The organism is Paenibacillus praedii, from assembly GCF_049725345.1.
Classification (GTDB): domain Bacteria; phylum Bacillota; class Bacilli; order Paenibacillales; family Paenibacillaceae; genus Pristimantibacillus.
Genome location: NZ_JBMWAM010000006.1, coordinates 173,015 through 215,521 on the forward strand (window position 1 = coordinate 173,015; position 42,507 = coordinate 215,521).

Here is a 42,507-nt window from a genome sequence, read left to right on the forward strand (position 1 = left end):
GACGAGATTTGTATACTCGTGGTACCACCCCAAATTCGCTAATATGTCGCCATATTAGCCTCTTTAAGTACGGCATTACCATGTAATGCTTATACTGTAGCTCTGTAACAGGAGCTCCTGACACACCACCCCCCTTTATCTTGGGTTCCGATGTGCTGCTCTGAGACTTTTTTCAATAAGGAACTCTTACTCCTTTTCAGCTAACGGAGCTCTCTGTGAAGGAATTCATTTATTTACTCTTCTCTTCATCGCATTTAAATATTGCGATTATAATACCAAATAACCCTTGCGAGGTAAACATGAATTTTGAAAACTAGAAAACATTACACATTTGAACATAACCTGTCCAGTTCAATATCTGCAGATGGCTGCCACCAATTACAAATCAAGAACGCCCGTAAAAATGGATAAGGCGTTCTTGTCGTTCCTTATATTAAACTGTCATCGCATTGTAATAGGACCAACGACCGGATGAGGAACATACGTCTCTTCCAGCGACCCCATTTCTTCTGGTGTTAACGTTATTGAAAGAGCTGCTGCCGCATCTTCGAGATGGGGCATTTTCGTAGCGCCGAAAATCGGAGCTGTTACTGGTTCTTTCTGCAACAACCAGACAAGTGCAATTTGAGCGCGGGGAACGCCACGGTTTTCTGCGATTGCTGCAACACGCTCTACAATCAATCGGTCCGAATTTGCAGTCGCATCGTATTTAGATTTTTGAGCTTGGTCGGTTTCGGAACGATGTGTTGTTTCCGACCAATCACGCGCCAATCTTCCTGATGCGAGCGGGCTATACGGAATCACGCCGATTTTTTCAGCTTTACAGAGCGGTAGCATCTCTCTCTCTTCTTCACGGTATATGAGGTTTAAATGATTCTGCATGGATACAAATCGGGTCCATCCATTTTTTTCGGCTACATGCAATGCCTTTAGGAACTGCCATGCGTACATGGCTGAAGCACCAATGTATCTTGCCTTCCCAGCCTTCACCACATCATGCAAGGCTTCCATTGTCTCTTCGATGGGCGTATTGTAATCCCAGCGGTGAATTTGGTACAGATCCACATAATCGGTTCCCAGTCTCTTAAGGCTCTTATCAATTTCACTCATGATAGCCTTTCGGGAAAGTCCAGCACCATTTGGACCTTGATGCATACGGAAATGAACCTTTGTCGCGAGGACAATTTCATCTCGATTGGCATATTCCTTTAAAGCGCGACCAACAATTTCTTCGCTTGTTCCGTCTGAATATACATTCGCCGTATCAAAAAAATTGATACCAAGCTCCAGCGCTTTTTTTATAATTGGACGGCTGCGCTCTTCATCAAGTACCCAAGGATGAGTCCAACGCTCCGCTACACCAAAGCTCATACAGCCAAGACAAAGCCGAGATACATCCAAGCCTGTATTTCCGAGTTTCACATATTCCATTTAATTGTTCCTCACTTTCAAATAGAAATTGTTTCCTTCAGATGTAGTTTACTTCTTGGAGTTAACTCCAAGTCAAGCGATTGTGCTGCATAGTTCGTGGTTAGAGCTATAAACTCACCAGCATTTCTTGAAGGGCGGAGTTCCCCCACCGGATGCTCCGTACATAAAAATGAACATAGCCATTATTAATTTAAATAGGGCTGCTGTTTTTAGGTGTCTCGTTTTACTCCCAAATCGTACGGCTTGTCTCCGCTCGCGGCAGCTCCGTTCTAACCATTTAAAGCTATCTCCCACATGAAAAAGAGACTGCTGAAGACAAATCAGCCTGCCTCGCGTGTTAGAGGTATAAATCGTCTTCACTCTTCCATAATGGATAATGATAGCCGCATGCATGTCCACCTGCTAGAATGTGTTTATACGTGTAAGGAGGGAATTAGAATGTCGCAGCCAACAGCCGAGGAAATTGGGCTATACATAAAGCAGCATAAACAGTTTTTCGAGAAAGGATGCACGCTTGACGCGCCATTCCGCCTCGAGCAATTAAAGCTATTGAAGCAGACGATACTCCGTTATGAAAAAGAGCTTATTGAGGCACTGCGGCTGGATTTGCGAAAAAGCGAATTAGAAGCTTATACGACTGAATTGGTCATCGTCATACAAAGCATTAACCACGCCATCAAGCATCTCAAGAAATGGATGAAGCCGCTGAAGGTAAAGACCCCTATTCACTTATTTCCTTCCCGCAGCCAGCTTCTCAAAGAACCCTACGGGACCGCCTTAATCATCGGACCCTTTAATTATCCTTTTCAGCTTGTTATCGAGCCTCTCATTGGCGCTATGGCTGCCGGCAACTGCGCGGTGCTAAAGCCATCGGAGAGCACACCTCATGTCTCTGCTTTAATCAAGCGAATGATCGGAGAAAGCTTTGATCCCGCCTACATACGCGTAATTGAAGGCGAGCGGGAAACGACATCTGCGCTGATTCATGCGCCCTTTGACTATATTTTTTTTACGGGAAGCATTCCGGTTGGCAAAATCGTCATGGAGGCAGCAGCCAAAAACCTCGTGCCCGTCACGCTGGAGCTTGGCGGGAAAAGTCCGGTGATTGTCGATCGTACGGCAAATTTGGAGCTTGCAGCGAAGCGAATCGTATGGGGTAAGCTCATGAATACCGGACAAACCTGCATTGCGCCCGACTATGTGCTCGCGCATGAAGAGGTGAAGAATGTGCTGCTCTCGAAAATGAAAGAAGCAATCCGCAGCTTCTACGGCTCCGATGCGCGGCAAACCGAGGATTACGGCCGGATCGTGAATGAGCGTCAGTTCGACAGGCTCGTGTCGATACTTCAGGCGGATCAGACAAGTATTGTGTTTGGCGGCGGCTCCGATCGCGAAGAGCTGTACATCGAGCCAACCCTGCTCGACAATGTCACCTGGGACAGCGCTTCGATGTCCGAAGAGATCTTCGGCCCCCTTCTGCCGATCATGACGTATCGTCATTTAGAGGAAGCGCTCACGATGATAAAGGCTCGTCCTAAGCCGCTTTCGCTGTACTTGTTTACCGAGGATAAAGCGGTTGAACGCGCGGTGCTGAGCCGTGCTTCGTTCGGTGGCGGCTGCATCAATGATACCGTTCTGCACGCCGCAAGCGTTCATCTCCCCTTCGGCGGTGTAGGCAGCTCAGGCATCGGCGCTTATCATGGCAGGTATAGCTTTGATGTCTTCTCCCATCAAAAAAGCATTTTAATAAGGAGCTCCAAATTCGAGCCCGGTTTTCTGTTCCCGCCGTATGCGGGCAAAATAAACAGCATCAAGAGACTGCTTAAGTAGTCTAGACCATCATTAAGGTTCATGAGGTTAGGATTATGCAAGTTTCACTTAGTTTCGTATATACAGCATCAGGCGGGCTTCTCATATAATCGGTGTAGAAAGATTATTCCCCTTTTAGGAGGCTACCCATTACATGAGCAACTCACCTATTTTATTGACGGATGAACAAATGAGAACATTCATTACCGAAGGATTTCTCATTCTGAAAACCGATTTCCCCGAGTCGTTTCACCTTGCGATGACCAATGAGCTGAAGCGAGTGTACGAGGAAGAAGGAAACCCCGGCAATAACTTGCTCCCGCGGATTCGCGAAATTCAGAAGGTATTTGATCATCCCATCATAACAGGCGCTTTAACTAGCGTTCTAGGGCCCGACTATATGCTTCATGCGCACAGGCATGGTCATTACAATGCGCAGCCCGTTGCCGGAGGCTGGCATAAGGACAGCTATTGGGGCTATTCGAGAATGCGCAATCACCACCCTTGGTGGGCGATGGTGATGTACTTCCCGCAGGATACGCCGCTTGAGCTCGGACCGACGGGTATTATGCCTGGCACGCAAAATTATGAATCTCGCACCTTCGTTTCCGATGAAGCTGCTGGTGAAGCTTACGCCCAAGGCAGGGCTGGCACGTTTGCGCTCATCCATTACGATATCTGGCATCGCTCAACGCCTAATGTACTTGGTCATGCCCGGTATATGCTAAAGTTTGAATTCATGCGGACTGCTGCGCCTACGGCTCCCTCCTGGGATAATCGCGTTAGCGAATGGTCAGAGCCGGAGGAGCTTGCCCTCCCGATTGCCATTCATGAAACGCTCTGGGAGGAAACGTGGAATTGGCTGTCCGGCAAGGTAGGCAGCATTGCTAATACAAGAGATAAGGATGAAGAAACGATTATCGCGCTGGAAGCCGCATTGGAGGATAAATTTGAACCTGCCAGGCTAAATGCCGCCTATGAGCTTGCGAGGTATGGCGACAAAGGGATCGAAGCGCTGCTGAAAGGACTCCATCACGAACTTGCGGACACTTCACGTGTCTCCGCTTATGGATTATCGGCGGCTGGCGCCGACGCGCTTGACGGCTTGATGAAAGCGCTCGGCGCCGCTCGTGAAGAAACTGTGCTGCACGCCGTGTTTGCATTGGGTGAGCTGCGCCATCATGCTGAAAGCGCATTGCCGAGGCTGCTGGAGCTGCTGTCTCATCCTTCCGCTGCTGTACGAAGCGCCGTAGCTGAAGCGTTCGGCATGATCGGCGGCACAAGAAAGGAAGCCGTTGACGGCTTGCTGCAATGCTTGCAGGATGCGGATACTCAGGTTCGTTTTACGGCAGGCCTTGCCTTGTCCCGCTTAGGGTCTAAGGCTGCCGCAGCCGTTCCAGCTCTAGCTTTGGCGCTTGATGATGAGAACCGTTACGTTCGGGCGCATGCGCTGGAAGCGCTCCGCTATATCGGAACGGAAGAAGCAAAGGAAATCCTCATTAAGTCACTGTTTAACGCACGCTGGTGCACGACCACTACGCCGGCGAACACCTTTTATCCTTAATAAACGGAGCGAAGAAGAGGGCGCACCCGCCCTCTTCTTCTTATTTGATCGATATTTCTCTATACTCACTCGGCGATAAGGCCGTGTATTCCTTGAACAACCGTGAGAAATACGTCGCATCCATTCCCAGCGACTCCGCGACCGCCGATATGCTAAGCGATGTGAACGACAGCAGCTGTCTCGCTTTATTCATCCGTTTGCGATTCACATACTGGATGGGAGAGAGCCCTGTCGTGCTTTTGAACATGCGAATGAAATAATTGGGGTGAAAATGAACAAGCTGGGCCAGCGTATCCACTGTGATGTTGTCGGCCAAATGCTCCTCGATATAGGTCAGCACGACATTCATTTTCTCAAACGGACCCGCTGCGGGCGTGTTGATGGCAACCTGTCCGGCTTGCTCCAGATAAAAGGCCAATATTTCAAGGAAGGTTGCCTGTACATACAGGTCTGCCGTCCATTCTTCGCTTTTGTGATGCTCAACGAGACGCCTAAACTTATTCCTAAGCGAGGAATGATCGCTAACCCTGACGATCGTGGGTGTGTCCAGTACCTGAAACAGGTTGAGATTATGAAGCTTCGCCGTGAAATGGCACCAGTACTTGCCATAGGTATTCGCATTTAATGTGCCATAGGATTGAACGATATCGGCAGGCAGCAGGCAAAGGTCGCCAGGCTTCGGAAACAGCTTGTGGTCCCCGATTTTGATGTACCCCTCGCCCTCCTGGATATAATAGAGCTTATTCACATCCGCCGTATAGTTATCATCATTCCACGTCATCGGTACCTTCGTGTACTCCGCTACCGTTACATGCAATTGCAAACCAGTCAGGTAGGTTTTCCAGAATGCTTTCATACTGGCGTTCACAGGAATAGTAGCAGCAAAATTCCCGCTGCGAAGCAGTAGTATGCGAAATAGCCCAGATTGCCCTTAGCCATAATGTTCATGAACCATTTCATTGCAAAGTAAGTGACGATTATTGTCGTTAAGAAAGCGATCATATAAGGAATAGCCAGCGCTGTCCGGTTCGGGTCATTCGAGAAATCCGAAATTCCGAGCACGAGACCGCCCAGGCTCACCGGAATATACAGCATAAAGGAAAAACGCAGAGCCGTATCTTGCTTCATCCCTACAGCAATAGACGTAATAACGGTCGAGCCGGACCGGCTAATGCCGGGAATGAGGGCGACTGCCTGCGCCAATCCTACCAGCAAAGCGTCTTTAAAGGACAAATCGCCATCCCGCTTCCGGCCCCGCAGATTGCGAATGAGCCAGAGAGCAACCCCGGTCACCAGCAGCCCGACGGCTACCGTATGTACAGACGAGAAAATCTCTTCAATTTTATCTTTAAATAACAATCCAATAATCACGGCGGGAATCGTACCTATCACAACATACATCGCGAATAGGAAATCTGATTTATAGGCTCTATCCTTTGTGCGAATAAAGCGTACAGTATTTACAATCAATCGGGCAATATCCTGGCGGTAAATGAAGAGAATGGCGATGAGCGAAGCCGTATTCGTCAAAATTTCAAAGGTAAGTCCTTTTTGTTCCATGCCCATCAGCTGCTGCGCAATAATGACATGACCGCTGGAGGATACCGGAATCGGCTCCGTTGCGCCTTGTACAATACCTAGCACCAAATACTTCAACCAAAGCAATAATTGTTCCATATCTTCTCCTTTTCGATCCTATTACTAGGTATATATGCTAGAACTTATCTAGTGCTATTATGCGGGAATTATCGTTCGTAGACAACTTTATTGAAATAGACCACTCTCCGTATTTTCCAACAGGTCTGCTTAACATGTCGGTATTTTGAGCGCTTAAATATAAATCCTGCGGCTTAGCAGACAGCAAACGGAGAGCACCGCTGTAGTAGCCGATGCTCTCCGTTTACTGTATACGAAACAAATTAATGGGACAGGTGTAATTTCATGTCATCGAGATAAAAGACAGTTAAGCCCTCGTAGCCCGAATCGCTGCCGATGATAACGAACAGCTCCCCCTGCGCGTTGGATGTCAACGTCGTGGAATAGCGCATCTCAACAGGCTCATAGTCCTCGGTCTCGTCATTTGACTTAACCATATTGCCAACGGCTTTCATATCGGCCCCCTCGCCTACCTGATTTCCTTTATCGATATTCATCCGATAATAGACATGGCCGCCGCCGTCGTCCTCCTCGATCACAAGAGGTTCCTTATTCACTACGCCCGCTTTAATCGTGACTGCCTCGCCAGGGGCTCCGCCAATGCCTACCATACCGCCCGCTTGATTGGTATATAGCTTAAAAGATAATTCCGCTCCATATACCTTGTTCGGCTCCAAACCTTCCACTTTCTTCGTCACGAACATAAACAGGTCGTCGCTGCGGTTCATCCCTTTCAGCTTCAGGCCATAGTTCATCTTATTACCGGAGAGCGGAAGCAATTCTCTAGCATACTGAAGCTCAAAAATACTAGGATCATAATCGACCGGCAAATCAGCGAATGCTCCCTTCCAGCCTTCATCGGTTTGATCAAAGGTGTAGTGGAGGGACATCAAATGTTCCGTGCTTTCATTCCCTTTGATCATGATCTTCTTTTCTTTGGCATCCCAGCTGGTTGCCGCTCCGATAAAGCCCGCGACGCTCTTCGCAGGCACAAAGGCATTTCCTCCGACCAGCGTTACTTTGACAGGAAGATTCCCTTTCGTGCTATTTCTGCTGACAGCCGCATCGCTGTTTATTTTCAAACGAACGGATTGGCTGCTGCGAGCTAGTACGATTTCTTTGGTCGCCGCATGCCACTCAAGCTCAGCTTAAAGCCCTTCCGCCATCGCCCGCACGGGAACCATCGCAATGCCGTTAATTATATAAGGGGCGGCGCTTAGCTTATGCTCACCACGATGATCCACCGCTACGCGGCTTCCTACTTGAAACTGTATGATTGCCGATTCATTTGAAGAAGCCCCGTAGGAGACGCCGGCCGGAATCATCGCTGTAATCAGCGCCGCTGTTGCTATCGATGCCGCCAATGCTTTATGACTTAACATTTTTGTTAGAATCATATCTGCTATCATCCTTTACATGAAGAGTTTTGATATCCACTCTTCTAACGTAAAGCTCTTCAAATAGGTTGCGATTTCCCCTTTTACTCCTTTTGCTCCCAAATTAAAACGGGGAAGATTCAAAAGTAGTTTTACCTGAGCTCATAAGTTGAGTGTAATACTCAGCTTATGGAGCTCGCTTCGGCAGTACTCGAACATAATCGTCCGAATGCTTCATCAGCTCCAAAATATAATCGTAATCCTCGCGATACTGGCTGAAGTCAGCTACCGGCTGATGTGTTTTTAAATCAACGGCAGTACCGTCCTCGAAGCCTTTACCAGGCACGAATAAAATGTCATTGTTGAAAAAGGAGCCGGTCGGAAGATAGTAGCGCATCCCTACGACATTCCGCTCAATATTAAGCAAGTCCTGACCGAACGCAGTATAGCCCTCATTCTCGAGCGAAATGCCGAGCAGGTTGGAGACTGTTGGCATGATATCGACCTGTCCGCCTACTTGATCGATGACCTCTCCCTCCATTCCTGGCACATGAACCATGAACGGTATATTAAACCGGCTAATCCGGGCATCATAATGGATGCCAAGCCGCGCGCTGACCCACGAGGCTTCATTATCCTTTTCCTGAAGACCGGAGTGATCGCCATAGACGACTAGCATCGTATTTTCCCAAAGTCCGCTTGCTTTCAAACCGTTGATAAATTCACCAAGCGCATGATCCGAATAATTTACTGCCGTTAAATAATCGCCTAGCTGCGTATCCTTCACTGCGCCTGGCACTGCCAATCGCTGAAGCTCCTTCGGAACCTTGAACGGATGATGACTGGAGGCCGTCACGAATTGCGCATAAAATGGTTTATGCTGTTCCTTCATAGTCTGCAGCCTCTCGAGCCCTACCCGATAAAGCTCCTTGTCTGAAGCGCCGAATGTGTTAAAATGATCGTTCTTGAAGCTGGATTTTTCATAGTATTGGTCAAAACCGAGCGCAGGATACATCCGGTGGCGGTCCCAAAACGTTACATCGTTAATATGGAACGTGTTCGATTCGTAACCATCCTGCTTCAGCAGCCTTGGGAGACTCGGAACGATTCGATCCCCATAGCCGGTTGACATTGCGATTGACCCGACAGGATAGATCGACGTATTTGACATGAACTCGGCATCTGACGTATTGCCCTGCCCGATCTGTTGAAAAAAGTAAGGGAAATAGAAGCTCTCCTTGGCAAGCTGATTCAGGACTGGCATGATTTCTTGTCCATCCAATTGCAAATTGACCGGAAAGTTTTGCAGCGCTTCAATCTGCACGACGATCACATTCATCCCCTTCGCGACACCGAAGAAGCTAGGCGTTCCTGCTATTTCCGCAGCATTTTTTTTGTATGAATAGGAAGCTTGCAAGCTCGCCACCTCGTCAGCCGTCTCTTGGACGCTGCCGTTCTTCGCCGCATTGCTTTCCTTGCCGCCCTTAATGCCCGCAGCCACTTGATAATTCAGAAAGCCGAGGCTCTCCGCTTGCACAAGCTCGTTCGGAATTTTGTTTCCCGCATGGATATAAATACCTGATACGACTAAACATAGCACAACGGCTAACATGACGATGGAAGGCTTCGCCATACGCTTGCGCCTTACCTCTCGAATGCCCCTTGTCCGGCTAAGCCCGTAAAAGAGGATAAGCAGAATGACATCAAGGACAAGTAAATAATTGACTGCCTGTATGACCGATCCGACGCTGTCCCTAATTTGGAATACCTGATCAAGTCCGTTCAAGGCGGTATAGGTCGGAACCGTGCCATAGTAGCTAAAATATACAGTAGACGCGAACAGCAGCAGCGATATCACCGCGTTCAACGCACCGAAGGCCGCCCCCTTCCATCTCGCGGAACTGATCAGATCCACAATACCTAACAAAACCAATACGGCCGCCGCATCCGCCAGCAGCCTGTCTATTTGAATGCCATGAAAGACGAATTGGCGGAAAAGGGTCATTTTCAGCATAATGAGTATAAATATAAGTATAACAGGCGATCTGCGATACTCATTCGTTGTGATTTCCAAGCGTATTCACTCCTCTTCGCTTCTGAACCATCCAGAAGATGCGTGTCAACGGGCACGCCACAATAGCAAAAAGCCGTCATGACTTGACGGCTCAGCTTAACCTATCAATAATATAGTCCATCTTAATACAAATAGACAAATTAATGAATAGGGAATGAATGACAGACTAGCTTTCATCCCTAGTTGGCAATTCCGCAGCGGCAGTATACGGACTAGCCTAAAATACGATTGCCATAAGCAGCCCCTTCGTTGTCCAAAAATCATCATTTTTTTGTCATCGATAATCCTTCTAATGGACAGGTTAGTGCTATAATAAAGGTTGCCGTTACGGCACATGCAAGCTTTCAATAGCGATCCCTTCGGTTAGCGACAGCGGCCGGATGCGGTCGAGATAGGGTTGTACCCGATCAAAGACGAAATGATAGATTTTATCGAACAGTGCATGAATGCTTAAGAACAATATTGAACGCCATTCGTAAGGAGATAAACGAAAATGAAGCTTGTATCGTGGAATGTAAATGGAATTAGAGCCTGCGTGACCAAGGGCTTTATCGAATATTTTAAAGAAATGGACGCGGATATTTTCTGCATTCAGGAGTCAAAGCTGCAGGAAGGGCAAATAAGCCTGGAAATCGGTGAGGAGTATCATCAATTTTGGAATTATGCGCTCAAGAAGGGTTATTCCGGGACCGCTGTTTTAACCAAGCTGAAGCCGATTACGGTACGTTTTGGTCTGGAGGAGGACAACGAGCCTGAGGGACGGGTTATTACGCTTGAATTTGAAGATTTCTATCTCATCAACGTGTATACGCCCAATGCGAAACGAGATTTGACAAGGCTGGATTATAGACTCGAGTGGGAGGACCGGTTCCGGAGTTACCTTAAGGAGCTGGATCAATTGAAGCCTGTTATCGTATGCGGCGATTTAAATGTAGCCCATCAAGAAATCGACTTGAAGCACCCGAAGCCTAATATCGGCAACTCCGGCTTCACGTATGAAGAGCGCGGCAAAATGACGGACCTGCTGAACGCGGGATTTATCGATACTTTCCGGCATTTCTACCCCGACCGGACGGATGTTTACTCGTGGTGGTCCTACATGTCGAAGGTAAGAGAGCGGAACATCGGTTGGCGGATCGATTACTTCCTGACTTCCGCCAGACTAGCGCCGTCACTCATCGATGCGAATATCGATTGTCATGTGATGGGCAGCGATCACTGTCCGGTCACTCTTGAGCTGGCGGATCGGATCGGCTAGCTCGGACGCCACCTTTCCAGCAAGCGATATCCTTGCCCCCGCGACCAGCTTGTTAACCGCGCAGCAGCGGTCGTGGGCCTAATGAGACTCTTATCGATTGCCGAACGGGGGACCCATGATCATTGAATATCCTTAGCCCTTCCCTACTCCTCATTCGATAAGTGTCTTCCAGTAGCTCCACACCTTCAAGTACTCCTCCAAATCATGCGGATGATGCTTGGTGCATATGCCGATGCGGCAATATAGCTGAAAGACGGTCTCTTCAATCAGGCGCGAGCTTTCGACCTGCTCATGCGTTAGGAGAGCATATGCCGCATGAAGCGTTTCTAGGTTCAAATCATCCGGTGACGAGCAGAACGCATAGGTAAAATCATAAAGCACGGGACCGAGCATCGGAGAAGGATCAATGACGCCCACCAGCTTATTTTGAGCGTAAACGAAATTATGAACGCCCGTATCGCCGTGCAGCAAATATTTGGCTTCCGGCCCTTCATCCTTCAGCTTATTTTCGACCAGCCGCTTTATTTTATAATGATCCTCGCAGGGAAGTAGATCCGCAACGGTTTCCCTGGCATATTCCAGGCTTCCTTCATTAAATTCACGCCAGGATTGACGAGGCAATTCCAGCCTTCCCCACGTCTCGCTTTGCCGCTCCTGCTTGTAATGATTCAGAAGATCCTCGACAAGACGGGTCATCCAGTTTATTTTTAACCCGCGGTTATAGTGGGTCATGCCCTCTATATACGCATACACCATGTACGCTTTGTCAGGATCGACATAAAAAACCCGGGACAAGAGCTCGGAGCCGCTGTAAGCCGTCAGGAATTGCTCAGCTAACTTAATTTGCTCTGCATGATCCAGCTTCAACACATATTGCGGCTTTTCTCCGTTCGACAGGATATAAACAAGCCCGTCCGTCGTGCCTTTCAAATGGCGAACGTGCAGATTGTTGCTCGCAATAATTCCACGTTCCTCAAGAACGTTAAGGATTTTATCTATTCCGGGACCATGTGACATCATAACCTCCCCTTTGTTGCAGACGATTCAGTCCTCATGATACACGAGAACAAATCGTTCGAATAGACGTGCGTACGAGCATCGCGGCGAATTCCGCACGGGGCGCTGTCAATTGTTTTTCATAAAATCAAACGCTTCAATCCAAAAAAAAGAGCAGTTTCGACATAGAATGGTATCGTTTGTAATTTCAATAAAAAAACGGCCTTTCCCGATTGGATATCGGAAGAGACCGCTCCGTTAATAATTTAAAATCTCTTCCGTCTGCATATCTCTGTCCCGGAGAAGATCGAGCGCTGTTTGCATTTTATCGAGATAGGCAGGCTCATTGCCTGTGCACATGAAGCGCACACTGCCGCGGCCGCGGCCTTCCACGATTCCGTAACGGTTCAGCAAAGCAGATAAACGCTTGATCGTTCCAACGTTTCCGTCAACAATCTGAATGTGCGGAGGCAATATTTCGCGCAGTATCCCTCTATAGAAAGGGTAGTGGGTACAGCCAAGCACAACGATTCCGTATTGCTCCAACTCATAGCCTGCAAGCTTTCCTCTGAAGTACTCGCCCATCAAAGCTTTGTCAAACTGTAGATTCTCGCAATACCCTACCAGCTCCGGCAAAGGCAGTGAGTCGACGATTCCCGTTTCGTCCACTCGTGATATGAGGGCATAATATTTAGGCTGCTTCAAGGTTAACGGTGTAGCAAATACAAGCACTCTCTTTCCAGTCATGCGATTCATTTCCACCGCAGGCTTCACAGCCGGCTCCATGCCAACAATCGGGAAGGAATACAGCTCCCTCAGCTCGGCGATCGCGATACTGGTCGCTGTGTTGCAGGCTACGACCAGCGCATCGATCCCCTCTTGAGCCATTGTCGCTACTGCCTCCAGAATGTACGTCCTTACTTCTTCCTTGGATTTTGTCCCATAAGGAACATGTAGCGTGTCTGCCATATAAAGAAAGTCCTCGGCAGGAAGTCTCTTTAGAGCTTCCGCCAACACGGTCAGCCCGCCTATTCCTGAATCAAAAAAACCGATTTTCATATATCGTCGATTCCTATCGTATGAAATAAAAAGATATACTCAGCATATCGCGTTATGAGCTATTAAGGCAATACAAGTCTTTGCCATATTGCTCATCTATTGGTTTTAAACCGCATTTCCGCAATTCTTGCTTCATCCTATTATCTAACAAAATGAACGTCAGTTCCAGCAGCTTTATTTCTTTCACATAATTTCCAGCAGCTCGAATCATACTACCCCTTAGATTAAACAAAGGTAGGTGCTGGAAAATTGGATAGCGTCGTTTTAGCCAGAGCTCTATTCGGAACTTCAATGGCTTTTCATATTATTTTCGCAACACTGGGAGTCGGAGTGCCTCTCATGATTGTATTTGCGGAAATTTTGGCAGGAATAACGAAAAATCCGGATTATTCGGTCATGGCCAAGAGATGGACCAAAGCCCAGGCCATATTGCTAGGCGTGGCTATTCCATCGGGGACAATCGTCGGCGTGATGCTGTCGCTCCTGTGGCCCGGATTTATGGAAATTGTCGGACAGGTCATTGCCGTTCCCTTTCAAGTGGAGCTATGGGCCTTCTTCCTTGAAGCGCTGTTTATGTCTATCTACATCTACGCCGCTGACCGTTTGTCCCGCAAGCTTCGCATATTCAGTGTCATTATGGTTTCCCTCGGCTCTGCCGCTTCCGCCGTTCTAATTACCAACGTGCATGCCTGGATGAACACGCCTGCAGGTTTCAACATCGTTGACGGAGCGGTTACCGATGTCAATCCAATAAAGGCAATTTTCAACCCCAGCTTTGCGGTTACCGCTATTCATGTTGTCGCCTCGGCATTCATGACCGGGGCATTTTGCATCGGATCCATCGCGGCCTATAAGCTGCTTAAGCGCGGCCAGCCGGAGCGCGAAATCGTCTACCATCGCCGGAGCCTGCAGCTTGCGCTGATGATCGGCTTCGTGTGCTCGCTGGCTACTGCTGTAAACGGCCACTTTACGGCTCAAATGCTGCATAACTATTTACCGCTGAAGCTCGCAGCAGCCGAAGGCCTGTTCGAAACGACGGCTTATGCCCCGCTAGAAATTTTCGGAAGTACGAATGTGGAGGAGCAAAGGGTCGTTGGAGGCATCCGAATTCCATGGGCGCTGAGCTTTCTTGCGACCGACCGGTTCGACGGCGTTGTGCGCGGCCTGAATGACTTTCCTCAGGAGCTGTGGCCGCCTCTTTACGTGCATACTCTATTCAACCTGATGGTAGTCATTGGCAGTGGCTTAATCGCTCTCTCATTCGTTGCGCTGTTCATTAACTTCATTCGCAGGCGACCCTTGCCAAGGTGGATGCTCGGCACACTTATTCTTGGAGGCCCGCTATCGCTTATCGGAATCGAGACCGGCTGGATATTCAGCTGCACCGGCAGGCAGCCGTGGGTCATAAGCGGCGTACAGCTGACAGCCGATGCGGCAACCCGGTCGCAGGATATCGGCGTGCTGTTCGCGCTGTTCATTGGACTTTACGTGCTGCTCATGACGATTACGATTGTCGTGATGCGTTTCTATTTTCGCAGAAGGCCGGTTGGTCGCGAACTAACCCCCTTAGAAGGAAGGTAACGCCGTGGATTACGCAACCATTGCCGTCTCGATATTGTGGGCTTTCATATTCGCTTATGCTATCCTCGGCTCCGTTGATTTCGGAGCAGGATTCTGGGCGCTCGTCTACGACCGCAAATCCAGTGCGAGAGCTGCTCAGATCGCGAACCGCTACCTGTCTCCTTCCTGGGAGGTGACGAACGTCTTTCTTGTGCTCATAGCTGTTGCGCTGGTCGGCTTCTTCCCGAAAGCCGCCTTCTGGTTCGGTACGGTGCTGATCGTCCCGGTCAGCCTTGTTCTGATCCTGCTGACGATTCGAAGCAGCTTTATGGTGTACAGCTACTCCACCCAGCGCTACAGTCGCCTGCTGCGCTGGATTTCCGGTCTGACGGGAGTATTGATCCCAGGCCTCCTGCTAAGCGTACTCCCCATCTCATTGGGCGGATTTGTAGAAGTGTCCAGCGGCGGGCAGCCACACCTGCTCTTCGCCAAGCTGCTGCAAGCGCCAACGGAATATTCGCATCTAGCATTCGGCATTTCATCGGAGCTGTTCCTAGCCGCGCTCTTCCTTTCTGACTACGCCCACGAGGCAGACGACTTCTCCACCTATCGCGTTTATCGCAAAGCGGCAAAGGTTCTCGGACCTCTGACTCTAGCGACCGCCGTACTCGCTACGTACACGATGGCACCAGAGGCGGAGTGGATCGTCACACGAATCGTAGAGCAGTGGCCATGGTTCCTAGCCTCCATCGTCTCCTTTGGCATCGGATACAGCGCGCTGTGGATGAGGAATAAACCAGATGCACCCGGTCGTCCGCGGCTTGCCGTGACCTTCATTATCGGGCAATACTTGCTTGCCAGCATCGGTTATGGCATTGCCCATTTGCCTTACTTGCTGTATCCCTACCTTCGAGTCGACCAAGCGGTAACGAATCCGACGATTTTCCGTTCCCTGCTTGTCTCCTACAGCATCGGCATCGCCGTGCTTGCACCCGGCTTCTATTTGTTCTGGCGGCTGTTCCTCAAGGACAAGAAATATATCCGTCAAGAGCCGGATGCGGAACCAAAAACCTGAGGATAAAATAAAGCTGCCTTGACGGGCTGCGCCATAAACGGACGCAGCCTTTTACTAATGGAATGAAAGCCTCCATCTGATGCAGGATATCGAAAACTTAAACGTATAGCCATGTTCAACTTGGATACGCTATAGCTAGCAGTTTATCCCAGTTTGATGGAAAGGAATGATGAACCGAGTATGCTCGATTCCAAAACGATTGAAATCATCCAAGCTACAGCGCCGGTATTGAAAGCACATAGCCATCAAATCGGAAAAAGATTTTACGAGCTGCTTTTCGCCAAGGCTCCCGAATTATACAACTTGTTTAATCAAACCAACCAGAAAAGGGGCCTTCAACAGGAAGCGCTCGGCTATGCCGTTTATGCCGCAGGCGAGAACATAACGAACCTGGAGGCGCTCGCTCCGGTTATTCGAAGGATTTCAGAAAAGCATCGCGCGATCGGAATAAAAGACGAACAGTATCCTATCGTAGGCGAAACGCTGCTTATGGCCGTAAAGGATGTTTTAGGAGATGCGGCCACCGATGAAATCATTGCTGCGTGGGGAAAAGCATACGGGTATATTTCGGATGCGTTTATAAGCTTGGAGAAAAGCCTTTATGAGGAGACCGAGCAGCAGCCTGGCGGATGGGCCGACTATCGGAGCTTTACCGTCGATAAAAAGGTGAAGGAAACGGAAGAGGTTAGCTCTCTTTACTTAAAATCCGAAGACGGCAAACCAATTGCCGCTTATCAAGCCGGTCAATACTTAACGATAAAAGCCGATATTCCCGGTGAACAATATACGCATATCCGGCATTACAGCCTATCCGAGGCCCCAGGCCGCGATTACTATCGAATTAGTGTCAAACGCGAGCAGGCCAGCGGGAATGACCTGGAGGGAGTCGTATCCAACTATCTGCACGAGCAGGTGAAGGTTGGAGATACTTTGCAATTTTCCGCTCCTGCAGGCGACTTCACGCTCAGCAGCACGGATCGTCCAGTCGTATTCATTAGCGGAGGAATTGGCATTACTCCTCTGCTAAGCATGTTAAATACGATCGCAAACAAGCAGCCCCAACGCCGCGTTGCCTTTGTCCATGCCACAACAAACAGCCAATCACATGCTTTTAAGAATGATGTGGCCGGGCTCGAGAAAAGCCATCCAAACCTAAAATCCTTTGTCTGCTATTCTTCTCCAACCGAAGAAGATCGCGTGTCTCGCAATTTCAATAAAGAAGGTCGGATTGATCTAGACTGGCTGCAATCGATCATACCGGACAGCAAGGCGGATTTTTACTTTTGCGGGCCCATACCTTTTATGCAAAGCATCCACACCGCTCTAAAGCAATGGAAAATTCCTAAAGAGAATATTCATTTCGAGTCATTTAGTCCGATAGCGATTTTAGATGAGGAATAGGTGAAAATAAGCAAGCGAACGCCTCAGGCTCCGAGTCTAGCGCTATTGTAAGGATGAACAATTTTCTCACCACGAGAAGCGTACTCTTTGTTATAATCATTCCCAACGGATAAACGGGAGGCGTTCGCTAATATGCACAACCATTTCCTTACCGATCTCGACGGTACGCTGTTAAGATCAGATGCTTCCTTATCGGAATATACGATAAACACGATTTCTTCCGCTTTGAAAAAGGGCATCGTCATAAGCTATGCAACGGCAAGAAGCTATATCAGCTCCCAGCAAGTCGTTTCTGCGATTCCATGGCAATATCCTATCATTTTATATAATGGCGCGGTTATATTTGACCCTGTTGCACAGAAACTATTGGATGGAAACTGGTTGGAGACAGGTACAGCGAATGATATCATCAGCCTGGGAAGAGAATACGGCCTGCTGCCATTTCTATTTGCTCTCGATCCTGAGGATAAGGAGCGCGTATTGCACGAAAGACTGAGCCGGGCTGGGGATATGCAATTTTTCGAAAACCGGCCCCTTGATCCCCGTTTTGGAGAAGTGCCTTATTTGGCTTGTCCAGACACGTTTCGAACGCTTATTGTATCCTACATCGGATTGCTGGAAGAGCTTGAACCTTTAAAAGCGGAAGTGCAGCTGCGCTTCGGAAAAAATGTCCATATCCACTTGATGAAGGATGCCTATATTGCCAACCATTATTTCTTGGAATTCAGTCATCAGAAGGCCAACAAAAACGAAGGTCTGCGCAAATGGTCAGCGCTCATGAACTGCAGCCCTCAGGATATCACCGTATTCGGGGATAATTTGAACGATGTAGGGATGTTTGAAGCAGCAGGAACTCGCATCGCCGTCTCCAACGCTCATCCTGCACTGATTGAGATGTCAACTCTTGTGGCCGCAAGCAACGATGAGGATGGTGTGGCCAAATATATCTCAATCATTACGGAAGAGAATAGGCTTCGTGCCTAATTCCTGCAAAAAGACAAAACCGAAGGCTGCAAATGATGCATTCCTTTTGGCGCATTCCAGTGCCACGCGAAGGTTACGATGCCGCCTTGCTTATCCCATTCCATCGCATACTCGACATCCATGGACGTTGCTCCGAACGCCACACGTGACGGTGAATATTCGATTAAATCAAGTCCAAGAACCCACATTTTTTTATCATGTTCAGGCTAATCCCTCCTAGACATCCTATTATCGTGACGTATAAGCCATAGCATAAGAAAAGTATAAGGGCTATTAAGCACGGAAATATATGTCGTGATGATGGATGATCATGTCATGATGCCGGAAAATAAAAAGGATGACGAGCTGTTCAAGTAAACAGCCGTCATCCTTTTATGCCCGTCAATCATATATTATTCTTCTGTGCTAATCTTGGTTATCTGCTTAGCTGTAGTTTCTGCAGGAGCTGATTGCTCTACTTCACCCTCAATATCGAGGCTAACCTTGTCACCGACCTCTATAGCATCTAAATCAGATTCGTTTTCCGCAGTAATCCAGATCGCATTAGGGTCGACTGCGTTTAAGATTTCATCGATTGATTTCTCTTCAAATTCAGTCATATCTGAGTTCTGAACGACTAATATCTTTGGACTTTCCTTGGCCATGACATAACCTTCTTTATAGTCCCAAATCTCGTTAGATTGGCCCCCATTTGCATTATTTGCTGAACATCCTGAGAGCAATATCAACATGATGACCATAGCAAAAATGTTTCTCATTTTAGACCCCCTCGTACATTTATTTTCGTTACCGAATGAGTTACAGAGCTATATTGCTAGTGCTTTAATTCTTGTACCCCTAATCCCCTATTATCAAACTCTCTCAAAGCTTCATAAAAAAAAGAGAAGCCCTCTCGCGGCTCCTCTGCTCTTTATTGTCTATTGCTCCCTTGGTCCTGACCGGCACCCGATCTGACCTTAATCCGGTATTCCTGCGGTGAGATTCCCTCCAGCTCCTTGCCCTTGTCCGAAAGTAGAAGCCTTAGCGAGCATTGGCTTTCAATTATTTTATGCTATGACGTTTTAACCCCGTTTGCTTCGAATAATTTTCCCCATCCTGAAACAACTTGTGGAGATATACCCGTTAACAGCAAGCATTTCCATACCACTGCAGCTATCGTATCTACTATAAGAATACCGTGTTCCCGTTCCAGCTCTTCTACCAGATGAGCGGACATTAGATTCGTACCGAACATGGTAATCGCATCTACGCCGGGAAGCGCCACACTGCGTGCCATTTCCCGGATTGCTTCTTCTGTTACAAAAGCACATTCATAATTGTCCGAAATCCCGGAGCATGCATACCCCGTACATTCGAGCCCGATTTTTGCATAATTGTTTACGATTCGCTCAACGATCACCTCTTCACAAGGAGATACAATACCAAAACGTTTCACCTGGTTAATAGAAAACAGCTCATTTAATGCAAGTACGGAGGTTGTAGCGGGAATGCCAGTCTCTCTTGTAATTTGCTCACAAAGCCTCCTGTCATTCTCGAACCCAAGCCAGCCTCCGGAAGTGCCATTATAAGCAATGACGTCTACTTTCGCATCGGCAAGCAAATAAGCGGCCTCCAGCATCGGCTCAAGCAAAAATTGATTCGCAGCAGAAGATGACAATGACACCTCGGTTACTTTGAATCGGGAAAAATGTGCTGCAACCCCAGTAACATTTTGCAGCATCGAACAGGTTATCGGCTCTAATACCGTATTAGATGACGGCGTAAGCATGCCTAATTTTATTTGCTTCATTAGCTTCTCCTTACTGAGCGGATGCTTTCGCAAGCTTTCCTTCTTCATGCAATAAATTGAGAATTTTTCGCTTGTATTCATTAAAAGTATCGGAAGTGATATCTCTTGGACGCGGCAGATCGATCGGAATGATTTCGCGAATCGTTCCCGGTCTGCGTGTCATTACTGCCACTTTCGTCCCCAGTATTAGTGCCTCGTCGATGCTATGGGTAATGAAAATAATGGTCATTTTACTCTTCTCCCATATCTTTACCAGCTCTTCTTGCATATCCATCTTTGTCTGGGCATCGATCGAGGCGAACGGTTCATCCATGAGTATTACCGAAGGTTTTAACATTAGAGCCCGCGCAATGCCGACTCTCTGATTCATACCACCGGACAGCTCGTAGGGATAATGATTTTCAAATCCCTTCAGACCTACCATTTCAATATATTCTCTCGCTTTTTCTTTACGAATGGCGTTCGACTCGCCTACTAGCTTCAAGTGAAACGACACATTCTCCCATACAGGCAGCCAAGGCATTAAGGTAGGCTGCTGAAATACAACGCCCCGATCAGCTCCCGGCCCTTCGACAGGTTTCTGATTCATGATTACATCGCCGGAAGATTGTTTCTCGAAGCCGGCAACCATACTAAGCAGCGTCGATTTCCCACAGCCGCTCGGCCCTAGAATGCAGAGAAACTCATTCTCTTCCACGTCCAGATTGACGTTATCAATGGCAAGCAGACTTGTTTTTCGCTTTTTATCCTCATAAATTTTAACAATTTTTTTCATTTCAATCAGCGCCATAGTCTCTCCCCCTCTTTACTGACATTAGCTCATTCCTTGAACGGAAGTATTTCGTTGCCAATGAAGTGTGCGGTCCATCAATTTCTTAATCAGAAAATCCATGAGGAAGCCCATCAAACCAATACTCGCCATACTCGCCATTACCAAATCATATCTCAAGAAATAATAAGAGTCCCAGAGAACGTAACCCAAACCGCTCTTAACGGCAATCATTTCAGCTGTAACTGTCAACGCCCACGCAATTCCGATACCCAGCCGCAGGCCTGTAAATATACTGGGTAAAGCGGCTGGCAAAATAACGTAGCGGATAAGCTTCCAACGTTTTGCACCCATCATCGAGGCTGCGCGGATTAGGTTTTTGTCCGTTGTCTTTACACCTTGAATCGCATTTACGACAATCGGAAAGAATGAACCTAAAAACACAAGGAAAATTGCCGGTTTATCAGCGATCCCAAACCATATAATGGCTAGCGGGATCCAGGATACCGGAGGAATGGGACGCAACATTTGGATAGTCGGCTCTACCATTTTCTCAACAATCTTAGACCAGCCAATGGCAACACCTGCCGTTACACCGACGATGACCGCGATGAAATAACCCAGCATAACTCTTATACCGCTGCTCAACACATCATTGAACCAGACACCGCTGTTGACCTCCGCACTGCCCGTCATGCCAAATATCCAATCGAGCCATACGAGCAGAACTGTTGTCGGCGGTGGGAATAACGCTGCAGGAAACAATCCCGACCTTGAAATCAATTCCCATAAAACAAAGACTATGCAAGGTACGATGAAACGAAACTTATGCGCATGCCAGAATTCGTTAGTCATTAAAACCGAGTTCTTCTTTGGCTTTTCCTGTGGCTTTAGATAAGAAAGTGTAGTCAATGTTCGCACCTACCTTTTCGGATACATCTTTCTGAATATAGTCCAACTCAAGCATCATCTTCACGATCGCAAGCGCAGATTCGCGGTGGATCTTGTGGTCTGGATAAGCATTTTTCAAAGCTTCGGCGCCTGTTACCTCATCAAGAGGCGTATATTTATTTACGACATCAATCCAAATCTGCTTATCTCCATCCAGCTTCTCCAGCAATGTGACAACACCGCCTACAAATGCCTCAAGGTCAGCCGGACGATCTTTTATCACATCGGATCGGGTAACAATCAGGTTCGTCAAATTACCTGCGGCTTGATTGTATGGGAATGTAAAGTGAGTCGCAGTACCATTTAATTTCGCCTGGGAGGCAACCGGTTCTACCGTAGTTACCATCTCCACCTCGCCTCGCTCGATCGCGGCAATATGATCCACAAAATTCGGAATATTTACAATTTCAATATCTTTTGCAGGATCTATCCCATGCAGCAGGAACTCACCCCGCATCTGAATATCTTGTGCACTTCCTCTTGAAGCAGCTACCCGAAACGGCTTTTTCTGTTCTTTGTATTCTGCTATTACTTTCTTAAGCCCATCCCAATCGTCTGCCTCCAGCCCCAGGCTTTTCTCCACCAATATGTCCGTTCCACCATTAACTTGACCGGAAATCGGAACAATATCGAGATCTTTGCCCATCGCTGTAATATAATGCAAATAGGTTATTTGCGCGACATCAATACTTTTGGACACGAGTGCAGTCAATACATCATTACCCGATGAAAAGCTGGATAGTTCAACATTTAAGTTTTCTGTTGTCTCAGGCAATAATGTCATCGGATAAGACATTACACTCTTCGCATATCCCATTTTTAATATAGGACTTGGCTTGGAATTTGTCGCGGCTGCGTCTGCACCCGCTTCACTATTCTCACTCTGGTTGGCTCCCGCATTACCGCATGCCGCCAAAACCAACATCATGACTATCCCTAGCAGCAACCCTGCCTTCCGTCCTTTTAACATAACAAACCACTCCCTTGTTTTAAAATTAACTACCGTAATAACGGATTTAAATGTTAACTTATATAACACTATCTTCCCGTCTTATTCATGATGTTATTTTACCTATTTATTTTATAACTTGTCATTATTCACGTTAACTAAATATCCCCGTTTATTATTAGCCAAAACGCACAACCCAAAGGATCAAACAAAAATATATGTTATTTTTATGTGATTATACATAACACGTCATGATATGGTTTTCGTCTGAAAAAGGCAATAAATAGTTGCGGACAAAGTGAACCGCTACCCCTTATAATATTCTTTATGGCTATAAATAATGGGTTTGTCCGGGGGAGCCGCAACGTGCAGCGTTATGAAGAATTAGATTCACTGAGAGGTTTGGCGGCACTTGCCGTTATGGTTGGACATTTCTTAATGGTGTTCACGCCAATCGTGCAGAATACATCAGGATTAAGCTTTCTGGAATATCCGCTTAACCTGCTGAAATATACGCCGTTGCATGCATTTTGGGGCGGACACGAGGCTGTTATTATGTTTTTTCTATTGAGCGGATTCGTACTTTCTTTGCCGTTCTTTAATAACCGCGAGCAGCCGTATACGAAATATGTGATCAAGCGAATCTGCCGCATTTACATTCCATTTCTCATCGCTTTGTTCATCGCCCTAATCATGAGGGAAGCTGTCTATGTGTCGAAGCTGACGAGCCTAACGAGCTATTATAACAACCTGTGGGTGATACCCCCCGATATGAGCTCAATTATTCATCATCTGCTATTTATCGGGAACTATAATACGACGAGGTATGATCCAATTTTATGGACGCTCGTACATGAGATGCGCATCTCATTATTATTCCCTTTTATTATGTTTTTCATTGTAAAAGGCGGCTGGAAACTCGGGCTTCCGCTCGCACTTGTCCTGTCCTTTGGCGCTGAGTTTTTGCTTACCCTTTTTGAGACGCGTTATATGACGAATTTCGTGGTTTCGTTGCATTATGCCTCATTTTTTATCGTGGGAGCGCTGCTTGCGAAGTATCAGAAAGAGCTGAAGACCGGATTTTCCCGGTTAAATGGCTGGTTGGCGGCGCTGCTTCTTGCCGTTGCGCTTTGCAGCTACTCGTTCAAATGGATCGGCTATGGCGAAGATTTCCACGACCTGTTCATGCAGCATGGAGGCGATTGGATGACGGCTATCGGCGCTTCGATCTTCATTGTGGCCGCCATATCGTCCGTTCGTTTGTCGCGTCAGCTGCAGCGTAAACCATTGTTGTTTTTGGGCAAAATTTCTTACAGCCTCTACTTGTATCATATGATCGTATTGTTATCACTCGCTCATCTTCTGAATGGTGTGATCGAAACTCTATTTATCATTATGCTTGCCGTTGTCATCTCGTTTGTGGCGGGAACGTTGAGCTACTATTTCGTAGAGCTGCCCTCCATCCGTCTGGGCAAGCGCCTTACAGGCTGGGGCAAAAAGCCGATTAAAGCTGCTGGAGGTTATGGTGACGGCGCATCATCCTCCATATGACAAGTGTCCCAAACACAAGAGAAAGAGCCCATTTTCCTAAGAGGGCTCTTTCTCTGACCATTTCACTAATTCCTATTGAATATCAACAATTTACCGACGATTGGACAATCCTGATGATCACTATTCAAAAACTATTTTTCCGGTATTGGTTTGGAGGCAAGCCTACTATTTTTTTGAACGATGTACTGAAATAATGCTGTGATTCATAGCCGGTTTTCTCCGCGATTTCATTTATCGTCAAGTCCGTTTCATGGAGCAGGCGGATAGCCTGTTTAATTCTTGTCTGGGTTAAGATGCTTACAAAAGAGGCCCCCACCTCCTGTTTGAACAATCTGCTTAAGTAGACGGTGGATACTTTAAGTTCGCTTGCAACACCTTCTAGCGACAGCGCCTGGTCAACGAATCGCCCCTCGATGATCTCCTTCGTTCGGCGCACGAAGGGAGACAATTTCGTCTCCTTGTTTACCGAAGCTTTGGCTTCCGCATAGATAGACGGCACGGCTTCCTTTCCGATATGGTTCGGCAGGTAGCTTGCTACGATGGTTATCTTGAGATAACAGTCAACGGCCGATTCAATCTGTTCGAATACTCGTTTGTCCGGCTTGCCCCATATCAGCAGCACGATAAGCCCCACTTCATCGCGGAAATGAACACACGTAAAGTCCTGAAGGCACTCCTCCGCGATATTCTCGATTGCAAACAATAGAAGCTGCCGATCCTTCTCGGAGAAAAAAGTTTTTCCTTTCGATTGCTCGGGCCACCGGATGATGCCTATCACATCGGGCGCTTCCTCTCGCATCCGCAAAAAAGAAAGCTGCTCATCGATTTCCTCATCACTAAGATCGCCCTTCATCCATTCTAAACAAAACCGCTCGCGAAGCAGGGCGAAATTTCTTTCTATCTGCTTAGAGGCCATATTCAACAGCTCACTGTTAACCGTCGTCTCCTCGATCTTTTTCACCAAACGCAATAGCACCTCGGTAAGTTCATCAGGATTAACCGGCTTAAGAATATAATCATCCACCTCGAGCTTGATCGCCTCATACGCATAGGTGAATTCGTCATGTCCCGTAATAATAACGATTTTACACTGTGGAAGCTGCGCCCGAATGTGGCCAATCAATGTCAACCCATTCATGATCGGCATACTCAAGTCGACTAGGAGAATATGAACTTGATATTTAAGGGCCAGCTCCAACGCCTCTTCGCCATCCTCTGCCTCGCCGACAATCTCAAGACCTAACTGTTCCCATTGAATCGAGCTTCGGATGCCTTCACGGATAATAGCCTCGTCATCCGCGATCAGCGCCTTCCATTTATGCTTCATGCTTGCTCTGCCCCTTCCGAAGGATGACGGGATGGGTGATTGTAACCGTCGTCCCGCTATTTTGTTTACTTTCAATGGATAGTCCGTAATGTTCACCAAAGCTAAGTCTTATACGCTCCTGAACATTGCTCAGACCGTAGCTTACGGCGGATCCATTCCTGGAGAGCTCGCCAGCGGAATGAAGCCCTTCTCCTCGATCCCCAGCAGAGGAGGCGTTTTCAAGCGCTGCACGGAGAACCGTCAGTCTCTCTTCCGACATGCCCGCTCCGTCATCAACGATGACCAATTTCAATACACCGCCTATGACGCTTGCCCGAATCCCGATCATGCCGGGGCCTCTGCGTTCTTTTATCCCATGGTAGATCGCATTCTCCACCACCGGCTGAAGAATGACCTTGAGCACAACCATATCAACGCAGCTGTCGTCCACCTGAATCGTGTAGTTCAGCTTGTTCTTGTAGCGTGTTTTCTGTATTTTCAAATAGCTGCCAATATGATCGAATTCATCAGTTAGCGGAATCATTTCTTGCCCTTTGCTTAGCCCTATACGGAAGAGTCTCGACAACGACTCCACCATTTCCGTCGCTTCCTGCGCACCGTCCTTGCGGGCGAGCCACTGGATGGTATCCAGCGTGTTGTATAGAAAATGCGGCTGGATATGAGCTTGAAGGCTTCGCAGCTCAGCTTCTCGTTTCTGTCGTTGTTCCTCGCCGACTTGCGTAATTAAACGGGTAATTTGCGCCAGCATCTTGTTAAAGCTGCGGCCCAGCATGCCCACCTCATCCTGCCGCTCGCCGATGATCCGAATTTTCATGTTGCCTTCTTCAACCTTGCGCATGGAGGAGGCCAGCTGTGAGATCGGGCGAGAAATAGAATGCGACAAAAAGTAAGATGCCGCTATTCCAAGCATGCTCACGACAAAGACGAAGATCACGACATACATATTAATGTCTTTGATTTCCTGCACGGTATCCTGAACAGCGAAAACCCCAACCGTCGTCCAATTCGTAAACGGGGATTTTTGATAAATAAATTGCAGCCGCTGACCGCCCACCGCCTTCGAAAAAGTGCCCGACGCCTGAGGGCTGATCAGCTCCGAATCGATGCCACCGACAACAGAATTTCGCGGCGCGTAAATACTGTCGCCTTTATCGTCAATAACCATCAGATAGCCGGATTTGCCGAGCCTCACATCGCGTACGGTTTCTGAGATTACCCGCAGCTTTAGGTCGATGAGCACGACCCCTTCCGTTTGCTGCGTCTCCGGATCTTGAATCGCCCGAACCACCGAGACGACCTCGCTGTCCTTATAATTAGCATGTGTCGTGACATTGCGGTTCGAGGGATGACCGATCATTTTGAATATGCCCTTGGCCTTGACGGCCTCTTGATACCAAGCTTCTTCCGTCAGGCTGCGGCTGCTGCTCCTTGCATACATTTCGTTGCTGAAGTATTCGCCGCTTGCCCCCACGACCATAATGCCGGCGACCTCGGAATAGAGCGTCGTGAAGCTCTGTAGAAATTTAGATGTACGATACCGTTCATCGTCTTCATCAAGCGCGGATGAGCCTTCCTTTAAAAACATCTGAATATCGGGATTCATGGAAATGAAATAGGATATATTCTGTATATTCCCTGCATGGGAATCCAATGATTTATTGACATTGCCGATCAGTTGCATGGTATGGCTGTTGACTTGTTTCTCAACAATGCCGCTTACTACCCATGACATCAGTATCCCGAGGCATAAAGTAGGAAGGATACTGATCAGCAGAAAATGAATAATCAATTTGTAACGAATCGACCAATTATTGAGCTCAAACCATTTGAATGCCATCTGCGTGCTCACCTTCCGATTGTCATATTTTCAACGTATTATTTCGCATAATAGTTATCGACATTGGATTTAGTGACCACAGAGATGCCTGTATCGACATAACTCGGCAGAGGAGGAACGTTCGCCTTCCGCCAATCAGGCATTGGCTCTACGAGCTCGTTGCGCAGGTGAAAGAGATGCATCAGCGACCAATAGCCCATATTCCAGGTTCCTTGGGCGAGCGTGGCGGAAATAGTGCCGCTCTTAATCATATCCAGCGTCCCTTTGTCTGTATCGAAGCTGATAATATGCACCTGATCCAGCTTGCCGGCCCCAAGTATGGCATGGCCAACCCCTACGCCGCCGTTCGCTTCCGTGACGAAGATTCCTGCCAGATCCGGATAGCTTTCCAGCATGTCGCGCGCTTGCTGCTCGGATACCAGTTGATCGCCCTTCCCATCCTCCACACTGACAAGCTGGAGATTAGGAAATTCTGCGAGAAGCGTGTCCTTAAAGCCTTTCGTACGTTCCTGATGGTTCAATTGGTTTGGATGGGTGATGATGCCGACCTTGCCGCTCCCGCTGGTAAGTTCGGCCATTTTGCGCGCAGCCGTGACGCCTGCATTGTAGTTATTCGTGCCGAGAAAGGAATAAGCATCGCTTCCTGGCGCATCCGAGTCGAACATAACTACCGGAATGCCGGCTTCCACCGCTTTGTTGATTGCTGCATTCAGCGCTTCGGAATTAATAGCGCTAACGGCGATCCCTGCCGGGTTGCGGGCGATAACCTGCTCCAGCACGGTCACCTCTTCATGGACGTCGTATTGGGTAGAACCCCGGTATTCCACGGAAACGCCCAGCGCTTCAGCTGCATCCTCGAACCCTTTCAGAACATTTTTCCAATAATCGATGCCGGTCAGAAAATTAACGATCACATATTTCTCTTCCATCCCGCCGCGCAAGCCTTCAGCCTGATCCAGCGGTCCACCGCTATCCTCCCGAAAATAAACCACAGACAAATAAACCATCAATGCTCCAATCATAACGACGTACAGCAGCAATAGTTTTTTCAATGCAGATCCCCCTGTCTGTCTATGACAAGCCAAAGCGAATTCATTATAACACAGCAGCTAAGCGCGGAGATGCACACCTTGTGTGCATCTCCGCGCCTATCCGACAGAACTTTTTATGATTAGGCAGGACCCTTTTTCAGGTCGATTTGTTCTTGTTATAGAGATCAAAAGCTACAGCCAGCAGAAGTACGAGGCCCTTTATCCCCTGTTGATAATCAATGCCAAGACCGATCAGAGACATGCCGTTGTTCATGACGCCCATAACAAGGCCTCCGATGATTGCGCCAATAACAGTGCCCACACCGCCAGTAGCGGATGCGCCACCGATAAATGCGGCTGCAATAGCATCAAGTTCGAAGTTAACGCCCGCTTTCGGCGTTGCCGCATTCAGACGCGCGGCGAATACAAGACCAGCTAAAGCCGACAGCACGCCCATGTTAACGAATACCCAGAACGTCATTTTCTTCGTCTTGACGCCGGACAGCTTCGCAGCCTTCTCGTTGCCGCCGAGCGCGTAGATATGGCGTCCCATTATCGTTTTGCGCATCACAAACGTATAGACCGCGACGAGAATGAAGAGCATGATCAAAATATTCGGCAGACCTTTATAAGAGGCCAGGATGTACGTGAACAGATTAATGATGACAACTACTGCCGCCAGCTTCCCAAGGAAGAAAGGAAGGGGGAGCGCTTCAAAGCTATAGCGGTTCTGGATCAAACGTCCCCGCCATTCCATGAAGATGTAGACCAAGGACAGCAAGACACCGATCAGCAGCGTAAGGAGATGAATACCCCCTCCCCCCGAAATGTCCGGAATAAATCCAGTGCTGATGCTGCGAAATTCATCCGGAAATGGAGCGACTGATTTCCCGTCTAGCACCAGCATCGTAAGTCCTCGGAACAACAGCATTCCTGCGAGTGTAACGATGAAGGATGGAATACGTACATAGGCGACCCAAAAGCCCTGCCACGCTCCGATAGCGGCACCGATGAGCAATGACAATACCATAGCTATCGGAAAAGACATGCTGTGATTGACCATCATGATTGCGGATACCGCGCCGACAAAGGCCGCGATCGAGCCTACCGATAAATCGATATGACCGGTTATGATGACAAGGAGCATACCAATTGCAAGAATAAGAATATAGCTGTTCTGAAGGATAAGGTTCGTGATATTAAGCGGCTTCAGCAGAATGCCGTCGGAAAGAAATTGAAAGAGCAGCATGATCAAGATTAAAGCAATGAACATACCGTACTGCCGGATGTTGCTGCGAAACAATTTTATAGCCGTACCCATGTTGTCTACCCCCTGCTTATCGTCATATATTTCATTAGCACTTCCTGATTGGCCTCCGCTCTAGGAACCTGTCCGGTAAAGGAGCCTTCATTCATAACATAGATACGGTCACACATACCGAGCAGCTCGGGCAGCTCAGAGGAAATCATGAGAATGCCCTTCCCTTCCGCAGCCAATTGATTGATAATCGTATAAATTTCATATTTAGCGCCAACATCGATGCCGCGTGTCGGTTCATCCAGAATAAGCAAATCCGGCCCTGTAAAAATCCATTTGCTTAGCACGACCTTTTGTTGATTTCCCCCGCTCAGGTTGCCGGTTTTTTGGTGAATGCTCGGCGTCTTAATGTTGAGCTTTCTGCGAAAGCCTTCGGTCTCGACCACTTCCTGGTTATCGTCAACAATGAACCATTTCGATATACCGCGCAGGTTAGCGAGTGTCGTGTTCCGCTTGATGTCATCCATCAAGACCAGGCCGTACTCTTTGCGGTCCTCCGTCACATAAGCAATGCCTTCGTCGATCGCTTTACTGATGTCGGACAGTTTTGTTTCACGGCCATCTTTAAACAGCTGTCCGCTTATTTTTTTTCCGTAGGATTGTCCGAAGATGCTCATGGCCAGCTCTGTGCGGCCTGCTCCCATTAATCCGGCGATGCCGACGATTTCTCCACGTTTAATGTCGAAGCTCACATTCTCGATAACCTTACGGTCCGCTTGCGCAGGGTGATACACGGTCCAGTTCTTCACTTCAAACAAAACTTTTCCGATGTTCGGCACTCTTTCGGGGTAACGGTGAGTCAGGTCGCGTCCCACCATTCCTTTAATAATCCGGTCTTCCGTAATGTTATCTTCTCGGACATTTAGCGTCTCGATCGTTTTGCCGTCACGCAAAATGGTAATGGAATCAGCTACCTTCATAATCTCATTGAGCTTGTGGGAAATAATGATCGAGGTGATGCCCTGTTCCTTGAATGCAAGCATCAGATTTAACAAATTCTCGCTATCCTCTTCGTTAAGCGCTGCCGTTGGTTCGTCCAAAATAAGCAGCTTTACCTCTTTGGACACTGCCTTAGCGATTTCAACAAGCTGCTGCTTGCCGACCCCGATCGTTCCGGCTAACGTATTCGGTGACTCGGACAAGCCTACGGTTTGCAGCAGCTCGCGAGTTCGCAAGATGGTCTCGTTCCAATTGATGATGCCTCGCCTCGCTTGCTCGTTACCGAGAAAAATATTCTCCGCAATCGATAGCTGCGGAATAAGCGCGAGCTCCTGATGAATGATGACAATGCCGAGCTGTTCGCTGTTGCGTATATTTTTAAATTCGCAGGTCTGCCCTTTGAACAAAATGTCGCCTTCATATGAACCGTGCGGATATACGCCGGAGAGCACCTTCATGAGCGTTGACTTGCCTGCTCCATTCTCTCCCATTAAGGCATGAATCTCGCCTTCTTTTACCTTCAGATTGACATTCTCGAGCGCCTTCACGCCTGGGAATGTTTTGGTGATCCCGCGCATTTCCAATATGATATTAGTCAAAGCCATCACCACGCCTTCAATAATATAAAGATACAAGATGTGTTTTCTTTAAATGTAAGAAATGATTTAGTGACAGCTTGAGTGCCGTCACTAAATCATTTTGCTTGCTGCACGCCGAACGTTTTATTTCAGGTCATCCTCGGTATAATATCCAGAATCAACCAATACTTCCTTGTAGTTATCCATGTCAACCGATACCGGCTCAAGTAGGAAGGAAGGAACGACTTTCACTCCATTATCATAAGTTTCTGTATCGTTAACCTCCGCTTCCTTGCCTTCCAGAACCGCTTCCGCCATACCGACCGCCACCTTCGCCAGCTCACGCGTATCTTTGAACACAGTAGACGTCTGCTCACCGGCGATAATTGATTTGATGGACGCTAGCTCAGCATCCTGACCGCTGATGACCGGCATCGGCTTGCTGTCAGTGCCGTAGCCAATCCCTTTCAAGGAAGAAATGATTCCAATGCTGATACCGTCATAAGGGGATAGTACCGCGTGCAGGGTGTCGTCGGCATAATTTGCACTCAGCAGATTATCCATCCGGGATTGCGCGGTTGCGCCGTCCCAGCGAAGTGTCGCCACTTGCTCCATGCTCGTTTGACCGCTCTTCACAACTAATTTGCCGCTATCGATGTATGGCTGAAGAACGGACATCGCGCCGTCGAAGAAGAAGTAAGCATTGTTATCGTCCGGAGAGCCTGCGAACAGCTCGATGTTGAACGGCCCTTCGCCGTCTTTCAGTCCAAGCTTCTCTTCCAGGTAGGACGCCTGCAGCACACCCACCTTGAAATTATCGAACGTCGCGTAGTAGCTCACGTGCTCACTGTTCTTGATCAAACGGTCGTAAGCGATAACTTTAATGCCTTCGTCGGCCGCCTTTTGCAGCACATCAGTCAAGGACTCGCCATCGATCGAAGCGATAACCAGTACTTCCACGCCTTTGGTAATCATGTTCTCGATCTGGGCAACCTGATTTTCAATGACATCCTCGGCATACTGCAGGTCCACGCTGTAACCGAGCGCTTCGAATTCCTTCTTCATATTATCGCCGTCGCCCACCCAGCGCTCGGACGATTTAGTCGGCATAGAGATGCCCACGCTGCCTTTATCGCCGCCGCCATTACTCCCTCCATTGGCGCCGTTCGCCTCCGTGCTGTTCCCGTTGCCGCCGCTCCCGCAAGCCGCCAGTATCATCATCAGTGCAGATAAGACAATCAACGTCAATGTTTTTTTCATTTCTGTCTATCCCCTCTCGATATTTAATGAATGTGTTGATAGGCTTATCATACGGGTATTGACCGGTCGGGTCTTTGCAATTAATTTACTAGTTTTTATAATAAATAAACTTCATCCACTAAAAATCTATACACAGATCAAGCCCCGTGATGAAATCATCGCGGGGCTTGATTTGGTTCATGCTTATTGGACATTATTGATTCGGCGGTACCTAAGGAGGTATTTCTGGCCAGGCTTCAGGTATAACGACTGGCTTAATCTCTGGATTCTATATGCAGCCCTAAACTCCATTTCCGAGAAATATCGGTGATAAGCACGTCACAGGATGAGGCTCGACCCGCTTCTTCATATCAGCCAACTGACGCGAGAGTCAGTCTTTTGAGTATTTTTTGTGCTTGCGGCTATCGATAGCTTCGGACTCCATGAAATGTATCTTCATACTTCTTCGTTACATTTTCCATACGAATTATGCTCATGCCTATCACCCTTCTAGTTCCTCTATATAACCCGAAAATATTTATGCATATTAGAGTGATTGCTACTACCAGTTTAGCGTGATTATAACACTAGATAGTTATTCACACCTAACCTCACACCTAAAGCTATTATTAACAAATTATTGTGAGAAAAAGAGGCTTAAATAAGCTTCTGTCAAATGGAATGCATACCCGTTTCCAATTAATTTCGGAGCATCTTCATTCACAAAACAGAAATACGAAGAAGAGTTTTATAGCATAGGAGCCTTCATTTTGCCATTATACATAGGCAAGCGGAACAATCCTATGCCTCTCCACTCTCTGCGCAAAAAAAACAGGATCACTCCTCAGACTATTAGTCCGCGGAATAATCCTGTTGTCGTCTTATTTCTCAGCTTTCAGCATTTTGATCATAACCGTAACTGCTTCTGCCCGCGTCGCCGTTTCCTTAGGCGCGAACTTGTTGCCGGAGCGTCCTGTCAGAATGCCTTTATCCGCAACAGCCTTAACAGCTCCTGTCGCCCATGCCGGAATATCCTTGTTATCCGCAAAGCCAGTCACCGCATTCGTAGTCGGTGCAAGCTTCATCGCTTTCGCAAGCATACCCGCCATTTCAGAACGAGTAATCGTCGCTCCAGGCTTAAAGGTTCCATCTGGATAGCCGCTAATAATGCCTGCCTTAACAGCCTTGGCTACCGCTTCCTGAGCCCAAGCTCTGATCGACGACTTGTCACTGAAGGCCAGGTCTGCGCCAGCTCCTTCTGTTCTCAGCGCGCCCATCAGCATAACCGCGAACTCTTCGCGTGTCACTGTTGCGTTAGGCCGGAATGTGCCGTCCGTATATCCTTTCACAAATCCTGCGGCTACCGCTTCTTTGATAAAGGCTTCAGCCCAGTGGGAGCCGATATCCGATAAGGAAACTCCAGGCACAGCCCCATCGCCTACGACAAACACCGCAAATTTGGTAAAATGATCGGACTGCACTGTAATCACATTGCCACTTGCAGTTCCACCCATCTCAACCCACTTCTTGGTCACTTCATCATAGTAGAATACCGAGGCCTTCTGACCTTCCTTCACAAGCGAAGTGTCAAACTTGAAGGACAAGGAAACTGGTACTAGGAAGTTGCCGGAAATACTCTTCAGCACCTCGAAGATCGGTGATGCCAGCGTGTCAGTTGGTCCGACAAGATCTCCTGTGCTCAGCAGCTTCTCAATGGTCAGCTTCATTTGCTCGCTAGTCGCTCCCGAAGGAACACTTACAGTGATCTCATCATTAAGCCCAAGCACACCAGCTCTGCCAGGCTGAATTGTTACCTCGCCTGCTGGCGGCGGGGTCACTGTTGGCGATCCATTACCAGAGACATCGTTAGTGCGGAACTGCGCTGTCAGCTCCTCGCTCTCAAGCCCTGCGCCATCAATAGCTTTAACTACAAAGCTATAAAGCGTGCCGGACGAAAGGTTGCTAACGACGTAAGAGGTGCTGGATGCCGGCACTTTAGCAATTGGCGTGCTATCACCCACTTTATAGATGGCGTAGCTTGCAATTCGGACATTATCCTGAGCCTGCGGCCATTGCAGTGTAATATCGGATGAAGTACGAGTAGTAGAGGTCAGCTTACTATTCGGCGCCCATGTTGGCGGTTCCGTCTCTTCAACCGTAATATCCTGCGTACCAACTGTCTCGAACCAGCCTTTGATTGTGTTGAAATCGCTGGAGAACGCTAGCGACAGCATAAGCATAATGCGAGCATGCTGCGGATTAAGGTTATCCCCCGCAATTATGCCATTGCTTCCGCCGTATATCGTACCTGAACCTGTACGGGTTGTCGTCACGAAGATAACGCCCTTCTTAATCGCTTCTGAGCGAGCTGCGCTCATCTTGGAAGAGATGCCGCCTGCGCCTGTTCCCGCCGTAACGATCCCCTTCGCTCCATCCTCAACCATTGCCCGAATAGCTCCACCGCCAGCTTCCTGGTAGTTGTACGCAATCTCGACCGCCGGAAGCGACGTTTTGGCAATCTTACGAAGGTCGAATGGCGTTGCCCAATCCGCATGACCAGCCTTCAACGCACGAGCGTTTAACCGATAAATCCGGACTGCCGGATCATCCACATATCCAAGCACGCCGAACATTGGCGTTTCGAACGTATCCATCCGGTGCGAATTGGATTTCGTCACCTCACGCGCTGCATGAATGATATCATTCAGCATTAGTACCGTGCCGAACCATTTCGTTTTATTGCTGCTTGCCACTTTAATCGCTTGATACAGGTTGGCCGGGCCATCCGTACCGATAACATCCCATGGACGCATCGCGCCCGTCACGACAACCGGTTTCTCACTGCGGACAGTCAGATCAAGGAAATAGGCGATTTCCTCCATCGTATCTGTGCCTGTGGTAACAACTGCACTATCATAGATTTCTAGAGCAGCATCTACAGCAAGAGAGAGATCATACAATTCTTGCATCAAATAGCTGCCTGAACCCTTATTGCCGAATTGGAAAGTCGATACATCTGCCGTTTTATGCGTCGGCAATTGCGCGACTAAGTCAGCCATCGGGTACGTCCCTGCAGCATAGCTTTGAAAATTTGTTTTATCCCCGTTCCTTGCAGCCCCTGCCAATGTACCGCCTGTCGCTACTACAATAACATTCGGGAGTGGAGACGCAATATGCGCCTCCGACAGAGCAGGAATGTTAAACCTAGGAAGCACCACCGGCGGTGCTTCTTCAGCGCGTACCGAACCTACATATCCGGTTATCAGCGTCCCGAGCAGCGCAAGAACAAGGAGGGGAGCAACAAGCTTGCGGACTGCTTTATAATTGCTTAATATGTTCATTGCCGCTTACCTCCCCTTCATTATGGCGATGCTACAGGCTCTTCAGTCGGAATTTCGGATTCAACTGGAACAATCGTTTCAGGAGTTTCTGCAACCTCCGGCGTCGGGTCCGTTACTACTGGCTCCTCAACAATCGGCTCTACAATTGCAGGCTCTTCAACAGAGGTCGAGAGCATGGTGTTCGCATCAACTGAAATTTCCACATCTTGAGTGCCGAATGTTGTGAACCAGCTTCTAATCGTTGGCACATCATTAGTGAAAGCAAGGGACAAGAGCAACAATACGCGAGCATGCTGAGCGTTCAGGTTGTCTCCGCCAATTGTGCTGCCGGAGCCGCCGTCATAAACCGTACCCGAGCCCGTTCTTGTCGTCGAAACGAACACAACCCCTTTATCACGAATCGCTGCGGTGCGAGCTGCACTCATTTTGGAAGAAATGCCGCCTGCGCCAGTACCTGCTGTTACAATGCCCTTCGCGCCATCTTCCACAAATCCGCGAATTGCTCCGCCGCCTGCTTCTTGATAGTTATAAGCAATTTCTACGATCGGCAAGCTATCCTTGGATATAGTCCTCAAATCAAATGGTGATGCCCATCCCGGCTTGCCTGCTTTGGTCGCTCTTGCAGGAGCGCGGTAGATGCGTACTGCCGGATCATCGACATAACCGAGAGCGCCGAACATTGGAGCATCGAATGTGTCCATGCGGAGCGAGTTTGACTTCGTAACTTCACGAGCCGCAAAAATCACATCGTTAAGCATTACAACGGTCCCGAACCATTTCGTTTTGTTGCTGCCGGCTACTTTAATGGCTTGATACAGGTTAGCCGGGCCGTCCGTACCAATTACATCCCATGGCCTCATTGCACCTGTTACAACTACAGGCTTCTCGCTGCGTACAGTCAAATCAAGGAAATAGGAAATTTCCTCCATCGTGTCCGTTCCAGTCGTTACAACTGCGCTGTCGTAGAGCTCCAAAGCGGCATCAACCGCCAACGATAGGTCATAGAGCTCCTTTATTGTATAACCGCCTGAGCCTTTGTTGCCGAACTGATAAGTGGATACATCAGCCGTTTTATGGACTGGCAGCTGAGCTACCATGTCTTCCATTTTGTATGTACCAGCTGAATAACTTTGGAAGTTTGTTTTATCTCCGTTTCTAGCAGCCCCAGCAAGCGTACCGCCTGTCGCAACTATAATAACATTAGGAAGTGCAGATGCTTGATGCGCCTCAGAAATAGCCGGAATATTAAAAGTAGGAAGAGGAATAGCTTCGGCGGCTCCGACCATACTTTTTTTTGCAATCACCCCAACCGAAGCGGCTACTAGAGACAACGCCAAAACAGGAATAACAACCTTTCTCGTCAACATACTCCTAACATCAAATGTAAACATAAATCTCCTCCTATAAAAAATAATAGACTAATCTTTTACAAAGTCTATTTTATGTTAGGTAAATTGACAAATTATGTTTCAGTCAAATAAGCGCTACCATTTAGACTTTTCTATTAATATCTCTATTTTTCTATGAAAATCTAATTTTCTTGTATACTGTATACATTATACTTTGGAGTACATCACTCTTATTTTCTGTGTTAGGCTTATATATTGAGTCATGTTTTATGACATAAACTTAAGTGTGTTTATGGCTAGTGAACAGTTCTACATTCCTATTAAGCCAAGGAATCCTCGTCAGCATGAGATATAACCCGTTTGGATTTATTTAGATGCTTGGGGGTAGATGCTTATTTGGAGCAAACGGGTAAACATAGATTTGTAAAAACGCAGCAACGGGAGCCTAAAATAACACGATACGGGTGGGCGCAGACAAAGAACCCTGGTGGCCGATCTGACAAGAGCAAAGCCATCAGTTGCAGTATTCCCATGGCGATGCACTGGTACATGACAAAACCTTCGCTCACTTGAATGGTTGCTCAATTAGACATTGATCTCTCTCGTCCTTCACCGCTTCGAGTGGGTGGGCAATCCTCTTTCTTCAGAAACTGGTTCAGCTTCGGCATAAACTTGCTCCAGAATCGATAATCGAATACGCTGATCACCTGCTTTATCTCCCAGTCCGTAGGCCACTACGTTAGATTTCGTTATGGTCACCGATACATGTGGGTCTTGGAATGCAAATGGTATGCCTGTAGCCGCTGTAAAGCGGGAATCGACAAGAGATAGCACTCCAGCAGAAGCAAGACATGAGCCGAACTCTAGCAGCTGGGAATCCTTGCTTAATCTTCTGAACGACATGAGAAGGTGACTCGGAATCGCAGCTCGTCTTATTCCCATTTAGAAACGTTTGACTGCCTTCTTGCAAATTGATGAACAAGGACAAGCAGTTCCGCCTTCTCACTGCATTAATAAAAGAATCCTCTGCCTAAAGCTTTACAGCTTCGCGGCAGAGGATTCATTTTTCAATTATTTTTTTCACTCACCAAGCTAAAGCCGCTCTCTGTCCATTACGTACTGGAGGAGCAGGAGGAGCAGGAAGGGCGAATCATCACGCTGGAGTTTGACGCCTTTTATCTGGTGAATGTCTATACGCCCAATGCCAAGCGCGATCTGTCGAGACTGCCGTACAGACTGGAATGGGAGGATCGGTTCCGAAGCTATCTTCAGCAGTTGGACGCCGTAAAACCGGTTATTATTTGCGGGGATTTGAATGTCGCGCATCAGGAGATCGATCTGAAATATGCAAAATCCAACCGCGGCAACTCCGGCTTTACCCTGGAGGAAAGAGAAAAAATGACTTCCCTGCTGGATGCCGGTTTTATCGATACGTTCAGACATTTCTATCCCGACCGGGCAGATGCCTATACATGGTGGTCTTATATGCCGAAGGTGCGGGAGCGAAATATCGGATGGAGAATCGATTATTTCCTTGCCTCCGCCAGGCTTGCTCCCCTATTGTTGGACGCTGGAATTGATTGTGACATTACAGGCAGCGATCATTGCCCCGTTATTCTGACTATCGCAGATAGGAATGAGTAACAATACGACTTGTCGATAATAAACAAACCGCCCGCTTATGCAAAGGTATGAGCGGGCGGTTTGCAATTTTATTTATTGTTCTTCGAACTGCCAAAAGATTGAACAGAAAGAATTACTGTCCATGCATGTTTCCAATTCGCCTCACGAAATCCCCGCATCGATAACAGTCCTTTTACTCCGGACGATTCTTGGGCCGACTTAGGAATAATGAGAACACGATCCCGATAACGGTGATAAGGGTTGCCACGAGGAACGCGTCGTTGATGCCGCCGATCGTGGATTCCTTAGCCGCGAGCCCGCCAAGCATAGTCAAGGCATAGGTGCCGCCGACATCGGACGCAAGTCCCGTCATGGCCGCGACGCCGACACCGAAGCTTGCGATGTTCTCCGCCGCGATCGCGTTGTTAAACGTCAGGTTGTTCGACAGATTCGCGAGATGCTCGGTCGTTCGGGTCGACATGATGGTGACGAGCAGAGCGGTACCGAAAGAGCCTGCGACCTGCCTCATCGTATTGGATACGGCTGTTCCATGGCCCTTGAGCATCCTAGGCAGAGCATTCAATCCTTCCGTCATGATCGTCATCATGATGAAGGATACGCCGAAGCTTCTCAGCGCATAAATCAGCATGATGTGCGAGTAACTTGACGAATCGGTCAACGTCGTAAGCTGGTAGGTTGTCACCGCTGTAATCGTAAGTCCGATAAGGGCCAACGGGCGAACGCCGAACCGGTCGAACAGAATACCGGAGATCGGAGACATGATCCCCATAAGCAATGCGCCAGGAAGCAGCAGCAAACCAGATTCGAGCGCCGTATAGCCACGAATATTCTGGATGTAAATCGGCAGCAGCAGCATCGCGCCGAACATGGCCATGTTCACGATCATGCCGACAAGTGTAGACATCGTAAAGGTGAGGTTCGCAAAAACCCTTAAGTTAAGCATCGGCGTGTCTACGGTTAACTGCCTATAGGCGAAGAAAACCAGAGCGATCAATCCGACGATAATGGATAGGTCTACTATGGAATCGCCCCATCCTCTGCTTCCCGCCTCGCTGAGCCCATACAACAGAGCACCAAAGCCAACGCTGGACAGGATGGCTCCAAGCCAGTCCAGTCTAGGGTATGTCAGCTTGAGCACATTGGACAAATACTTAAAGGTCAAAAGCACTTCGATAATTCCGAGCGGAACCATAATAAAAAACAGAAGGCGCCACGAATAATGCTCCACCGTGTAACCTGCGAATGTAGGTCCGACGGCCGGCGCGAACATCATCGCGATGCCCATCATTCCCATAGCTTTCCCCATCTTATCGGGCGGAAAAATCCTCAGGAAGATATTTGTGACGAGCGGCATCAGAATGCCGGCCCCGATCGCCTGTACAATTCGTCCAACGAGAATGATCGAAAAGCTGTTCCCGATTCCGCAGATCAGCGATCCTATTGTAAAAAAGGACATGGCGGTCGCGAACAGCCGCCGGGTCGAGAACGTCTCCATCAGAAAAGCGCTGATCGGAATCATAATGGCGTTGGCCAGCATGAACCCGGTCGACAGCCATTGGATTGTCGTGGTGGACACGTTCAGATCGGTCATCATATGGGGAATCGCCACATTCACCATTGTTTGATTCAGGATGGCGATGAACATGCCGCAAATAAGCACGACGACGGTAGGGGTTACACTCCGCTGTTCTTCCATGGGGCACCCCCTATTTGTAAATTCTGATTCGGACGCTCATGCCTGGGACAAGTCCAAGCCCTCTATATCCGTCGACCGTAATGTTGATCGGGATTACCTGTGTCACCTTCGTGTAGTTGCCCGTCGTATTGGTCGTAGGAAGCAGAGAGAACGTCCCTGCCGTGGCCAGGCCGATCTGCGAGACTTTCCCGCTAAGTACGGTTCCAGGAAAAGCGTCAACATGGATGTCTACCGTCTGGTCCAGCTTCACATCGTTGATTTTCGTTTCTTTAATATTCGCCGTCACCCAAAGATTGTCGAGATCGAAAGCCCGGGCCAGCGTCATGCCCGCGCCCGCAACAGAATGGACGACGGCGCTTTGCTGAACGATCGTACCGGCAGCCGGCATCGTAATGTTCACCACCCCTTTGTCGGTACGGACGGTGCCAATCGTCTGTCCGGACGAGTAAGCCCGGCCGACCTTGCCGGTCCAACTCGTCAATTCCCCTGGTGCTGGGGCGGCAACGGCCACCAACTGGCCATCCACCTTTGCATTGTCGGTAGTGATGTAATTGACCGACTGATTGTAATAATAGGCAGCGGCGGCGCCTCCTGCTACGATCAGCAGGATGACGATTATGTTAATAATGACAAGCCGGGAACTTTTCATGGGCTTTGGATTCCTTTCTTGGGTAACCCCAGGAGATTACGAAGTAGGTTCTCCCCAAGTTCATCCGATTATTCCAAGCAACAAGCCTCGATAATTCCGGATAGTAAGCGATAAACGGAGGAATAATGAAGAAATCCCTTACCCTGGAGGTAAATAATGAACATTTATGTCGTGTATGACAGCGAAGACGGCCATACGGAAGCTCTCGCCCATTCCATTGCCCAAGGCGCACGGAGTGTGCACGGTGCAAGGGTCCAACTGCATCACGTGGAACGGGCGGATGTGCATGATTTGGAGAAGATGGACGCCATCATCTGGGGATGCCCCGGACATTTCGGCAGCATCAGCGCAGGACTTAAGATTTGGATCGACAAACTGGGTTACTTGTGGGCCCATGGCAAATTAGTGGACAAAATCGGCGCCGTCTTCGCAACGATCGCAACCGAACATGGCGGCATAGAAGCAACGATGCTGAACCTGATCACCCCCATGCTTCATCAAGGGATGATCATTGCAGGCTTGCCGGCAAACGTGCCGGAGAATGTGCTTTATGGCTCTTATTATGGTGTCGGAATTACATGCCGGTTGGAGGATTCCCCGGACGATCCGCCCAACATGCCTTCGGAGGAAGATCTTGCGCTTGGACGGGCATTAGGCAGACGGGTAGCCATGTTGACTGCCAAATTCACCGGCGAGCAGGGAGGATAACGCATGCTGCTCATCGGGTACGCAATAGCGGCTGTGATCGTTATCGTGCTTTTAATTGTATTCAACTTACGAGCGGCATCTAAACGTTCCAAAGCAATCAAGGAAGAGACAATACCGCCGGCGGAAGACACGGTATCGCCGATTCGCGAAGAAGCGATGACGCAGCACGCAGATAAGGACGCCGTATCAACAACAGAAGGGCGCCATCGCGAAATTCCCGCACGATCCGGAAAAAAAGACCAGAGTTATCGGAATGCACTCCGTGATTTGAGAGCGGGAAAGGAACAATTAACGAAAGCGCCGGAGCGCAGCAAAGACACCGAGAAAATGCCGGATTCGGATTACCGGAACGCTATGCGGAATTTCCAAGCCGGCAAGGATAAGGATAAAGGTTGAGCATGCTGAAAACGCCAGAGATATACAGAGAAACAGGCCGGGCATCCTTCTCGCTGAACTGTGACCCAGATTGTAGACGATTAAAACAAAGAGCCCTAAGCTCAACCAGCAAGCAGGTGACCTCTGAATTCATCGGGGGTCATCTTTTTTAATGTCCACTGGTATCTTTCTGAGTTGTAGTAGCTGATATACTCCCTAACTCG

At 48.3% G+C, this 42,507-nt stretch carries 34 protein-coding genes, 3 pseudogenes and 1 other annotated feature (1 of these 38 running past the window's edge); of the genes and pseudogenes, 11 read left to right on the forward strand and 26 right to left on the reverse strand.

The window, feature by feature from the left end:
* Positions 1 to 258: a binding site (T-box leader), on the reverse strand; it reaches 6 nt to the left of the window's first position.
* A gap of 183 nt (positions 259 to 441) precedes the next feature.
* Positions 442 to 1,431 carry an aldo/keto reductase gene (locus tag ACO9K6_RS08225; RefSeq protein ID WP_424767064.1) on the reverse strand — a complete coding sequence of 330 codons (990 nt, stop codon included), beginning with the start codon at positions 1,429 to 1,431 and terminating at the stop codon, positions 442 to 444.
* A 438-nt stretch (positions 1,432 to 1,869) separates the two neighbouring features.
* On the opposite strand from ACO9K6_RS08225, the gene ACO9K6_RS08230 reads away from it, so the two are divergent.
* Both ACO9K6_RS08230 and ACO9K6_RS08235 read left to right on the forward strand, forming a co-directional pair.
* Complete coding sequence (locus ACO9K6_RS08230; RefSeq protein WP_424767065.1) at positions 1,870 to 3,261, forward strand: aldehyde dehydrogenase; 1,392 nt, start codon at positions 1,870 to 1,872, stop codon at positions 3,259 to 3,261.
* Positions 3,262 to 3,394: 133 nt separating this feature from the next.
* A complete protein-coding gene (locus tag ACO9K6_RS08235; protein WP_424767066.1) occupies positions 3,395 to 4,804 on the forward strand; it encodes a HEAT repeat domain-containing protein in 1,410 nt (469 codons plus the stop codon).
* A 40-nt stretch (positions 4,805 to 4,844) separates the two neighbouring features.
* Here the strand turns inward: ACO9K6_RS08235 and ACO9K6_RS08240 are convergent, their stop codons facing one another.
* The 5 genes and pseudogenes from ACO9K6_RS08240 to ACO9K6_RS08260 all read right to left on the reverse strand — a co-directional run bounded on the left by ACO9K6_RS08240 (position 4,845) and on the right by ACO9K6_RS08260 (position 9,910).
* The gene (locus tag ACO9K6_RS08240; protein ID WP_424767067.1) at positions 4,845 to 5,660 is read right to left on the reverse strand and encodes an AraC family transcriptional regulator; all 816 of its coding nucleotides are present in this window, start codon (positions 5,658 to 5,660) and stop codon (positions 4,845 to 4,847) included.
* Positions 5,661 to 5,668: 8 nt separating this feature from the next.
* A complete protein-coding gene (locus tag ACO9K6_RS08245) occupies positions 5,669 to 6,481 on the reverse strand; it encodes an undecaprenyl-diphosphate phosphatase (protein WP_424767068.1) in 813 nt (270 codons plus the stop codon).
* Positions 6,482 to 6,723: 242 nt separating this feature from the next.
* Positions 6,724 to 7,596 (reverse strand): annotated as a pseudogene (locus ACO9K6_RS08250) (stalk domain-containing protein); the annotation flags it as partial.
* A gap of 12 nt (positions 7,597 to 7,608) precedes the next feature.
* Positions 7,609 to 7,857, reverse strand: a complete 249-nt coding sequence (locus ACO9K6_RS08255; RefSeq protein ID WP_424767069.1) for a stalk domain-containing protein — start codon at positions 7,855 to 7,857, stop codon at positions 7,609 to 7,611.
* Between the two features lie 166 nt (positions 7,858 to 8,023).
* Entirely contained in the window at positions 8,024 to 9,910 is a 1,887-nt protein-coding gene (locus tag ACO9K6_RS08260) for an LTA synthase family protein (protein WP_424767070.1), read from the reverse strand.
* 493 nt (positions 9,911 to 10,403) lie between these two features.
* Here ACO9K6_RS08260 and ACO9K6_RS08265 point away from each other — a divergent pair, with 493 nt between their 5' ends.
* Positions 10,404 to 11,168 (forward strand): exodeoxyribonuclease III, encoded by a 765-nt coding sequence (locus tag ACO9K6_RS08265; RefSeq protein ID WP_424767071.1) that lies wholly within the window; start codon positions 10,404 to 10,406, stop codon positions 11,166 to 11,168.
* Positions 11,169 to 11,318: 150 nt separating this feature from the next.
* Here the strand turns inward: ACO9K6_RS08265 and ACO9K6_RS08270 are convergent, their stop codons facing one another.
* Together ACO9K6_RS08270 and murI are read right to left on the reverse strand one after the other, a co-directional pair.
* Positions 11,319 to 12,185 (reverse strand): aminoglycoside phosphotransferase family protein, encoded by an 867-nt coding sequence (locus tag ACO9K6_RS08270; RefSeq protein ID WP_424767072.1) that lies wholly within the window; start codon positions 12,183 to 12,185, stop codon positions 11,319 to 11,321.
* Positions 12,186 to 12,422: 237 nt separating this feature from the next.
* A complete protein-coding gene (gene murI / locus ACO9K6_RS08275; protein ID WP_424767073.1) occupies positions 12,423 to 13,223 on the reverse strand; it encodes a glutamate racemase in 801 nt (266 codons plus the stop codon).
* 249 nt (positions 13,224 to 13,472) lie between these two features.
* On the opposite strand from murI, the gene ACO9K6_RS08280 reads away from it, so the two are divergent.
* The 4 genes from ACO9K6_RS08280 to ACO9K6_RS08295 all read left to right on the forward strand — a co-directional run bounded on the left by ACO9K6_RS08280 (position 13,473) and on the right by ACO9K6_RS08295 (position 18,243).
* Positions 13,473 to 14,804: a cytochrome ubiquinol oxidase subunit I gene (locus ACO9K6_RS08280; RefSeq protein ID WP_424767074.1), complete on the forward strand. Its 1,332-nt coding sequence runs from the start codon at positions 13,473 to 13,475 to the stop codon at positions 14,802 to 14,804.
* 4 nt (positions 14,805 to 14,808) lie between these two features.
* Positions 14,809 to 15,858, forward strand: coding sequence for a cytochrome d ubiquinol oxidase subunit II (locus tag ACO9K6_RS08285; protein WP_424767075.1), 1,050 nt, complete (start codon positions 14,809 to 14,811; stop codon positions 15,856 to 15,858).
* A gap of 180 nt (positions 15,859 to 16,038) precedes the next feature.
* On the forward strand, positions 16,039 to 17,259 hold the full coding sequence (gene hmpA / locus ACO9K6_RS08290) for an NO-inducible flavohemoprotein (protein WP_424767103.1): 1,221 nt from the start codon (positions 16,039 to 16,041) through the stop codon (positions 17,257 to 17,259).
* A 132-nt stretch (positions 17,260 to 17,391) separates the two neighbouring features.
* The gene (locus tag ACO9K6_RS08295) at positions 17,392 to 18,243 is read left to right on the forward strand and encodes an HAD family hydrolase (protein ID WP_424767076.1); all 852 of its coding nucleotides are present in this window, start codon (positions 17,392 to 17,394) and stop codon (positions 18,241 to 18,243) included.
* A gap of 38 nt (positions 18,244 to 18,281) precedes the next feature.
* Here ACO9K6_RS08295 and ACO9K6_RS08300 read toward each other — a convergent pair.
* The 6 genes and pseudogenes from ACO9K6_RS08300 to ACO9K6_RS08325 all read right to left on the reverse strand — a co-directional run.
* Positions 18,282 to 18,437: pseudogene (locus tag ACO9K6_RS08300) on the reverse strand (glycosyl hydrolase); the annotation flags it as partial.
* A 198-nt stretch (positions 18,438 to 18,635) separates the two neighbouring features.
* The gene (locus ACO9K6_RS08305) at positions 18,636 to 19,001 is read right to left on the reverse strand and encodes a DUF3221 domain-containing protein (protein ID WP_424767077.1); all 366 of its coding nucleotides are present in this window, start codon (positions 18,999 to 19,001) and stop codon (positions 18,636 to 18,638) included.
* 293 nt (positions 19,002 to 19,294) lie between these two features.
* On the reverse strand, positions 19,295 to 20,032 hold the full coding sequence (locus ACO9K6_RS08310; protein WP_424767078.1) for a maleate cis-trans isomerase family protein: 738 nt from the start codon (positions 20,030 to 20,032) through the stop codon (positions 19,295 to 19,297).
* A 10-nt stretch (positions 20,033 to 20,042) separates the two neighbouring features.
* Positions 20,043 to 20,822 carry an ABC transporter ATP-binding protein gene (locus tag ACO9K6_RS08315; RefSeq protein ID WP_424767079.1) on the reverse strand — a complete coding sequence of 260 codons (780 nt, stop codon included), beginning with the start codon at positions 20,820 to 20,822 and terminating at the stop codon, positions 20,043 to 20,045.
* Positions 20,823 to 20,846: 24 nt separating this feature from the next.
* Positions 20,847 to 21,656: an ABC transporter permease gene (locus tag ACO9K6_RS08320; protein WP_424767080.1), complete on the reverse strand. Its 810-nt coding sequence runs from the start codon at positions 21,654 to 21,656 to the stop codon at positions 20,847 to 20,849.
* Positions 21,649 to 22,791: an ABC transporter substrate-binding protein gene (locus ACO9K6_RS08325; RefSeq protein WP_424767081.1), complete on the reverse strand. Its 1,143-nt coding sequence runs from the start codon at positions 22,789 to 22,791 to the stop codon at positions 21,649 to 21,651. The genes ACO9K6_RS08320 and ACO9K6_RS08325 overlap by 8 nt, the downstream gene beginning before the upstream one ends.
* A 276-nt stretch (positions 22,792 to 23,067) precedes the next feature.
* On the opposite strand from ACO9K6_RS08325, the gene ACO9K6_RS08330 reads away from it, so the two are divergent.
* Positions 23,068 to 24,252: an acyltransferase family protein gene (locus ACO9K6_RS08330; protein ID WP_424767082.1), complete on the forward strand. Its 1,185-nt coding sequence runs from the start codon at positions 23,068 to 23,070 to the stop codon at positions 24,250 to 24,252.
* 124 nt (positions 24,253 to 24,376) lie between these two features.
* Here the strand turns inward: ACO9K6_RS08330 and ACO9K6_RS08335 are convergent, their stop codons facing one another.
* The 9 genes from ACO9K6_RS08335 to ACO9K6_RS08375 all read right to left on the reverse strand — a co-directional run bounded on the left by ACO9K6_RS08335 (position 24,377) and on the right by ACO9K6_RS08375 (position 38,153).
* Positions 24,377 to 25,579, reverse strand: coding sequence for a response regulator transcription factor (locus ACO9K6_RS08335; RefSeq protein ID WP_424767083.1), 1,203 nt, complete (start codon positions 25,577 to 25,579; stop codon positions 24,377 to 24,379).
* On the reverse strand, positions 25,569 to 27,416 hold the full coding sequence (locus ACO9K6_RS08340) for a cache domain-containing sensor histidine kinase (protein ID WP_424767084.1): 1,848 nt from the start codon (positions 27,414 to 27,416) through the stop codon (positions 25,569 to 25,571). Before ACO9K6_RS08340 ends, ACO9K6_RS08335 begins: the two co-directional genes overlap by 11 nt.
* A gap of 38 nt (positions 27,417 to 27,454) precedes the next feature.
* Positions 27,455 to 28,468: a substrate-binding domain-containing protein gene (locus ACO9K6_RS08345; RefSeq protein ID WP_424767085.1), complete on the reverse strand. Its 1,014-nt coding sequence runs from the start codon at positions 28,466 to 28,468 to the stop codon at positions 27,455 to 27,457.
* A gap of 136 nt (positions 28,469 to 28,604) precedes the next feature.
* Positions 28,605 to 29,768, reverse strand: coding sequence for a multiple monosaccharide ABC transporter permease (gene mmsB / locus ACO9K6_RS08350; RefSeq protein WP_424767086.1), 1,164 nt, complete (start codon positions 29,766 to 29,768; stop codon positions 28,605 to 28,607).
* A 5-nt stretch (positions 29,769 to 29,773) separates the two neighbouring features.
* The gene (mmsA, locus tag ACO9K6_RS08355; RefSeq protein WP_424767104.1) at positions 29,774 to 31,303 is read right to left on the reverse strand and encodes a multiple monosaccharide ABC transporter ATP-binding protein; all 1,530 of its coding nucleotides are present in this window, start codon (positions 31,301 to 31,303) and stop codon (positions 29,774 to 29,776) included.
* Positions 31,304 to 31,426: 123 nt separating this feature from the next.
* A complete protein-coding gene (chvE, locus tag ACO9K6_RS08360) occupies positions 31,427 to 32,542 on the reverse strand; it encodes a multiple monosaccharide ABC transporter substrate-binding protein (protein WP_424767087.1) in 1,116 nt (371 codons plus the stop codon).
* Between the two features lie 860 nt (positions 32,543 to 33,402).
* On the reverse strand, positions 33,403 to 35,862 hold the full coding sequence (locus ACO9K6_RS08365; protein ID WP_424767088.1) for an asparaginase domain-containing protein: 2,460 nt from the start codon (positions 35,860 to 35,862) through the stop codon (positions 33,403 to 33,405).
* 20 nt (positions 35,863 to 35,882) lie between these two features.
* The gene (locus tag ACO9K6_RS08370) at positions 35,883 to 37,253 is read right to left on the reverse strand and encodes an asparaginase (protein ID WP_424767089.1); all 1,371 of its coding nucleotides are present in this window, start codon (positions 37,251 to 37,253) and stop codon (positions 35,883 to 35,885) included.
* A gap of 567 nt (positions 37,254 to 37,820) precedes the next feature.
* Complete coding sequence (locus ACO9K6_RS08375; protein WP_424767090.1) at positions 37,821 to 38,153, reverse strand: hypothetical protein; 333 nt, start codon at positions 38,151 to 38,153, stop codon at positions 37,821 to 37,823.
* Positions 38,154 to 38,297: 144 nt separating this feature from the next.
* Here ACO9K6_RS08375 and ACO9K6_RS08380 point away from each other — a divergent pair.
* Positions 38,298 to 38,855: pseudogene (locus tag ACO9K6_RS08380) on the forward strand (exodeoxyribonuclease III); the annotation flags it as partial.
* Between the two features lie 172 nt (positions 38,856 to 39,027).
* Here ACO9K6_RS08380 and ACO9K6_RS08385 read toward each other — a convergent pair.
* Together ACO9K6_RS08385 and ACO9K6_RS08390 are read right to left on the reverse strand one after the other, a co-directional pair.
* On the reverse strand, positions 39,028 to 40,551 hold the full coding sequence (locus tag ACO9K6_RS08385; RefSeq protein WP_424767091.1) for a DHA2 family efflux MFS transporter permease subunit: 1,524 nt from the start codon (positions 40,549 to 40,551) through the stop codon (positions 39,028 to 39,030).
* A gap of 10 nt (positions 40,552 to 40,561) precedes the next feature.
* Positions 40,562 to 41,200 (reverse strand): efflux RND transporter periplasmic adaptor subunit, encoded by a 639-nt coding sequence (locus tag ACO9K6_RS08390; RefSeq protein WP_424767092.1) that lies wholly within the window; start codon positions 41,198 to 41,200, stop codon positions 40,562 to 40,564.
* 156 nt (positions 41,201 to 41,356) lie between these two features.
* Here ACO9K6_RS08390 and ACO9K6_RS08395 point away from each other — a divergent pair, with 156 nt between their 5' ends.
* Both ACO9K6_RS08395 and ACO9K6_RS08400 read left to right on the forward strand, forming a co-directional pair.
* Positions 41,357 to 41,908 carry an NAD(P)H-dependent oxidoreductase gene (locus ACO9K6_RS08395; RefSeq protein ID WP_424767093.1) on the forward strand — a complete coding sequence of 184 codons (552 nt, stop codon included), beginning with the start codon at positions 41,357 to 41,359 and terminating at the stop codon, positions 41,906 to 41,908.
* Between the two features lie 3 nt (positions 41,909 to 41,911).
* On the forward strand, positions 41,912 to 42,304 hold the full coding sequence (locus tag ACO9K6_RS08400) for a hypothetical protein (RefSeq protein ID WP_424767094.1): 393 nt from the start codon (positions 41,912 to 41,914) through the stop codon (positions 42,302 to 42,304).
* Between the two features lie 101 nt (positions 42,305 to 42,405).
* Here the strand turns inward: ACO9K6_RS08400 and ACO9K6_RS08405 are convergent, their stop codons facing one another.
* On the reverse strand, positions 42,406 to 42,492 hold the full coding sequence (locus tag ACO9K6_RS08405) for an IS3 family transposase (RefSeq protein WP_424767105.1): 87 nt from the start codon (positions 42,490 to 42,492) through the stop codon (positions 42,406 to 42,408).
* Positions 42,493 to 42,507: the final 15 nt, after the last annotated feature.

Bases quoted from the DNA above. Each gene is read 5' to 3' on its own strand.
- ACO9K6_RS08225 (WP_424767064.1), bottom strand. From the start codon at position 1,431: ATGGAATATGTGAAACTCGGAAATACAGGCTTGGATGTATCTCGGCTT.
- ACO9K6_RS08230 (WP_424767065.1), top strand. From the start codon at position 1,870: ATGTCGCAGCCAACAGCCGAGGAAATTGGGCTATACATAAAGCAGCAT.
- ACO9K6_RS08235 (WP_424767066.1), top strand. From the start codon at position 3,395: ATGAGCAACTCACCTATTTTATTGACGGATGAACAAATGAGAACATTC.
- ACO9K6_RS08240 (WP_424767067.1), bottom strand. From the start codon at position 5,660: ATGAAAGCATTCTGGAAAACCTACCTGACTGGTTTGCAATTGCATGTA.
- ACO9K6_RS08245 (WP_424767068.1), bottom strand. From the start codon at position 6,481: ATGGAACAATTATTGCTTTGGTTGAAGTATTTGGTGCTAGGTATTGTA.
- ACO9K6_RS08255 (WP_424767069.1), bottom strand. From the start codon at position 7,857: ATGATTCTAACAAAAATGTTAAGTCATAAAGCATTGGCGGCATCGATA.
- ACO9K6_RS08265 (WP_424767071.1), top strand. From the start codon at position 10,404: ATGAAGCTTGTATCGTGGAATGTAAATGGAATTAGAGCCTGCGTGACC.
- ACO9K6_RS08270 (WP_424767072.1), bottom strand. From the start codon at position 12,185: ATGTCACATGGTCCCGGAATAGATAAAATCCTTAACGTTCTTGAGGAA.
- murI (WP_424767073.1), bottom strand. From the start codon at position 13,223: ATGAAAATCGGTTTTTTTGATTCAGGAATAGGCGGGCTGACCGTGTTG.
- hmpA (WP_424767103.1), top strand. From the start codon at position 16,039: ATGCTCGATTCCAAAACGATTGAAATCATCCAAGCTACAGCGCCGGTA.
- ACO9K6_RS08295 (WP_424767076.1), top strand. From the start codon at position 17,392: ATGCACAACCATTTCCTTACCGATCTCGACGGTACGCTGTTAAGATCA.
- ACO9K6_RS08305 (WP_424767077.1), bottom strand. From the start codon at position 19,001: ATGAGAAACATTTTTGCTATGGTCATCATGTTGATATTGCTCTCAGGA.
- ACO9K6_RS08310 (WP_424767078.1), bottom strand. From the start codon at position 20,032: ATGAAGCAAATAAAATTAGGCATGCTTACGCCGTCATCTAATACGGTA.
- ACO9K6_RS08315 (WP_424767079.1), bottom strand. From the start codon at position 20,822: ATGGCGCTGATTGAAATGAAAAAAATTGTTAAAATTTATGAGGATAAA.
- ACO9K6_RS08320 (WP_424767080.1), bottom strand. From the start codon at position 21,656: ATGACTAACGAATTCTGGCATGCGCATAAGTTTCGTTTCATCGTACCT.
- ACO9K6_RS08335 (WP_424767083.1), bottom strand. From the start codon at position 25,579: ATGAAGCATAAATGGAAGGCGCTGATCGCGGATGACGAGGCTATTATC.
- ACO9K6_RS08340 (WP_424767084.1), bottom strand. From the start codon at position 27,416: ATGGCATTCAAATGGTTTGAGCTCAATAATTGGTCGATTCGTTACAAA.
- mmsB (WP_424767086.1), bottom strand. From the start codon at position 29,768: ATGGGTACGGCTATAAAATTGTTTCGCAGCAACATCCGGCAGTACGGT.
- chvE (WP_424767087.1), bottom strand. From the start codon at position 32,542: ATGAAAAAAACATTGACGTTGATTGTCTTATCTGCACTGATGATGATA.
- ACO9K6_RS08365 (WP_424767088.1), bottom strand. From the start codon at position 35,862: ATGAACATATTAAGCAATTATAAAGCAGTCCGCAAGCTTGTTGCTCCC.
- ACO9K6_RS08370 (WP_424767089.1), bottom strand. From the start codon at position 37,253: ATGTTTACATTTGATGTTAGGAGTATGTTGACGAGAAAGGTTGTTATT.
- ACO9K6_RS08375 (WP_424767090.1), bottom strand. From the start codon at position 38,153: ATGGGAATAAGACGAGCTGCGATTCCGAGTCACCTTCTCATGTCGTTC.
- ACO9K6_RS08385 (WP_424767091.1), bottom strand. From the start codon at position 40,551: ATGGAAGAACAGCGGAGTGTAACCCCTACCGTCGTCGTGCTTATTTGC.
- ACO9K6_RS08390 (WP_424767092.1), bottom strand. From the start codon at position 41,200: ATGAAAAGTTCCCGGCTTGTCATTATTAACATAATCGTCATCCTGCTG.
- ACO9K6_RS08395 (WP_424767093.1), top strand. From the start codon at position 41,357: ATGAACATTTATGTCGTGTATGACAGCGAAGACGGCCATACGGAAGCT.
- ACO9K6_RS08400 (WP_424767094.1), top strand. From the start codon at position 41,912: ATGCTGCTCATCGGGTACGCAATAGCGGCTGTGATCGTTATCGTGCTT.